The sequence below is a fragment of the Enterobacter ludwigii genome, from assembly GCF_001750725.1.
In the GTDB taxonomy this organism is placed as follows: Bacteria; Pseudomonadota; Gammaproteobacteria; order Enterobacterales; family Enterobacteriaceae; genus Enterobacter; species Enterobacter ludwigii.
The window spans coordinates 401,926-459,596 of sequence record NZ_CP017279.1 but is presented as its reverse complement, the minus strand read 5'-3'; the positions used below and the strand labels follow the sequence as shown (position 1 = coordinate 459,596).

At 58.0% G+C, this 57,671-nt stretch carries 53 protein-coding genes and 1 pseudogene (2 of these 54 only partly in view); 25 read left to right on the top strand and 29 right to left on the bottom strand.

The features are described from left to right. Positions 1-417, bottom strand: partial view of an alpha/beta fold hydrolase gene (locus tag BH714_RS02105; protein WP_040016920.1) — the 5' portion only. The gene continues 414 nt to the left of window position 1, outside the view; 417 of the gene's 831 nt are visible here — the first part of the coding sequence; the start codon lies at positions 415-417; its stop codon lies beyond the left edge, outside the window. A 254-nt stretch (positions 418-671) separates the two neighbouring features. Here BH714_RS02105 and rnk point away from each other — a divergent pair, with 254 nt between their 5' ends. Together rnk and yldA are read left to right on the top strand one after the other, a co-directional pair. Next, a complete protein-coding gene (rnk, locus tag BH714_RS02095; RefSeq protein WP_014169101.1) occupies positions 672-1,082 on the top strand; it encodes a nucleoside diphosphate kinase regulator in 411 nt (136 codons plus the stop codon). Positions 1,083-1,219: 137 nt separating this feature from the next. Continuing rightward, positions 1,220-1,309: a small membrane protein YldA gene (yldA, locus tag BH714_RS24425; protein ID WP_271661446.1), complete on the top strand. Its 90-nt coding sequence runs from the start codon at positions 1,220-1,222 to the stop codon at positions 1,307-1,309. A gap of 9 nt (positions 1,310-1,318) precedes the next feature. Here yldA and BH714_RS02090 read toward each other — a convergent pair whose 3' ends face one another. Next, positions 1,319-2,557, bottom strand: a complete 1,239-nt coding sequence (locus tag BH714_RS02090) for a zinc-dependent alcohol dehydrogenase (protein WP_040016919.1) — start codon at positions 2,555-2,557, stop codon at positions 1,319-1,321. Positions 2,558-2,737: 180 nt separating this feature from the next. On the opposite strand from BH714_RS02090, the gene uspG reads away from it, so the two are divergent. Beyond that, positions 2,738-3,166, top strand: coding sequence for a universal stress protein UspG (gene uspG, locus BH714_RS02085; protein ID WP_020885008.1), 429 nt, complete (start codon positions 2,738-2,740; stop codon positions 3,164-3,166). Between the two features lie 59 nt (positions 3,167-3,225). On the opposite strand, the gene ahpF is transcribed toward uspG, so the two are convergent. Together ahpF and ahpC are read right to left on the bottom strand one after the other, a co-directional pair. Beyond that, the gene (gene ahpF / locus BH714_RS02080) at positions 3,226-4,791 is read right to left on the bottom strand and encodes an alkyl hydroperoxide reductase subunit F (RefSeq protein ID WP_032681429.1); all 1,566 of its coding nucleotides are present in this window, start codon (positions 4,789-4,791) and stop codon (positions 3,226-3,228) included. 175 nt (positions 4,792-4,966) lie between these two features. Continuing rightward, a complete protein-coding gene (ahpC, locus tag BH714_RS02075; protein ID WP_008501015.1) occupies positions 4,967-5,530 on the bottom strand; it encodes an alkyl hydroperoxide reductase subunit C in 564 nt (187 codons plus the stop codon). A gap of 639 nt (positions 5,531-6,169) precedes the next feature. Here ahpC and citR point away from each other — a divergent pair. Next, complete coding sequence (gene citR / locus BH714_RS02070) at positions 6,170-7,069, top strand: DNA-binding transcriptional repressor CitR (protein ID WP_032677673.1); 900 nt, start codon at positions 6,170-6,172, stop codon at positions 7,067-7,069. Between the two features lie 154 nt (positions 7,070-7,223). On the opposite strand, the gene BH714_RS02065 is transcribed toward citR, so the two are convergent. Further along, positions 7,224-8,384 (bottom strand): pyridoxal phosphate-dependent aminotransferase, encoded by a 1,161-nt coding sequence (locus tag BH714_RS02065; RefSeq protein WP_040016918.1) that lies wholly within the window; start codon positions 8,382-8,384, stop codon positions 7,224-7,226. A gap of 123 nt (positions 8,385-8,507) precedes the next feature. On the opposite strand from BH714_RS02065, the gene BH714_RS02060 reads away from it, so the two are divergent. From BH714_RS02060 to BH714_RS02050, 3 genes are read left to right on the top strand one after another with little or no spacing between them, the layout of a single operon-like run. Continuing rightward, the gene (locus BH714_RS02060) at positions 8,508-9,122 is read left to right on the top strand and encodes a methylthioribulose 1-phosphate dehydratase (protein ID WP_040016917.1); all 615 of its coding nucleotides are present in this window, start codon (positions 8,508-8,510) and stop codon (positions 9,120-9,122) included. Continuing rightward, entirely contained in the window at positions 9,119-9,808 is a 690-nt protein-coding gene (mtnC, locus tag BH714_RS02055) for an acireductone synthase (RefSeq protein WP_040016916.1), read from the top strand. Before BH714_RS02060 ends, mtnC begins: the two co-directional genes overlap by 4 nt. Further along, complete coding sequence (locus tag BH714_RS02050) at positions 9,805-10,347, top strand: 1,2-dihydroxy-3-keto-5-methylthiopentene dioxygenase (protein WP_014169089.1); 543 nt, start codon at positions 9,805-9,807, stop codon at positions 10,345-10,347. Before mtnC ends, BH714_RS02050 begins: the two co-directional genes overlap by 4 nt. Before the next feature lie 40 nt (positions 10,348-10,387). Here the strand turns inward: BH714_RS02050 and BH714_RS02045 are convergent, their stop codons facing one another. Together BH714_RS02045 and mtnA are read right to left on the bottom strand one after the other, a co-directional pair. After that, complete coding sequence (locus BH714_RS02045; protein WP_014169088.1) at positions 10,388-10,858, bottom strand: SRPBCC family protein; 471 nt, start codon at positions 10,856-10,858, stop codon at positions 10,388-10,390. A gap of 43 nt (positions 10,859-10,901) precedes the next feature. After that, a complete protein-coding gene (gene mtnA, locus BH714_RS02040; protein ID WP_040016915.1) occupies positions 10,902-11,918 on the bottom strand; it encodes an S-methyl-5-thioribose-1-phosphate isomerase in 1,017 nt (338 codons plus the stop codon). A gap of 105 nt (positions 11,919-12,023) precedes the next feature. Here mtnA and mtnK point away from each other — a divergent pair, with 105 nt between their 5' ends. Continuing rightward, positions 12,024-13,223, top strand: a complete 1,200-nt coding sequence (mtnK, locus tag BH714_RS02035) for an S-methyl-5-thioribose kinase (RefSeq protein ID WP_040016914.1) — start codon at positions 12,024-12,026, stop codon at positions 13,221-13,223. A 54-nt stretch (positions 13,224-13,277) separates the two neighbouring features. Here mtnK and BH714_RS02030 read toward each other — a convergent pair whose 3' ends face one another. The 4 genes from BH714_RS02030 to BH714_RS02015 are packed head-to-tail and all read right to left on the bottom strand — an operon-like array spanning position 13,278 to position 18,105. Continuing rightward, positions 13,278-14,519, bottom strand: a complete 1,242-nt coding sequence (locus tag BH714_RS02030; protein WP_040016913.1) for an LVIVD repeat-containing protein — start codon at positions 14,517-14,519, stop codon at positions 13,278-13,280. Continuing rightward, positions 14,516-15,580: a sugar ABC transporter substrate-binding protein gene (locus tag BH714_RS02025; protein WP_020885017.1), complete on the bottom strand. Its 1,065-nt coding sequence runs from the start codon at positions 15,578-15,580 to the stop codon at positions 14,516-14,518. Before BH714_RS02025 ends, BH714_RS02030 begins: the two co-directional genes overlap by 4 nt. A gap of 30 nt (positions 15,581-15,610) precedes the next feature. Beyond that, positions 15,611-16,606: an ABC transporter permease gene (locus BH714_RS02020; RefSeq protein ID WP_025204689.1), complete on the bottom strand. Its 996-nt coding sequence runs from the start codon at positions 16,604-16,606 to the stop codon at positions 15,611-15,613. Then, positions 16,603-18,105, bottom strand: a complete 1,503-nt coding sequence (locus BH714_RS02015; protein WP_040016912.1) for a sugar ABC transporter ATP-binding protein — start codon at positions 18,103-18,105, stop codon at positions 16,603-16,605. Before BH714_RS02015 ends, BH714_RS02020 begins: the two co-directional genes overlap by 4 nt. 160 nt (positions 18,106-18,265) lie before the next feature. Between BH714_RS02015 and BH714_RS02010 the strand changes: the two genes are divergently transcribed. Further along, positions 18,266-19,354, top strand: a complete 1,089-nt coding sequence (locus BH714_RS02010; RefSeq protein WP_040016911.1) for an oxidoreductase — start codon at positions 18,266-18,268, stop codon at positions 19,352-19,354. Between the two features lie 57 nt (positions 19,355-19,411). Then, a complete protein-coding gene (locus BH714_RS02005; protein ID WP_032681438.1) occupies positions 19,412-20,155 on the top strand; it encodes an SDR family NAD(P)-dependent oxidoreductase in 744 nt (247 codons plus the stop codon). 53 nt (positions 20,156-20,208) lie between these two features. Here the strand turns inward: BH714_RS02005 and BH714_RS02000 are convergent, their stop codons facing one another. Both BH714_RS02000 and cstA read right to left on the bottom strand, forming a co-directional pair. Beyond that, positions 20,209-20,406, bottom strand: coding sequence for a YbdD/YjiX family protein (locus tag BH714_RS02000; protein WP_014169079.1), 198 nt, complete (start codon positions 20,404-20,406; stop codon positions 20,209-20,211). A 58-nt stretch (positions 20,407-20,464) separates the two neighbouring features. Continuing rightward, positions 20,465-22,570, bottom strand: a complete 2,106-nt coding sequence (gene cstA, locus BH714_RS01995) for a pyruvate/proton symporter CstA (RefSeq protein ID WP_040016910.1) — start codon at positions 22,568-22,570, stop codon at positions 20,465-20,467. A gap of 281 nt (positions 22,571-22,851) precedes the next feature. Between cstA and BH714_RS01990 the strand changes: the two genes are divergently transcribed. The 3 genes from BH714_RS01990 to BH714_RS01980 are packed head-to-tail and all read left to right on the top strand — an operon-like array spanning position 22,852 to position 25,161. After that, positions 22,852-23,574, top strand: coding sequence for a nucleoside recognition domain-containing protein (locus tag BH714_RS01990; protein WP_020885022.1), 723 nt, complete (start codon positions 22,852-22,854; stop codon positions 23,572-23,574). Next, positions 23,571-24,035 carry a YjiG family protein gene (locus BH714_RS01985; protein WP_014169076.1) on the top strand — a complete coding sequence of 155 codons (465 nt, stop codon included), beginning with the start codon at positions 23,571-23,573 and terminating at the stop codon, positions 24,033-24,035. The genes BH714_RS01990 and BH714_RS01985 overlap by 4 nt, the downstream gene beginning before the upstream one ends. A 13-nt stretch (positions 24,036-24,048) precedes the next feature. Next, positions 24,049-25,161 (top strand): M20 family metallopeptidase, encoded by a 1,113-nt coding sequence (locus BH714_RS01980; protein ID WP_040016905.1) that lies wholly within the window; start codon positions 24,049-24,051, stop codon positions 25,159-25,161. 47 nt (positions 25,162-25,208) lie between these two features. Here the strand turns inward: BH714_RS01980 and entH are convergent, their stop codons facing one another. Genes entH through entC form a run of 5 tightly spaced genes read right to left on the bottom strand, consistent with a single transcriptional unit; the run spans position 25,209 to position 30,038 of the window. Then, positions 25,209-25,622 carry a proofreading thioesterase EntH gene (gene entH, locus BH714_RS01975; RefSeq protein WP_040016904.1) on the bottom strand — a complete coding sequence of 138 codons (414 nt, stop codon included), beginning with the start codon at positions 25,620-25,622 and terminating at the stop codon, positions 25,209-25,211. After that, on the bottom strand, positions 25,623-26,378 hold the full coding sequence (gene entA / locus BH714_RS01970; protein ID WP_020885024.1) for a 2,3-dihydro-2,3-dihydroxybenzoate dehydrogenase EntA: 756 nt from the start codon (positions 26,376-26,378) through the stop codon (positions 25,623-25,625). Beyond that, complete coding sequence (locus BH714_RS01965) at positions 26,378-27,232, bottom strand: isochorismatase (protein ID WP_040016903.1); 855 nt, start codon at positions 27,230-27,232, stop codon at positions 26,378-26,380. Before BH714_RS01965 ends, entA begins: the two co-directional genes overlap by 1 nt. Positions 27,233-27,242: 10 nt before the next feature. Beyond that, a complete protein-coding gene (gene entE, locus BH714_RS01960; RefSeq protein WP_040016902.1) occupies positions 27,243-28,853 on the bottom strand; it encodes a (2,3-dihydroxybenzoyl)adenylate synthase EntE in 1,611 nt (536 codons plus the stop codon). Between the two features lie 9 nt (positions 28,854-28,862). Next, complete coding sequence (gene entC, locus BH714_RS01955) at positions 28,863-30,038, bottom strand: isochorismate synthase EntC (protein ID WP_025204697.1); 1,176 nt, start codon at positions 30,036-30,038, stop codon at positions 28,863-28,865. A gap of 187 nt (positions 30,039-30,225) precedes the next feature. On the opposite strand from entC, the gene fepB reads away from it, so the two are divergent. Next, positions 30,226-31,185, top strand: coding sequence for a Fe2+-enterobactin ABC transporter substrate-binding protein (gene fepB / locus BH714_RS01950; protein WP_025204698.1), 960 nt, complete (start codon positions 30,226-30,228; stop codon positions 31,183-31,185). A 44-nt stretch (positions 31,186-31,229) separates the two neighbouring features. Here the strand turns inward: fepB and entS are convergent, their stop codons facing one another. Further along, positions 31,230-32,477, bottom strand: a complete 1,248-nt coding sequence (entS, locus tag BH714_RS01945; protein WP_040016896.1) for an enterobactin transporter EntS — start codon at positions 32,475-32,477, stop codon at positions 31,230-31,232. A 108-nt stretch (positions 32,478-32,585) separates the two neighbouring features. Between entS and fepD the strand changes: the two genes are divergently transcribed. From fepD to fepC, 3 genes are read left to right on the top strand one after another with little or no spacing between them, the layout of a single operon-like run. After that, positions 32,586-33,590 carry a Fe(3+)-siderophore ABC transporter permease gene (gene fepD / locus BH714_RS01940; RefSeq protein ID WP_040016895.1) on the top strand — a complete coding sequence of 335 codons (1,005 nt, stop codon included), beginning with the start codon at positions 32,586-32,588 and terminating at the stop codon, positions 33,588-33,590. After that, positions 33,590-34,579 (top strand): iron-enterobactin ABC transporter permease, encoded by a 990-nt coding sequence (fepG, locus tag BH714_RS01935; RefSeq protein WP_088202990.1) that lies wholly within the window; start codon positions 33,590-33,592, stop codon positions 34,577-34,579. Before fepD ends, fepG begins: the two co-directional genes overlap by 1 nt. Further along, positions 34,576-35,376: an iron-enterobactin ABC transporter ATP-binding protein gene (gene fepC / locus BH714_RS01930; RefSeq protein WP_014169065.1), complete on the top strand. Its 801-nt coding sequence runs from the start codon at positions 34,576-34,578 to the stop codon at positions 35,374-35,376. The genes fepG and fepC overlap by 4 nt, the downstream gene beginning before the upstream one ends. 47 nt (positions 35,377-35,423) lie before the next feature. Here fepC and entF read toward each other — a convergent pair whose 3' ends face one another. From entF to fes, 3 genes are read right to left on the bottom strand one after another with little or no spacing between them, the layout of a single operon-like run. Continuing rightward, the gene (gene entF, locus BH714_RS01925; RefSeq protein WP_040016893.1) at positions 35,424-39,281 is read right to left on the bottom strand and encodes an enterobactin non-ribosomal peptide synthetase EntF; all 3,858 of its coding nucleotides are present in this window, start codon (positions 39,279-39,281) and stop codon (positions 35,424-35,426) included. Next, the gene (locus BH714_RS01920) at positions 39,278-39,490 is read right to left on the bottom strand and encodes an MbtH family protein (protein WP_014169063.1); all 213 of its coding nucleotides are present in this window, start codon (positions 39,488-39,490) and stop codon (positions 39,278-39,280) included. The genes entF and BH714_RS01920 overlap by 4 nt, the downstream gene beginning before the upstream one ends. A gap of 10 nt (positions 39,491-39,500) precedes the next feature. Continuing rightward, entirely contained in the window at positions 39,501-40,700 is a 1,200-nt protein-coding gene (gene fes, locus BH714_RS01915) for an enterochelin esterase (protein ID WP_040016892.1), read from the bottom strand. Between the two features lie 251 nt (positions 40,701-40,951). Between fes and BH714_RS01910 the strand changes: the two genes are divergently transcribed. After that, the gene (locus BH714_RS01910) at positions 40,952-43,201 is read left to right on the top strand and encodes a TonB-dependent siderophore receptor (protein ID WP_020885035.1); all 2,250 of its coding nucleotides are present in this window, start codon (positions 40,952-40,954) and stop codon (positions 43,199-43,201) included. Positions 43,202-43,321: 120 nt separating this feature from the next. Then, positions 43,322-44,008, top strand: coding sequence for an enterobactin synthase subunit EntD (gene entD / locus BH714_RS01905; protein WP_040016891.1), 687 nt, complete (start codon positions 43,322-43,324; stop codon positions 44,006-44,008). Between the two features lie 599 nt (positions 44,009-44,607). On the opposite strand, the gene betT is transcribed toward entD, so the two are convergent. Further along, complete coding sequence (betT, locus tag BH714_RS01895; protein ID WP_014169058.1) at positions 44,608-46,641, bottom strand: choline BCCT transporter BetT; 2,034 nt, start codon at positions 46,639-46,641, stop codon at positions 44,608-44,610. Positions 46,642-46,769: 128 nt separating this feature from the next. On the opposite strand from betT, the gene betI reads away from it, so the two are divergent. Genes betI through betA form a run of 3 tightly spaced genes read left to right on the top strand, consistent with a single transcriptional unit; the run spans position 46,770 to position 50,522 of the window. Further along, the gene (gene betI, locus BH714_RS01890; RefSeq protein ID WP_020885037.1) at positions 46,770-47,357 is read left to right on the top strand and encodes a transcriptional regulator BetI; all 588 of its coding nucleotides are present in this window, start codon (positions 46,770-46,772) and stop codon (positions 47,355-47,357) included. Positions 47,358-47,370: 13 nt separating this feature from the next. Further along, positions 47,371-48,843 (top strand): betaine-aldehyde dehydrogenase, encoded by a 1,473-nt coding sequence (gene betB / locus BH714_RS01885; protein ID WP_040016889.1) that lies wholly within the window; start codon positions 47,371-47,373, stop codon positions 48,841-48,843. A gap of 14 nt (positions 48,844-48,857) precedes the next feature. Beyond that, on the top strand, positions 48,858-50,522 hold the full coding sequence (betA, locus tag BH714_RS01880) for a choline dehydrogenase (protein WP_040016888.1): 1,665 nt from the start codon (positions 48,858-48,860) through the stop codon (positions 50,520-50,522). A gap of 46 nt (positions 50,523-50,568) precedes the next feature. On the opposite strand, the gene BH714_RS01875 is transcribed toward betA, so the two are convergent. The 5 genes from BH714_RS01875 to budA all read right to left on the bottom strand — a co-directional run bounded on the left by BH714_RS01875 (position 50,569) and on the right by budA (position 55,299). Further along, positions 50,569-51,267 carry a GNAT family N-acetyltransferase gene (locus BH714_RS01875; protein WP_014169054.1) on the bottom strand — a complete coding sequence of 233 codons (699 nt, stop codon included), beginning with the start codon at positions 51,265-51,267 and terminating at the stop codon, positions 50,569-50,571. A 163-nt stretch (positions 51,268-51,430) separates the two neighbouring features. Further along, positions 51,431-51,904 carry a cold-shock protein gene (locus BH714_RS01870; protein WP_014169053.1) on the bottom strand — a complete coding sequence of 158 codons (474 nt, stop codon included), beginning with the start codon at positions 51,902-51,904 and terminating at the stop codon, positions 51,431-51,433. 131 nt (positions 51,905-52,035) lie between these two features. After that, the gene (locus tag BH714_RS01865; protein WP_040016887.1) at positions 52,036-52,806 is read right to left on the bottom strand and encodes a (S)-acetoin forming diacetyl reductase; all 771 of its coding nucleotides are present in this window, start codon (positions 52,804-52,806) and stop codon (positions 52,036-52,038) included. A gap of 20 nt (positions 52,807-52,826) precedes the next feature. Next, positions 52,827-54,548, bottom strand: coding sequence for an acetolactate synthase AlsS (gene alsS / locus BH714_RS01860; protein ID WP_086463059.1), 1,722 nt, complete (start codon positions 54,546-54,548; stop codon positions 52,827-52,829). Next, entirely contained in the window at positions 54,520-55,299 is a 780-nt protein-coding gene (gene budA / locus BH714_RS01855) for an acetolactate decarboxylase (protein ID WP_025204708.1), read from the bottom strand. Before budA ends, alsS begins: the two co-directional genes overlap by 29 nt. A 105-nt stretch (positions 55,300-55,404) precedes the next feature. On the opposite strand from budA, the gene BH714_RS01850 reads away from it, so the two are divergent. From BH714_RS01850 to BH714_RS01845, 3 genes and pseudogenes are all read left to right on the top strand, one after another. Beyond that, positions 55,405-56,286, top strand: a complete 882-nt coding sequence (locus BH714_RS01850; protein ID WP_014169049.1) for a LysR family transcriptional regulator — start codon at positions 55,405-55,407, stop codon at positions 56,284-56,286. A gap of 203 nt (positions 56,287-56,489) precedes the next feature. Further along, positions 56,490-56,606, top strand: a pseudogene (locus tag BH714_RS23365) (ash family protein); the annotation flags it as partial. Between the two features lie 26 nt (positions 56,607-56,632). Next, on the top strand, positions 56,633-57,088 hold the full coding sequence (locus tag BH714_RS01845; protein WP_040016886.1) for a hypothetical protein: 456 nt from the start codon (positions 56,633-56,635) through the stop codon (positions 57,086-57,088). An 86-nt stretch (positions 57,089-57,174) separates the two neighbouring features. Here the strand turns inward: BH714_RS01845 and BH714_RS01840 are convergent, their stop codons facing one another. Then, positions 57,175-57,671, bottom strand: partial view of a phosphotransferase family protein gene (locus tag BH714_RS01840; RefSeq protein ID WP_040016885.1) — the 3' portion only. It continues 292 nt past the right edge of the window; 497 of the gene's 789 nt are visible here — the last part of the coding sequence; the start codon falls outside the window, past its right edge; the stop codon is at positions 57,175-57,177.

The following is a 57,671-nucleotide window of genomic DNA, read 5'->3' as shown; positions in this document are numbered from 1 at the left end:
CACACCGTTCGGGTTGAAATCGGTTTTGATCATAATCGGTGTCACGGCACCAATAAGTACCGCTTTCGCCACGCGATCCGTACCGTGGCGACCAATATAGCGCGCCACTTCGCCACCACCGGTTGAATGCCCCACGTGAACAGCGTCTTTCAGATTCAGACGCGCCGTCAGCTCAGCCAGGTCGTCGGCGTACTGATCCATATTGTGCCCATCCCACGGCTGCGCTGAGCGGCCATGTCCGCGGCGGTCATGTGCAATTACGCGAAATCCTTTTGACCCCAGGTATAACATTTGGTCTTCAAAGGCATCCGCCGTCAGCGGCCAGCCGTGGCTAAACACCACGGGTTGCCCGCTTCCCCAGTCTTTAAAATATAAATAACTGCCGTCTTTCAACGTAATTTTGTCGTAATCGCTCATGAGATCTCCTGAGAAGAAACACTGAATGCGGATAGTCGCCCGCAGGGGGCGCTTAAAAAGAATAATGCAAATTGGCAAGGGAGCACGTTTTTCACCGAAAATTCATATGACCCATGAATGTGACCTGTATCACTTCAAAGTTGTGCGCTCAGCCAGTATCATCAGAAGAGTTAAACCCTCGCTGCCAGACGGCGAGGGTTTTCTTTTGGATTGGTTTCTGCGTTACACGCAGCATTAACGACATGGAGTAAAAAATGTCCAGACCCACCATCATCATCAATGAGCTTGACGCAGAACGTATTGACAGACTGCTGGAAAAAGCAGAATTCGCTTCGCTTCCGGTGGCTGACGCCCTGAATGAAGAGCTTGACCGGGCGCAGATGTGCACGCCTGAATCCATGCCTCACGACGTGGTCACCATGAACAGCCGGGTTAAATTCCGTAACCTGGCCACCGGTGAAGAGCTGACCCGAACGCTGGTCTACCCGGCGCAGATGACCGACAGCAGTGCACAGCTTTCGGTCCTTGCCCCTGTGGGTGCCGCGCTTCTTGGTCTGCGTACGGGAGACACCATCAACTGGGCGTTGCCGGGCGGTGCCGCGGCGCATCTGGAAGTGCTGGAGCTGCTCTACCAGCCAGAAGCCGCGGGCGACTACCTGCGTTAACCCCATCTGAACAAACGCTCCCGCGTTGCACAGAGGATGCACCCGCATCCTCTTTCCGCAAATTCACCCGATTATCCTATATCGCCCGAAAACCCCTTAACCCACGCTTAATCTGTTTGGGTGCCGCGGGGACGGTCATGAGTGAGATAGTGGTTATCACACTTATTTTTCTCATTATTCTGGCGATCATCGTCATGGCGGTGCTTTATCTTGAGCGTCATCGGTAAGCGATAATCTCACACCACCCCACCCGGGAAAGCATTGACCAGGCCTTTCACCTGCTGTGCCGCCGCGTCAGGCGTTTCCACCCCCGGCACCAGAATGACCTTGCGGCACTCCTCCTCCCGTTTTTCGAAAATCTTGTAGGCGCGTTCCGCATCCGCCAGCGGCAGATAGTGGGTCACAATCTCCTCCGGCGTAAGCAGCCCTTTTTCGATAAGCGGCAGCAACTCGCCCAGCCAGGCGTGGACGTGTGTCTGCCCCATCCTGAAACTCAGCCCTTTATCGAAGGCATCGCCAAACAGGAAGCCGTGAATAAACCCGGCGTAAACGCCAGGGACGCTGACAACGCCGCCGCGCCGGACAGCCGCGATACACTGACGCAGCGCTTTGCCGCTGCTGCCTTCAATTTTAAGGTTGCTGAGGATTGTTTCCGTGGTGCTGCCTTTGGCTTCGAACCCGACGGCATCAATCACCGCATCGACGCCACGCTGGCCGGCAGTTTGCTCAATGATTTTTTCGGCGGCATCGTTCTCATCATCAAAGTTGACAGGGATTGCGCCGTAGCGCGCCTGAGCGAATCGCAGGCGATACGGGTGATGGTCAATGACGAAGATCTGTTCCGCCCCGAGCAGTCGCGCGCAGGCAATGGTCAGCAACCCCACCGGCCCGGCGCCAAACACGGCCACGCTCGATCCTTTTTCGATCTGCGCATTTTTTGCCGCCTGCCAGGCGGTGGGTAAAATATCTGACAGGAACAGCGCTTTGTCATCGGACAACAGCGGCGGCACCTTGAACGGCCCAACGTTCCCCTTCGGTACGCGAACATATTCCGCCTGGCCTCCCGGCACGCCGCCGTAGAGATGGCTATAGCCAAACAGCGCGGCCGGCGCGGGAATCTGCTTTTTGTTCAGCGCGGCGCCCTGCCCGGCGTTGGTCGTCTCGCAGGCTGCGTATTGCTGCAGACGGCAGAAGAAACAGTCACCGCAGGCAATCACAAACGGGATAACCACGCGATCGCCTTTCTGTAAATTCTTCACCTCCCTGCCACACTCAACGATTTCCCCCATAAATTCATGACCAAAAATATCGCCGTGTTGCACCTTCGGGATTTTGCCGCGATAGAGATGCAGATCGGACCCGCAAATCGCCGTAGCCGTGACCCGCAGAATAATATCGTCTGGCTGTTCAATGATGGGATCGGGGACATTCTCGACGCGAACATGATGTGGGCCGTGATACGTGAGTGCTTTCATGCAACCTCCGAAAGGATCCAGGACAATGTATAAAGGGTAGCTACCCCAGAAGACTTGCCCGTGATGACGGATCTTTTGAGATTTTTCCTGGCGAGATCAAAAAGTGGCGCCGCGCTTACAGAAACCATTCATATTTTGTGGTTGAATGAATTCAGCGTTTATAAACAAGGAGAAACGGGTATGTATCAGACAATCATTATGCCGGTTGATGTTTTCGAGATGGAGCTGAGCGACAAGGCCGTACGCCACGCGGAGTTCCTGGCGCAGCAGGACGGGATCATTCATCTTTTACACGTGTTACCGGGTTCCGCCAGCCTGAGTCTGCACCGCTTTGCCGCCGATGTACGTCGCTTCGAAGAGCATCTTCAGCACGAAGCTGAAAATCGTCTACAAACCATGGTCGGGCATTTCAGCATCGACCCTTCACGTATCAAAACTCACGTCAGGTTCGGCAGCGTGCGGGATGCCGTTAATGAACTGGCCAATGAACTGAAAGCAGACGTCGTGGTGATCGGTTCCCGTAATCCTTCCATTACCACCCACCTGCTGGGCTCTAACGCGTCGAGCGTGATCCGCCACACCCACATTCCGGTGATGGTCGTCAGGTAAAAAAAAGAGGCCACCTTTCGGTGGCCTCTTGCTGTTGCAGGTGTAGTCTTGCTTTCTTTTTATGCCGTTTTGGTGCGAATCAGATAATCGAACGAGCTCAGAGACGCTTTCGCCCCTTCACCGGTGGCAATGATGATCTGTTTGTACGGAACCGTGGTGCAGTCCCCTGCCGCGAACACCCCTTTCACGCTGGTTTCGCATTTCGCATCGATAATAATTTCGCCCATCCGGTTGCGCTCAATCGCGCCGTCCAGCCAGGTGGTGTTTGGCAACAGACCAATCTGTACGAAGATCCCCGCCAGCGCCACGCTATGCACGTCACCGCTCACGCGGTCGCGGTATTCCAGACCGGTCACTTTGCTGCCGTCACCTTTCACTTCCGTGGTCTGCGCATTCAGCACGATATCGACGTTTTTCAGGCTACGCACTTTGTCCTGCAGCACCTGGTCCGCTTTCATTTCTGGGGCGAACTCCAGCAGGGTGACGTGTTCAACGATACCCGCCAGGTCAATCGCCGCTTCCACACCGGAGTTACCGCCGCCGATCACCGCCACGCGTTTACCTTTAAACAGCGGGCCGTCGCAGTGCGGGCAGTAGGTGACGCCTTTGGTGCGATACTGATCTTCACCCGGGACGTTCATGTTGCGCCATTTGGCGCCGGTGGCAATGATAATGCTGCGCGCTTTCAGCACCGCGCCGGAGGCGGTTTCAATCTGGTGTAACCCCCCTTCAACCGCGGCCGGAACCAGCTTGCTGGCGCTCTGGCTGTCGATCACATCCACTTCATAATCGCTGACGTGCGCCTTCAGTGCGCCAGCCAGTTTCTGGCCTTCGGTCTTCGGCACAGAGATGTAGTTTTCGATATCCACGGTGTCGAGCACCTGGCCACCGAAGCGTTCGCCCATCAGGCCGGTACGAATGCCTTTACGGGCGGAGTAAACCGCCGCCGCCGCGCCCGCCGGGCCGGAGCCGACAATCAGAACATCATACGCGTCACGTTTGTTCAGCGCTTCTGCCGCACGTTTTTCGGCACCCGTGTCCACTTTGGCAACGATTTCGGTCAGCGTCATACGGCCCTGGCCAAACTCCTGACCGTTCATAAAGACCGCCGGAACGCCCATGACGTTACGGTCGGTGATTTCGTTCTGGAACGTACCGCCGTCAATCGCCGTATGCTTAATGCGCGGGTTCAGCACCGACATCAGGTTCAGCGCCTGCACCACGTCCGGGCAGTTATGGCAGGAGAGTGAGTAATAGGTTTCAAACTCAAAATCGCCGTCAATGTCGCGGATCTGCTCGAGCAGCGCCTGCGCCTCTTTTGACGGATGACCACCGGTCCACAGCAGTGCCAGCACCAGCGAGGTGAATTCGTGGCCCAGTGGAGAACCGGCAAAACGCGGCCCCTGGTCAGAACCCGGATTGGTGATCAGGAAGGAGGGCTTGCGCACCGCCAGACCGTTATCTTCTTTGAAGGTCACGTTCGGTGACAGTTCGGCGATCTCTGCCAGCAGTTCCTTGATCTCTGCCGATTTAGCGCTGTCGTCCAGCGTAGCAATCAGCTCAACAGGTTTGGTCAGTTTCTCAAGGTAGGCCTTGAGCTGGGTTTTCATATTGGTGTCGAGCATTGTTCTTCCCTCTCTAAAAACGTCATCATGCAAGCTGCCTTACTCGGGCGGCCTGAATGCAACTTGCATCATGGTGCTGGAATAAAATGGGCGCGGGCGCGCCCATTACGACTGTCATTTCCGGAGCCTGTCGCGTCACAGCAGGCGATGCTCTGCGCGAAAGACGGCGGGAAACTTAGATTTTGCCAACCAGGTCTAAAGACGGTGCCAGAGTCGCTTCGCCTTCTTTCCATTTCGCCGGGCAAACTTCACCTGGGTGAGAAGCAACGTACTGTGCCGCTTTCACTTTACGCAGCAGGTCAGAAGCATCACGGCCGATACCTTCAGCGGTAACTTCGATTGCCTGGATAATGCCCTGCGGGTCAACAACGAAGGTAGCACGGTCAGCCAGGCCTTCATCTTCACGCATGTTGTCGAAGTTACGGGTCAGGGCGCCAGTCGGGTCGCCGATCATCGCGTATTTGATTTTCGCGATGGTTTCAGAGCTGCTGTGCCATGCTTTGTGGGTGAAGTGGGTGTCGGTAGAAACAGAGTAAACGTCTACGCCCAGCTTCTGCAGTTCGTCGTAATGGTCTGCAACGTCACCCAGTTCGGTCGGGCAAACGAAGGTGAAGTCAGCCGGATAGAAGAAGAAGACGCTCCAGCGGCCTTCGGTATCTTTCTCGGTCACTTCGATGAATTCACCGTTTTTGAACGCCTGGTTTTTGAAAGGTTTAATTTTGGTATTAATCAAAGACATCTGTACTTCCTCCGTGTTTTCGTTGAGATGTAAGGTAACCAACTTTCGCCGGGTGGGCTAATGCGTTTGCTTTATCAAATCAATCAGCCATACCTAACAACCCGAACAAGACAACGTGATGAACTGAATTAACGAAAAGCCAAAAGTAAAAAGGCCGCCCTGGTGGGCGGCCCTGATACCTGAACTTTCCACAGGAACTTTCAGTGCCAGCAATTGCTGGCGTTGCGTTGCGCTCTACATACCTCATATCAAGGCCGTAACAGCACCTTGATTACAACACCCGCACAGCGCGAGGGCAATGCACATGAGCGCCAATCGTATCTATGGCTGTGATAGGTTTCATCGAACACGGTTTATCGCGCAGGAGTGAAGACGCGCCGGCGAGGATTAATAAAAATAAATGATAATTATTTGTCTATATATAATTGAGACTATTTTAATGCAAACAGCCTCGCAGTTTTAGAGATAAAAATATCTTAATATTCATTGAAGCTCTATTTTATAAATCTGCCATCGTGATATATTAAGTCAACATACAACTCTAATTAAGTAAGTTAATTGCATGGATGGTAAATGATTAACTTCCTTCTATAGTTATCAGTGATGTGTTAACGCAACGCAGTCCACTCAGGATGAAACATGGCTAATCTCTACGATCTGAAAAAATTTGATCTTAATCTGCTGGTAATTTTCGAGTGTATTTATCAGCACTTAAGCATCAGCAAGGCAGCAGAAACGCTCTATATTACGCCCTCGGCGGTCAGCCAGTCGCTGCAAAGGTTGCGTAATCAGCTCAACGATCCCCTGTTCATTCGTTCCGGGAAAGGGATTACGCCCACCACGGTAGGCGTGAACCTGCACCATCATCTTGAGCAAAACCTCAACCAGCTTGAGCAGACGATTAACATCATGCATGGCTCAACGCTAAAAAAGAATTTTGTGGTGTACAGCCCGCAAATCCTGACCACAGAAAACCTGCTGGGCCCGCTTAAATTATTGATGCGAGAGCACAATTACGAGATTGAACTGCATGACATGCTGCTCTCTGCTGACTCCGCAGAGGATCTGCTGGCATACCGTAAGGCAGACTTAATTTTCTCAATGGCCCCGGTTAGTAACCGTTCAATGATTTGTGTGCCATATGCATCCTATTCAGTCCTGCTGGTCTGCAGCCAGGATCATCCGCGGATGAAAGAGGTGGCCACCATGGAAGAGCTTCAGGAAGAGAAGTTTACGATATTCCTCAGTGATGAGCCGGGCGTTAAAACCTATCAATCGATGGCAGAAAAAGTGCATGCGGAAAAGACAATCGGTTTTCGCTGTGACTCTGTATTTACTATTATTTCTATGATAAGTGCCTCTCATTTAATTGGTTACGTACCCGAAATTTTATTTGATAAATACAGTGAAGTGCTAAGACTCAAAAAAATCACTGCACCGTTCACCCTTCCCTCGCTTGACATTTTTATGATTTATAATCGTTCGGCATTGAACAGTACGGCATTCGCGAAATTTATTAACGAAGTAACAGAAAAATAACAGCGACGGGCTGTGTCGCTCACAGCCCGTTCTCTTTGTTAATACATAATCCTGACTTATATTTTATAACGCGCTTTCGCGTTATTTTGACTGATATTCCTCTCACTTATTATGGGCAGACCGCCGTTATTCTAACGCGAGAGGGATGACACGCTCAGAGTGTATTCAGCCGCTCCGCCGCCGCGAGAAGCGTCGATTCCTGTTTCGCAAAACAGAGCCGGATCAGCTTATGCGGGAACGGGTCGGCGCAAAATACGGACAGCGGAATGGCAGCAACGCCCACCTCTTTTGTCAGCCACTGGCAAAAACTCACGTCATCCCGATCCGAAATCGCGCTGTAGTCCGCCAGCAGGAAGTAGGTCCCTTCGCAGGGTAAAATCTCCAGACGGCTCTGGCTTAGCGCATTCACAAACAGATCCCGACGCTGACGGTAGAATGCCGGCAGGTCGCGGTAGTGCTCCGGTTCGGCGCGCAGCATATCAGCCAGGGCCAGCTGGGCCGGCGTGTTTACGGCAAACGTCAGGTATTGATGCACTTTACGCAGCTCAGCGCTGATGGCTGCGGGAGCCACGCAGTACCCCACCTTCCAGCCGGTCATGTGATAGGTTTTACCAAATGACGATACCGCCACGGCACGCTCGCGAAGCTGCGGATGGGCCAGCACGCTGGCATGCCCTTCCTGCGCAAAACAGATGTGCTCATACACTTCATCGCTCAGCACGTAAATTTCACGCCCGGCAATCGCCTGCCACAGCTTTGCGAAGTCGGCTTTCTGCCATGCGGTCGCCGACGGGTTGTGCGGGGTATTGACAATAACCAGACGGGTTTTGTCGCTCAGCAAGGCAGCAAACGCCTGCCAGTCCGGACGGAAATGCGGTGGCTGTAGCGCGATGCGTTTCACCACGCCGCCGGAGAGTTCAACCGCCGGCGCGTAGCTGTCATAACTCGGGTCAAAGCAGATCACCTCATCACCCGTGCGCACCAGCGCGGTAATAGCGGCATACAACGCTTCGGTCGCCCCTGCCGTCACCGTGATGTCGCTGGTAGCGTCTGGCTTATAGCCATACAGCTCAGCCGTTTTGTCTGCAATGGCGTCCCGCAGAGCCTGCACGCCCGTCATCGGTGCATACTGGTTCGCCCCCTGCGCAACGTGGTACGCCAGACGTTCCTGCAAATAACGCGGGCCATCAAAATCCGGGAACCCTTGCGAGAGATTAATGGCGTTGTGCTGCTGGGCCAGTGCGCTCATTTGCGTAAAGATGGTGGTGCCAAGACTTGGAAGTTTACTCTGAGGAATCAATGCGTTATTGCTCATTGTGTTGTGCCTGCATGTAATACTTATGTTGCTGACACTATAACACGATGTTAGTCTTTGGCAATCAAGACGCTTAGACGTCTAAACAATATGAATATTCCTGACCGAGAGGGAAAAAGGAAGATGACCGACAACCTGCAACTCACACACCTGGTCGACGCCTGCCGCTGGATCGGCGCCAAAGGCTGGGCTCCCGCGACCGGCGGCAACATGTCCGTGCGTCAGGATGCGCATCTGTGCTGGCTCAGTGAATCCGGTAAAGATAAAGGCAGCCTGACCACCGACGATTTTCTGCAGGTGGAGATTGCGACCAACCGTGCACCCTCTGGCCGCACGCCGTCGGCTGAAACCGGGCTTCACACGCTCATCTATCGTCTGTTTCCCGAAGCCAACGCGGTTCTGCACGTCCATACCGTCAATGCCACGGTCTTGTCGCGGCTGGTCAAAGAGCCCGAACTGAAGATCACCGGCTTTGAGATGCAAAAATCCCTCTCCGGGCAGAGTACGCATCTGGATTCGGTCGCCATCCCGGTGTTTGATAACGACCAGGATATCGACGCGCTCGCCGTGCGCATTGCCGAATACGCTCAGACGCACCCGTTTAATTATGGTTTTCTTCTGCGCGGTCATGGCTTAACCTGCTGGGGACGCGATGTGGCCGAGGCCCGCCGTCATCTGGAAGGACTGGAATTCTTATTTGAATGCGAAATGCGTTTACGACACTGGGAGAGAGTATGATTCGCGCGATTGTGACGGATATTGAAGGGACCACCAGCGATATCCGTTTTGTCCATGATGTTTTGTTCCCCTACGCGCGTGAGCGTCTGGCGGCCTTTGTGTCCGCGCAGCAGTACGCCGAGCCGGTCAAATCGATTCTGGACAACCTGCGTGATGAAATTAACCACCCGCACGCCAGCGCAAGCGACCTTATCGACACACTCTTTACGTTTATGGATGAAGACCGCAAGTCAACCGCGTTAAAGGCGCTGCAGGGGATCATCTGGCACGACGGCTACGTTAACGGCGATTTTACCGGCCACCTCTACCCGGACGTACTGCCTGCGCTGGAAAAATGGAAAGCGCAGGGTATTGATCTCTATGTTTATTCCTCAGGCTCCGTCGCGGCGCAGAAACTGTTATTTGGCTACAGCGACGAAGGTGATATTACTCATCTGTTCAGCGGCTATTTTGATACCCACATCGGTGCCAAGCGCGACGTGCAGTCTTACCAGAACATTGCGGCACAAACGGGTATCCCCCCGTCGCAGATCCTGTTCCTGTCGGATATACATCAGGAGCTGGACGCCGCTGAGCTGGCAGGTTTTCGCACCCTGCAGCTGATTCGCGGCGATGATGACGGTGCAAGCCATCACCATCAGGTACACCAGTTCGACGAGATTAACCCGGAGCAGATCCCTTCATGAGCGCATTGACCATTTATTCCGATAAAGACCCCAGTCAACCTCGCTGGCACAGCACCGACGCTGCCGACATCGCCCAACAGCTCAACGCCAGAGGGGTGCGTTTTGAGCGCTGGGCCGCAGACCGCGACTTAGGCCGCGATCCTGCCCCCGATGCGGTTATCGCGGCTTATCAGCATGCGATCGACACGTTAGTGGCAGAGAAAGGTTATCAAAGCTGGGATGTCATCAGCCTGCGTGCCGACAACCCTCAAAAAGAGGCGCTGCGCGCTAAGTTCCTGAACGAGCATACCCACGGGGAAGATGAAGTGCGTTTCTTTGTTGAGGGGGCGGGGCTGTTTTGCCTGCACATTGGCGACGAGGTGTGTCAGGTATTGTGTGAGAAAAACGACCTGATTTCCGTGCCCGCTGGAACGCCGCACTGGTTTGATATGGGCTCAGAGCCGAACTTTACCGCCATTCGTATTTTTGATAACCCCGAGGGGTGGATTGCGCAGTTCACTGGCGATGCGATTGCGGATGCGTATCCGCGTCTGGCATGATTTTTCCCCTCTCCCTCCAGGGAGAGGGGGCGAAAAAACGTCAGTGTTTCAATCCCTTCGTATACGCCACCAGCTGGTCCAGCACAATGCCCCACCCTTCGTGGAAGCCCATCTGTTCATGCTGCTCGCGGATTTCCGCCGTTGGGTGGCGAGCAATGGCGGTATAACGCGTTTTGCCCTCCCCCACATCATCCAGCAGTAGAATGGCCGTCATAAACGGCTTTTCGGCGGGCTTCCAGCCTTCCGTATAACCGTCGGTAAAGACCAGCTTCCTGCCGGGATCGATTTCGAGAAACACCCCCCGGTTATCCATCCGTTGCCCGTCTACCTCAAACACCGTGTTAAATCGCCCGCCAACGCGCAGGTCAAGATCACACTCGGTCACTTTGTGCGGAACCGGAATGAAGAAGTTTTTGATGTGCTCGGGTGTCGTCCAGCAGAGCCACAGCAGATCGCGCGGGGCATCCACCACGCGTTCCAGTTTTAAGTCTGTATCAGGATCAAGCGTCACGTGACTGTCCTCCTAAAGGGAACCCCTTAAAGGATAGTCGTCCTCAGGCGAATTTCCCTTTTGCCACCTCTTCCGGCGTGACGATGCCCGTATCCAGCACCCAACCGCTTATCAATGCCGCTGGCGTGACGTCAAAGGCCGGGTTGTAGACCTGCGCGTTTTCAGGAGCCCACTGCACCGCGCCAAAGCTCCCGGCCACGCCCGTCACTTCGCTGGCCGCACGTTGTTCAATGGGGATTGCCTCACCGTTCGGGCACGCCGGGTCAAGCGTGGTGTGCGGGGCGGCGACATAGAACGGAATACCGTGAAACGTTGCCAGAACCGCCAGAGAATAGGTGCCAATTTTATTCGCCACGTCGCCGTTGGCCGCAATACGGTCTGCGCCCACCCACACCGCGTCAACCAGCCCTTTTGCCATCAGGCTGGCGGCCATGGAATCGGCGATCAGCTGATACGGCACGCCCAGCTCGCCGAGCTCCCATGCGGTCAGTCTTCCACCCTGCAACAGGGGGCGGGTTTCATCCACCCAGACAGTGTTGACGCGTCCTTCCTGATGCGCGCGGGCAATCACGCCGAGCGCGGTGCCAACCCCTGCCGTCGCCAGCCCGCCGGTATTGCAGTGGGTCAACAGACGGCTGCCGGGTTTCACCAGCGTACTGCCGGCATTCGCGATGGCCTCGCACAGCTGCTTGTCTTCATCAATCAGACGCAGCGCTTCCGCCACCAGCGCAGGCACAAAATCCTCCTGCCAGAGAGCCAGCTTCATGCGGTCGAGGTTGTTCATCAGGTTCACCGCCGTCGGGCGGGATGCCCGCAGGGTCTCCAGGGCCACAGCCAGTTCATCACGGCTTTTGCCGTTTTCCGCCAGAAGCGCCAGCAGCAGGCTTGCAGAGAGACCAATCAGCGGTGCCCCGCGTACGCGCAGGGCGTGAATATGGCCGACCAGCGCCTCTACCGTCGAGGCGTCAAGCCAGCGTTTCTCCTGAGGAAGCGCCTGCTGATCGAGAATAAATAACTGATTCTCCGCCACTCGCAGGCTGGTCGTCTGTAATGTCTGCATGTCGTTAATTCCCTGTTGCGTTGTTGTAGCACATTGTGTCAGGATGAAATCCAGATGTATAGACGTCTAAATGTCTTTATTAGCTAAACCAGTGAGGAACAGGCAATGTCGCAATACCGTACCTTTACCGCCCAGGATGCCGTGGAGTATGCAAAGCAGTTCGGCGGCCTTGATGATCCCTCATCGCTGGTGGAGGCGCAGGAAGTGGGCGACGGTAACCTCAATCTGGTGTTCAAAATTTACGATACCGAGGGTGTAAGCCGCATCGTTGTTAAGCAGGCGCTGCCGTATGTGCGCTGCGTCGGCGAATCCTGGCCACTGACCCTGGATCGCGCCCGCCTGGAGGCGCAAACGCTGGTGGAACACTACCAGCACAGCCCGCAGCACACGGTGAAAATCCACCACTTCGACCCCGAACTGGCGGTGATGGTGATGGAAGATCTCTCCAGCCATGCCATCTGGCGCGGGGAGCTGATCAAAAATACCTACTACCCGCAGGCGGCGCGTCAGCTGGGTGAATACCTCGCGCACACGCTGTTCCATACCAGCGATTTTTACCTGCACCCGCATGACAAGAAAGCGCAGGTCGCGAAATTCCTTAATCCGGAGATGTGCGAGATCACCGAAGATCTGTTCTTCAACGATCCGTACCAGGTCCACGAACGTAACAACTACCCTGCTGAACTGGAAAAAGACGTTGCCGCCCTGCGCGATGACGCTCAGTTAAAAATTGCCGTGGCCTCGCTGAAGCACCGCTTCTTCTCACACGCTGAAGCCCTGCTGCATGGCGATATTCACAGTGGCTCGATTTTCGTGGCAGACGGCAGTCTGAAAGCCATCGACGCAGAGTTCGGCTACTTTGGTCCCATCGGTTTTGACGTCGGCACCGCCATCGGCAACCTGCTGCTCAATTTCTGCGGCCTGCCGGGGCATCTCGGTATTCGCGATGCCGCCGCGGCCCGTGAACAGCGTCTGACCGACATTCAGTCGCTGTGGAACACCTTCGCGGAGCGCTTCCAGATCCTGGCCAGTGAGAAAACGCGCGATGCGGCACTTGCTGCACCGGGCTACGCCTCTGAATTCCTGAAAAAGGTATGGAAAGACGCGATCGGATTCTGCGGCACGGAGCTGATTCGCCGCAGTGTCGGTCTGTCGCACGTGGCGGATATCGAGACCATTCAGGATGAAGCAATGCGCCACGAATGCCTGCGCCACGCGATTACGCTTGGCAAGGCGCTGATTGTGATTGCCGACCGTATCGACACCGCCGAAGATCTGGTGGCGCGGGTGCGTCAGTACAGTTAAACGCCTCGGCCCTCTCCCGATGAAGAGGGCCGTCAGAAAGACACCAGCGCGCCGTTACCCCAGATACTCAATCACCGACAATCCACCGTTATAATCCGTGCTGTAGATAATGCCCTGCGCATCGACAAACACATCGCATGACTGGATCACCTGCGGTCGATTCGGCCGCGTATCCATCATCCTCTCTGGCGCCGCCGGCACCAGCGCACCGGTTTCAACCGGACGGTAAGGATTGGAAATATCAAACGCGCGCACGCCCGCATTCTGCCAGGTCGCAAAAATCAGCGTAGAGCTGACAAAGCTTCCCGGCCGGTTCTCGTGCAGGTTGTGTGGTCCAAAATGTGCCCCTTTCGCCACATAATCCCGCTCCTGCGGCTGCGGGAATGTGGAAATACTTACCGGGTTCGACGGCTCGCGAATATCAAACAGCCAGATGAACTTCTCACCGTCCTCCTGGTTATCCAGTACCGCTTCATCCAGCACCACCAGCAGGTCACGATCCGGCAATGGCAGCGCGGTGTGCGTGCCACCTCCAAACGGCGGGCTCCAGTTGCGATGGCTAATCAGCTTCGGCTGCGTGCGATCCTTCACGTCCAGCAGCGTCAGTCCCCCGTCGCGCCAGCTCCCGTAAGCGGTATCCCCGGCAATAATCGCGTGGTGCAGCGCGTAGCGTTTACCTTCCGGCCAATTGGGTTGCTCACCGTCGGCCTGGTTCATCCCCGGCAGCCACCAGCGCCCGGCCACCTCAGGCTTTTGCGGGTCGGCCAGATCGATCGTCAGGAAAATATAGTCGGTAAAGCCGTCGATCAGCGCCGAAACATACGCCCAGCGCCCGCCGACGTACCAGATACGATGAATGCCGATGCCGCTCAGGGATAAAAAGCCGATCTCACGCGGTTGGTCAGGGGTGGAGATATCAAACACCCGCAACCCGGCGCTCCAGCCTTTGTCCTGCACGTCGCGTACGGTTTCTCCTACCTGACGGGTGTAGTAGACCTTTTCGTCAGCGAAACGAGCATCTGCGAACAAGTCTCGCGCATTAATGACCAGCAGGAGATCGTCGTGCGCCTGGAGATGAACGTTCCAGGTGCCGGGCGGCGCGGGCATATAGCCTGCCGGTTTGGGATGTTTCGGGTCACGCACGTCCACAATGGAAAAGCCCTGCGAGACCATATGCCCGATGTACGCGAAACCGCGATGCACCATCAGCTGCACGCCGTCCGGGCGACCGCCCTGGTCGCTATGGCCAATCAGCCGCATATTGCGGCTGTATTCAGGCGTGGGAAGCACACTCATTGATGTTTCGCTTCAAGCGTCGCAAACCACGGGGCGATAAAATCTTCGGTCTGACCCCAGCCTGGAATGATTTTCCCCAGCGACGCCACGTTCACCGCGCCTGGCTGGGCGGTCAGGAGCGCCTGCGGGATCGCCGCCGCTTTGAAATCATACGTGGCGGGTGTGGTTTCACCGGCAATCTTGTTGGCAATCAGACGTACGTTGGTTGCACCAATCAGCTTCGGATCCACCGCCACGCTCACTTTCCATGGGCTGCCTGGCTCGCGCATCAGCTGAAGATCCTGGTTTGAGATATCGATGCTGTAGAGTTTGATTTCGGTGCGGCCGTTCTCTTTCAGGGCTTTGTAGGCCCCCTGGCTGAAGGCATCCCAGGTTCCCCAGATGGCGTCAATTTTGCCTTTCGGGTATTTCGCCAGAATAGCGCCCACTTTATTCGCGGTATCTCCCTGCACGTCAGACGAAACGGCACCGATAGACTCCAGCTCTTTAATGTCCGGATACTGCTTCTGCAGCGCTTTATAGGCTGCCTGACGACGTTCCATCGGCGGGAAACCGGCAACCCACAGCTTCACGATGTTGGCTTTACCGTTGAAATCTTTCGCCAGCTGGCCGAAGGAGAGATGGGTCAGGGAAGCATCATCCTGCTGGGTCACGGTCACCCCGGGAATGTCGCCCTGAACGGCGGTATCAAACACCGACACTTTAATGCCGGCATCGACGGCTTTTTTCACCAGCGCGGTCGCATAGGGGTCGCGCCCCTGAGAGAGGATAATCCCGTCATATTTCTGGCTGATCGCCTGATTGACGAAGTCCTGGAATTTGGCGTCGTCGCCATTGCTCAAAAAGGTGCTGACCTTAAAGCCGAGCTTTTTGCCTTCCTGAATGGCACCGGCGACAAACTGCGTGGTGTTGTCGTCAGAGCCGAGGTTACGGATCACCGCAATGCGGATGGGGCCGTCATGATTTGCAATGGCGGGCGGAAGCGGTGCGGGGGTTGCCGCAAGGCCTGGCAGCGACGTCAGTAACCCTAATGCCACCAGAGAGAGGGTGATTTTTTTCATTCTGTTTTCCCGTTGTGTTGTGATCAATCGTTAGCGTTTTTGTATGTAGGTAATCGCCAGCGCCACGGCGAGCACCAGCCCTTTTATAATGTCCATCGCGTAATAGGGTACGGAAAGCATCACCAGACCGTTCGACAGCACGCCAAGAATGACTGCCCCGACGAGCGTACCCAGCGCGTTCGGTTTTCCGGACCCGGCAAGCGAGAAGCCAATCCACGCCGCCGCAACCGCATCCATCAGATAGCCGCCGCCCGCATTCACCTGTGACGAGCCAATCCGCGAGGCCAGTAAAATGCCGCCTAATCCGGCGAGCAGAGAGGCAATCACGTAGGCCGCCACCTTGTAGCGCGTGGTGCGAATACCGGAGAGACGTGCCGCCTCCGGATTACCGCCGATGGCATACATGCGTCGTCCGTGGGTGGTCAGTGACAGCCCCAGCTGTGCGAGGATCGTCACCACCAGCATGATGATCACGATAGTCGGCACCTGTCCCAGCAGGCTGAACGCCGCCGGAATGGTCCCTTCAGCCATGTCGCCGCTCGGCAGCACCATGTTTTCGGTAATTGACCCGCCGTAGCTATAGGTCATCGCCACGCCCTGGATAACAAACAGGCTGGCAAGCGTGGCAAGCATGTCCGGGATCCGCAGGATGACAATCAGAAACGCGTTAAACAGGCCAACCAGGGTACAAAGCGCCAGGGTAATCAATATCGATTCGGTGGTGCCGAAGCCGTACCAGACGAACAGTGACACCACCAGCGCGTTAGCCAGCGATGCCGTTGAACCAACCGACAGATCAAACCCGCCGATGGTCAGCGAAATTGACACCCCGATAGCAATCACCGTCACGATGGCAATGGAGCGCAGGATATTGATAATGTTGTTCGGATCGAGGAAGTTGTCCGACGCCAGGCCAAAGATGGCCACCAGCGCCACCACGGTCAGCAACATGCCCCACTTGTAGAGAAAATCAAAAATTTGCTGACGGCCAGACGCCGCCGCCGTTACTGAAAGGGCCTTGCTCACGACGCCGTTCCTCCGGTTGAATAATAAAGTAGTGTCTCTTCGTGGGCCTCGGCCCCGGCGATTTCCGCCACGATACGTCCGTCCCACAGCACGCAAATGCGATCGCACAGCCCCACCAGTTCAGCGAATTCACCGGAGGCGTAAATCACCCCTTTGCCCTCGCGCGCCAGGCCGTCAATTAACTGGAACAGATCGGTTTTCGCTTTGACATCGACGCCTTTGGTCGGCTCATCGAAAATCAACACGCTGGCGTCGTTGCGCAGCCACTTGCCGATGGCAATCTTCTGCTGGTTGCCCCCCGACAGACGACGCAGCACCTGCCCCGGCCCACGCGCACGCACGCCGACGCGGGCAATCACCTCTTCCGCCCAGCGCCACGCCTGACGGTGGCCGAACAGGCTCCAGCGCGAGAAGCTGTTATCCGCGGTGACCGCCAGGTTCATGCTCACCGGTTCATCAATAAAAATGCCCTCTTTGCGCCGCTCCTCCGGTACCAGCGCCAGACCGCGCAATACCGAATCCGCCGGATCGCGCGGCTGCCAGGGCTGATGATTTAGCTCACCGCGCGCTACACGGCTTTTGCTGGCCCCAAACAGCGCCTTGCAGAGTTCCGTTTTGCCCGCTCCCGCCAGCCCGGCAATGCCCAGAATTTCGCCTTTTCGCAGGTGCAGGGAGATATCTTTCAACAGCGCGTCATCGTGCAGCCCTTCCACGCGCAGTAATGTCTCGTCACTGTGCGCAGGACGGGCCGGCGGATAGATATCGTTAAGCTCATGGCCAAGCATCTTCTCAACGATTTCGTCACCACTGAGGTTCGCCATCGGGCCGGATTCAATCAGCTTGCCGTCCCGCAGCACGGTTAAGGTGTCGCAAATAGCGTTCAGTTCGTGAATACGGTGAGAGATAAACACCACGCCAATCCCCTGCTTTTGCAGACGTCTCACTACGGCGAAAAGCCGTTCGCTTTCATGGCTATCCAGCGGCGCGGTCGGTTCATCCAGAATCAGAAAACGGCAGTGGTGTGAGAGCGCCCGCGCCAGCAAAATCTGCTGCTTTTCTGCCAGCGTGCAGGTGTCGACGATGCGTCGCACATCCAGAGCGATACCCAGCTGCGCCAGCGCCTGTTTCGCCTGCTGGCGGATTGCGCGCCAGCGATAGCGATGCCCCGGCTGTGCGAGCTGATCGAGCATGATGTTTTCGGCAATGCTCAGCCCTGGTATCAGCGCGACGTCCACTTCCTGCTGCACCAGGTGGATACCCAGCCGTTTGGCATCAAGCGGCTCGCGGATCGTCACCGGCTGGTTATTAATGCAGATCTCACCTTCGTAGCGATCGTAAGTACCGCACAGCACCGCCATCAGCGTCGATTTCCCCGCGCCGTTTGCGCCGGTCAGCGCATGCACGGAGCCGCCCATTAACGTCAAATCCACGCGCGACAACGCCTGAAAGCCGGAAAAGGCCAGGCTGATACCGCGCATCTCAAGGCGACTGGAAACCATCCGCGTTAAATCCTTCTTTCATATTGTGATTTATCGAATTTTTCACAGCTACGGTTGACTGACAACGACGGAAAAGGCATAAGATAAAGCGAAATATTATTAGCCATCCGGATGTCCAGACATAACATCGGGTTAGCGCTTGCTAAAAAAAGGACAACACATGAGCAACACCGATATCCGCGTCGTGCCGGGCCCGGCGAACTATTTCTCGCATCCGGGAAGCCTTGCGCACCTGAATGATTTCTTTACGCCGGAACAGCTCTCCCGCGCAGTGTGGATTTATGGCGAACGCGCCATTGAAGGCGCGCGCCCTTTCCTGCCGGAAAGCTTTCACGCGCCGGGGGCAAAACATCTGCGCTTTAAAGGGCACTGCAGCGAACGTGACGTCACCGATCTGGTGACGGCGTCTGGCAATAACGCCAGCGTGGTGATTGGTGTCGGCGGTGGCGCACTGCTTGATACCGCCAAAGCGGTGGCGCGCCGTCTCGGCGTGCCGGTGGTGGCTATTCCCACCATCGCCGCCACCTGCGCCGCCTGGACGCCGCTCTCCGTCTGGTATAACGATGCCGGTCAGGCGCTGCAGTTTGAGGTGTTCGACGATGCTAACTTCCTGGTGCTGGTGGAACCGCACATTATCCTCAATGCCCCAGCGGAGTACCTGCTGGCAGGCATCGGCGATACGCTGGCGAAGTGGTATGAAGCGGTGGTCCTGGCCCCACAACCCGAACACCTGCCTTTGACCGTACGCCTGGGGATCAACGGCGCGCTGGCGATCCGTGACGTGCTGCTTTCCCGTAGCGAAGAGGCGCTGGCCGACCAGCAGCGTGGCGAAGCGACGCAGGCGTTCAGGGATGTTGTGGATGCCATTATTGCCGGGGGCGGAATGGTGGGCGGTCTGGGCGAGCGCTTTACCCGCGTGGCGGCCGCGCATGCGGTGCACAACGGTTTAACCGTTTTGCCGCAAACGGAAAAATACCTGCACGGTACCAAAGTGGCCTACGGCATCCTGGTGCAAAGTGCGCTGCTCGGCCAGGATGACGTGCTGGCCGAGCTGGTGGCGGCCTATCAGCGCTTTACCCTGCCCACCACGCTTCGCGAACTGGAGGTGGATATCAACAACCGCGACGAGCTGGACAAGGTCATTGCCCATACGCTGCGCCCGGTGGAATCTATCCACTATTTGCCGGTCGCACTCACCCCTGCGGTTCTGCGCGCTGCGTTTGAGAAAGTGGAATCCTTCAGCCGTTAATCGTTCCGACCGACTATACCTAATGATGATTCTCATCACTCTCGCAACGAGGTCATCATGCAGATCGATTTAACAGGTAAGAAGGCGCTGGTTACCGGCGCCAGCCGTGGGTTGGGTCGTGCCATCGCACTTTCACTGGCACGCGCCGGTGCCGATGTGGTTATTACGTATGAAAAATCCGCCGACAAAGCCCAGGCGGTCGCCGAAGAGATAAAGGCGCTTGGGCGCCACAGCGAGGCGATTCAGGCTGACAGCGCCAGCGCACAGGCCATTCAGGATGCGGTTACCCATGCGGCACGCTCCCTGGGCGGGCTGGATATTCTGGTCAATAACGCTGGGATCGCACGCGGCGGTCCGCTGGAGTCCATGACGCTGGCGGATATTGACGCCCTGATTAACGTCAATATCCGGGGCGTGGTGATTGCCATTCAGGAAGCGCTGGTGCATATGTCTGACGGCGGGCGCATTATCAACATCGGCAGTTGTCTGGCAAACCGTGTGGCGATGCCCGGTATTGCCGTCTATTCGATGACCAAATCTGCACTCAACTCCCTTACCCGGGGTCTGGCTCGCGATCTCGGCCCGCGCGGCATTACCGTGAACCTTGTGCATCCTGGCCCGACAAACAGCGATATGAACCCGGAGGATGGAGAACAGGCTGAATCTCAGCGCCAGATGATTGCGGTGGGACATTACGGCCAGCCGGAAGACATCGCCGCCGCGGTCACCTTCCTGGCCAGTCCTGCCGCCGGACAAATATCCGGCACGGGACTGGATGTCGATGGCGGGTTAAACGCCTGATCGCATGTTGAATGTAAACAAAAGCAGATTAGCCTTTGTTTACCGAAAGAGGGTTAACAGCACTTCGCGCCGCCCTTGCCGCCGTAACGGGCGTCCTGGCGGTCGCGGAAGAAAGCTTCATAGGTCATTGGCGTCTGGTCAGGGTGGTTGACGCGCATATGCTCGACGTAGTTGTCGTAATCCGGAACGCCGATCATCATTTTGGCGGCCTGGCCCAGGTATTTTCCTGCTTTGGAGAGGGTGTCGAACATAGTGGATATCTCGTCTTTTATCCCCTCTCCCCGGCGGGGAGAGGGTGAGGTTGAGCGATTAATGCGCCCCTTTCGCCTGGGTCACAATCTCTTCCAGGTTCTCAGGCATTGGCTCATACGGTGTCTCTTTTGCCGTCGGCTTGTCTTCTTTCAGCGCCGCCAGTGCAGTCTTCAGAGAATACAACGCCAGCACCACAACCACCACCATAAAGAAGATGGTCAGCCCGGCGTCCAGACGGTTGTTAAACACCAGCTGCGACAGCTGTGATTCCGTATATTGCACCGGGATCTTACCGCTGTCGATCATCGCCTGGAACTTGTTGGCGATAGCCAGGAAGCCCACCTTGTTGTCCGGGCTGAAGGCTTTCTGCCAGCCTGCCGTCAGGGTACAAATCAGCAGCCATGCGGTTGGCAGTAACGCCACCCACGCATAACGCTGACGCTTCATCTTGAACAACACTACCGCACAGAGCATCAGCGCCATGCCCGCCAGCATCTGGTTGGCAATACCAAACAGCGGCCACAGGGTGTTAATCCCTCCCAGCGGATCGACGACGCCCTGATGGAGGAAATATCCCCACGCCAGTACGCACAGCGCCGTTGCCAGCAGGTTCGCCGGTAATGAATCGGTACGTTTCAGGTTCGGTGAGATCACCCCCAGCAGATCCTGCAGCATAAAGCGTGCCGCACGCGTTCCTGCATCCACCGCCGTCAGAATAAACAGCGCTTCAAACAGAATGGCGAAGTGATACCAGAACGACACGTCCATCAGCCCGCCCAGCGCGCCGTGCAGAATATACGCCATACCCACCGCCAGCGTTGGCGCGCCCCCCGCTCGGGAAATAATAGACTGCTCGCCCACTTCACTGGCGATATGGGTCAACGTGTCTGGGGTAATGGCAAAGCCCCAGCCGCTCACCACCTGCGCGGCAGAGGCCACCACGTCAACGGTGCCGGCCGGTGCCAGCAGCGCCATTGGGCTGTTCATCGCGAAGTAAACGCCCGGGTCGATAATACAGGCCGAGACCAGCGCCATTATCGCCACGAACGATTCCATCAGCATGCCGCCGTAGCCAATCAGGCAGGCCTGATTCTCATTGGCGAGCATTTTCGGCGTGGTACCGGAGGCAATCAGCGCGTGGAAGCCAGACACCGCGCCACAGGCGATGGTGATAAACAGGAACGGGAACAGGTTGCCGGTCCAGACCGGGCCGGTGCCATCAATAAATTTGGTCAGCGCAGGCATGGTCAGCGTCGGGCGCATAATCAAAATGCCGATTGCCAGCCCCACAATCGTGCCAATTTTCAGAAAGGTGGAGAGGTAATCGCGCGGGGCCAGCAGCAACCACACCGGCAGCACCGCCGCCACAAATCCGTACCCTACCAGCATCCACGTCAGCTGCACGCCGGTGAAATCGAAGAACGGCGCCCACGTCGGGCTCTCAGCCACCCAGCCGCCGGAGATAATGGCAAACACCAGAAAGACCAGGCCGATGACCGACACTTCACCAATGCGTCCCGGACGCAGGTAGCGAATGTAGATCCCCATAAACAGCGCCAGCGGAATGGTAAAGGCCACGGTATAGGTTCCCCACGGACTGTGGGTCAGCGCTTTCACCACGATCATCGCCAGCACCGCGAGGATGATCACCATGATCATAAAGGTCGCGATCAGGGCGATCACCCCGGCCGTGGCTCCCATCTCCTCTTTCACCAGCTCTCCGAGCGAACGTCCGTCGCGGCGGGTGGAGACGAACAGCACCATAAAGTCCTGCACCGCACCGGCCAGCACGACGCCCGCGAGGATCCAGATCATCCCCGGCAGGTAACCCATCTGCGCCGCCAGGACTGGCCCCACCAGCGGGCCCGCGCCGGCAATCGCCGCAAAATGGTGACCGAACAGCACTTTCTTGTCGGTAGGCACATAGTCCAGACCGTCGTTATGACGAACCGCAGGCGTCATGCGCGTGCCGTCGACCCCTAACACCGTCTTCGCGATATAGCGGCCATAAAAACGGTACGCGATCAGATAAATACAGACCGAGGCGACAACGATCCACAGCGCGTTGATCTGTTCCCCCCGGTTGAGGGCGATATAGCCCAGGGCAAATGCTCCCACAACGGAGAGCCCTGCCCACGTAAGGTATTTCCCTGAGTTGTTCATAGTTGTTGTCCGTTGTTGTGAAACAGTGAGATGTTACATTTTGTTTCTAGAACAACGCTCAAAATTTAACAACTTTGAAACGCAATAATGCGTGGTCAAACCAGACATTTACACCACATTGTTAAGCCGATCACCTTCCGCTGAAACACCCCTGCCGCCACGGGTCACACTTTTGCCTTTTTCGTCCCGACACCGCCTTACGAAATGATTTGTATCATTTTTTTTGCTCAAAACCTCGCCAGAATGACCCTGCGCAATCGCGTGCATACAAGGAAAAGGATATGAACAGTTCAGTACCTCAGGATCTCAAGGTCGGGCCCGGCGCGTACGTTGCGCTGGCATTCGCAGCCGTTTTCTTCTCTGGCCTGCTGGGCGGAAAAGAGTGGTACGGCGTGTTTGATTTCACCACTCTCAACGGTGCGTTTGGCAAGGTGGTCAGCAAGGCCAGCCTTGAAGACGGCACCCTGACCACCGCCACCAGCGCCTTTCGCGGTACCGGCGGCAGTGGCGCAATGGACGGGTTTCTCTTTGCGCTCGGTTTAATTCCAGCCGTGATGTTTGCCCTCGGGATGATCAACGTGCTGGAGCACTATGGTGCGCTGCGTGCGGCACGTAAGCTGTTAACGCCACTGCTGCGCCCGCTGCTGGGCATTCCCGGCACCACCGGGCTGGCGCTGATTGGCAGCCTGCAGAGCACCGATGTGGGTGCATCCCTCACCCGCAACCTGTCCGATGAAGGGCAGATTAGCGAAAAAGAGAAAGACGTTTTCGCCATGTTCCAGTTCTCCGCCGGGGCGATGATCACCAACTTTTTCTCCTCTGGTGCCATCCTCTTTACCCTGGTCGCCGTTGACGGGACGGCCGCGGTGCCGACCTCCATTGGTGCCTGCATCGCCGTGATGTTCATCATGAAGATTGTCGGTGCGAATCTGCTGCGCCTGATCCTGACCGTCATCGGCAAAGATGCCCCTGAGCAACAACCGACACAAGGAGAGACCGTATGAGTGCCCCACAATCTCATCCCGTGATTACCGATGTGTTTGTCGAAGGCGCACGCAAGGGCTGGAGTATTGCCACCGGCAGCACCCTGCCCAACGTGGTCATGGCTTTTATCATCATCAAGGCGCTGGAAATTACCGGGGCACTGAAAGGGCTGGGGATGATCTTCTCCCCGCTGATGGGCCTGTTTGGCCTGCCGGGTGAAGCGGCTGCCGTGCTGATTGGCGGCTGGATGTCGATGGGCGGTGGGATCGGCGTGGCGATCGGCCTGTTTGATAAAGGCATTATTACCGGCGAGCACCTGGCGATTCTGGCACCTGCTATCTATCTGATGGGCTCACAGGTGCAGTATCTCGGCCGCATTCTGGGTGTGATCGGCACCCGCGCCAAACGTATTCCGCTGATGATTGCCATTTCGGTCATCAACGCCTTCTTAGCCATGCTGCTGATGCGCATTATTCTCTGAACAGGACGTTATTATGAACCTTGACCATTATATTGAAGAGCTGAAAACCCTGGTGAACGTAGACTGCGGCACCCGCACTGTCGCAGGCGTCGAAACCGTGGCTGGCATTATTGAAACGCTCTGGCAGCGCGAAGGCTGGCACACCGAACGGGTCAATCTGGGCGACAAGGTTGGCCCGGGCGTATTCGTCAGTAATAAGCCACAGGCGGCACAGTTCGACGTTCTGCTGGTCGGCCATCTTGATACGGTATTTGCCCCCGGCACCGTCGCCGAGCGTCCGCTGAGCGAGGACGCCACCCGTCTTTATGGCCCTGGCGTATCGGATATGAAGAGCGGCCTGCTGAATATCTTGTGGGCGATGCGTGAGCTGGACGCAGCCGACCACGATCGTCTGGCCATTGCGATCGCCATGAATCCCGACGAGGAGACCGGCTCCGTCTATTCACACGAATGGATTGGCGAACTGGCAAAACGCGCCCGCTGCGTGCTGGTATGCGAAGCCGCGCGCGCCGACGGTTCGCTGGTGAAGGCTCGCAAAGGGATGGCGGGCTATCACCTGACGTTCAGCGGCGTGGCGGCACACGCGGGTAACGAACCGGAGAAAGGCCGCTCGGCGATAACCGCCCTGGCAAACAGCATTATTGCCATTAATGCCCTGACCGACCAGGAACGTGGCACCACGCTCAACGTCGGCGTGATCCACGGCGGCAGCGCGGCAAACGTGGTGGCCGATAAAGCCGTTGCCGAGCTGGACGTGCGTTTCTGGGAAAACGATGAGTACAGCCGGGTGAACCAGGCGCTGGAGGCATTGTGTGAAAAAGGCTTTTTAGAGGGCGTCACGACCTCGCTGACGCGCGTGAACCACAAACCGGCGATGGCAGCGAGTAAAGCCACGCAGGCGCTGATGCAGCAGGTTGAAGCGGCAGGTCAGGTGGAAGGAATAGCCATTACCTGGCAGGCGGTCGGTGGTGGCAGTGATGCCAACCACACCGCCGCGCTGGGCATTCCGACCCTGGACGGGCTGGGGCCAATCGGTGCCGGGTTCCACAGCCCGGCGGAGTGGCTGGATAAAGCGTCGATTGCGCCGAGAATACGCTTGTTGAAGCGGGTGATTTCGATGCTGTAAGCCTTCCCCCTCTCCCCAGCGGGGAGAGGGATGTTGACCGTGCAACGCTAGCCCAAAATTTGGGTACTCAACCGGCAGGTACAGCACCGCCGTCCCTGCTCGTCGAACACCACAATCTCCCAGCTCTGGCTGGTTCGCCCAAGATGCAAGGGCTGACACACTCCGCGCACCTTCCCATGCGATACCGCGCGATGGTGCGTTGCGTTCAGCTCCGTTCCCACCACGCTTTGTCCGTCGCGGGTCATCAGAAACCCGGCTATCGACCCCAGCGTTTCCGCCAGCGCCGCCGACGCCCCGCCGTGCAACAGACCGAACGGCTGATGGGTACGCGCATCCACGGGCATTTCGGCCTCAAGCGTATCGTCACCGATGCGGGTATAGACGATGCCCAGATGCGCCACCATGGAGTTCAGACTGGTGGCGTTCATTTCTTCACGCGATAAGTGACGTTTCCAGATCATCTACGCCCCCAGCGTGGAGCCGCCGTCCACCACGATATCCTGCAACGTGATATGGCTGGCAGCATCGGAGGCGAGGAACAGCACCGTGCTGGCAATCTCCTGCGGACGGGCGATTTTGCCCAGCGGAATACCGAGCTTGAACTGCTCGCCAAAGCCGCGAATACGCTGCTGCTCAGCATCGTCGCTTTTCCACAGGGTGCGCTGCATATCGGTGTCCGTTGACCCGGGTGACACCAGATTACAGCGCACGCCACTGCCCGCCAGCTCAAGCCCGACGGTCAGCGCCAGGCTTTTTAGCGCCGCTTTCGACGCACCGTAGGCGCTCATGCCGATACGCGGCGTGTGGGCCGCGTCAGACGCCACGGTGACAATCGCCCCGCTTTGCTGGCGACGGAACTGGCCCATCGTCTGCTGGAACAGGTTAAATGCCCCGCCGACATTAACCGCAAAGGTCTGCTGCCAGTCCTCCTGCGCAATCTGGTCGGTCGCGCCCATACGCAGTATTCCCGCCGCGTTCACCAGCACGTCCAGACGCTCAAGCCTTGCCAGCGCACGCCCGCATACCTCGCGGACCTGTGCGGCATCCGCGATATCCAGCGTTTCGGTGGCAAAGGGATACGCTTCCTGCGGGAAGGCCAGGTCGAATCCGGTGACCTGCGCGCCCGCTTCAACAAACGCCCGCGCCGTCGCGTAACCGATGCCCTTACCCGCGCCCGTTACCCAGACGGTTTTGCCGGTAAAATCGAACCCCGCCATCACTTCACCTCGCGGGAGAGCAGCGCCCACCAGGCGTCGAGGGTGGGATTTTTCGCCAGCATCACGAAGTCGATATCGCCGTGCACTTTGCGCCAGCGGGCGGCCAGCGCCATCATGCGCACCGAGTCCAGGCCGTAGTCGATCAGGTTTTCGTCATCCATCGGCTCATCTGATTCATCCAGCAGCGGCAGGATGATGTCACGCAGCGCCGCTTTCGTGGCCGGAATGGACGGCAGCAGGTCGTCCGTCATGACCACCCGGCCGGCGCGCCCTGCGACGTAGTTCAGGGACATCAAGTGCTCATCGAGGGTAAAATCGGCCAGCGCATCGGCGATAAAGAACGGTTTGATATCCCGCATAAAAGCGTCTGTAGCGGTCGTCATGCAGCCAATATGGGCGTAAACCCCGGTGATCAGCAGCTGGTTGCGCCCCGTCTCTTTCAGCATCAACTCCAGCGGCGAGCGGTGGAACGCGCTGTAGCGCCACTTCACCAGTACCGTATCGGCTTCATCCGGCGTCAGCTGAGACACAATGCGCTGCTGCTCTGGTGAGCGGGTCAGCCCCGGTCCCCACATATCGTTCAGCAGGGCGCGGTCTTCATCGCTCTGCGCTTTCGGCTGCGCGGTGTAGTAAACCGGAATATTGTGTTGCTTGCAGTAATCGCGAAGTCTGGCGATATTCGCGACCACCTGGGCCATCATCGGGCTGTTTTCGCCCCAGAAGTTCAGGAAATACTCCTGCATATCATGGATCAACAGCGCGGCACGTTCTGGCTCAAACGCCCAGTTCACTTTGTTGTCTGGCAGGTCTGCGGCCGTCGGCAGCGCATAAGCGGTTAATTGTGGAATGGCCATACTCTGTTCCTTAGCCCCGGGCGCGTTCAGCTAGCCACAGGCGCAACTGTTTCTTATCGACTTTGCCGACGGGCGTTAACGGAAGCGCATCAACGCTCTCCACGCGGTCCGGCAGTTTAAATTCTGCAACGCCCTGCTCACGCAGGAAGCGGCGCACCTCCACCGCACGCAGTGGCTCTTTCACCACCAGATACGCGCAGCTCTTTTCACCCAGCAGGCTGTCCTCCATGCTCACCAGGGCCGCGTGGATCACCGCGTCGTGGCGCAGCAGCAAGTTTTCAATCTCTTCTGCGGCAATCTTTTCGCCGCCGCGGTTGATCTGATCTTTCTCCCGTCCCTGAACCGTGATGTAGCCCTGTTCGTCAATGGCGATCAGATCGCCGGAGCAGTAAAAGCCGTCCGCATCAAAGGCGCTGGCGTTGTGCTCCGGACTGTTGAAATAGCCGCGGAAGGTATACGGCCCGCGGGTCATCAGACGCCCGACTTCACCGCGCGGGAGCGGATTACCGTGCTCGTCCGCCACCCACACTTCGTCATCCGGGCACATCGGGCGCCCCTGCGTATTGATAATGCGTTCCGGCGTATCATCGAGCGCGGTGTAGTTCACCAGCCCTTCCGCCATACCAAACACCTGCTGCAGCTGGCAGCCAATTTCTGCCGGAATACGCGCCGCGAGCGACGCGGACAGGCGTGCCCCACCGACCTGCAGCAGCGTCAGCGATGAGAGCGGAGCATTCCCTGCACCGTCGGCAATCGCCTGCAGCCACAGGCTGACCGCCGGGGGCACCAGCGAGGTAACCGTGATCTGATGTTTTTCTATCAGCGGGAAGCAGATCGTGGCGCTCGGATCGTTTGCCAGTACCACGCAGCCCCCCGCCGTAAAGACGCCTAACGAGCCGGGTGAGCTCATGGCGTAGTTATGGGCCGCTGGCAGCGCATTCAGATAACGCGTGTCCGCGGTAATCCCGCAGATCGCATTGCTGCGACGGATGCTGTAGTCATAGTCGTTATGCGTACGCGGGATCAGCTTCGGCGTGCCGGTGCTCCCGCCCGAGAGCTGGAAGAACGCCACTTCGTCGGCAGGGGTCGGGTTCGGAATGAAATTTTCTGCCGGATGCGCAATCGCCGCGTCCAGCGCATGTTCACCTTTGTCGCCGCGCAGCAGCACGACGCGCACCGAACGGTGCTCATCGACAAAAGTATTGAGGAAGTCATCCCCTGCAAACAGGGCGTGCTCGCGATCGGCTATCAGCAGTGCTGGTTTGATCTGCGCGGCGTAGGCGTTCAGCTCCGAGCGCTGATGGCTAAAGAGCGCATTGACCGGCGCCACGCCCACCTGCAGCAAGGCGAAAAAGGTCATGTAAAACTCGCACACGTTGCCAAGCTGCACCAGCGCCGTTTCACCGCGATGAAGCCCCAACGCCTGCAGCCGCGATGCCAGGTTATTCACGGCCTGGTTAAACTCGCGATACGTTATGCGACTGTCACCGTCGACGATCGCCACCGCATCGTTATTCGCCTGATCCGTCAGGATGTGGGTCAGCGGCAGATCCTGCCAGTAGCCTTTTTCACGGTAGCGCCGGGCAAAATCCTCGGGCCAACGGGTAAAGGGAAGGGTCATGAGTGTTCCTTAGTGCAAACCGAAAACATTGAGCATGGTGGAGAGTTTTACGCCGGTTTCACGCCACTCGCCCACGGGTGAAGAGGCCGGGACAATGCCCGCGCCGGCAAACAGGCGAACGGTATTCTGCTGCAGACGTGCGCAGCGGATGGTGACCACCCATTCGCCATTGCCTTCACTGTCACACCAGCCGACGATGCCGCCGAATAGCTCGCGATCGAACGGCTCCAGCCCGGCGATCAACGCCTTAGCAGCCTGATGCGGGAAACCGCTCAGGGCTGGCGTCGGGTGCAGCAGGCAGGCCAGCGTCAGCGCGTTTTCGTTTTCACGCGCCTCACCTTCCACCGGCGTGGCCAGATGCCAGAGCGTGGGGGTGGTGATCAACTGTGGGGAGGACGGCATGCTGAGGTGATGGCTGCGCGGTTTGAGAATGGCTTTCATCGCCTGGGTCACCAGGTCATGCTCGTGACGATCTTTTTCGGACGCCAGCAGCTTGTTGCCCGCCTCGCGATCCAGCACGTCATCCGGCTGACGACGCGCGGAGCCTGCCAGCGGCAGAGAGCTAAAATGCGCCCCTTCTTTACGCAGCAGCAGTTCCGGGCTTGCGCCGAGCAGCACGCCACCGTCTTCCAGCGGTACGTGGAAGTTGTAGCTTGCCGGGTTCTGGGCGATCAGCCGCTCCATGAGCGCACCGCTATCAATCGGTTTGTCGGTGACGATATCAATCAGGCGCGACAGCACCACTTTGTTCACCTGCGGCGTGGCGGTGAGGGCAGCCGCGCGGGCGACCATCTCTTCAAATACCGGCTGCGGCGGGATCTCGGTGCGTTTTTCCACCTTCAGCGCCTGTGAGCCAGCAACATAGCGGGCGGACTGCTGACGCGCCGGGCGAGAAAAGGTCTGCCAGCGTTGCGGTATAAACAGAGACGACGGCTTGCGGGTATCAAACGGAATGGCACCCACCATCACAGGATGGGCAATGCCGCTGGCTTTTGCGTTGCGAAAAGCGTGGGCTAATTTCTGCTGAAACTGTCCTGCCGGATCGTCACCCCCGACGGCGGATTCAGAGAAGCGGGAAAAACAGCCGGACGTGGTAAAACTGCGGTAAGGCGACATAAAGAAAAAGCTGTCTGATTGCAGCGTGCTGGCGGTGTGCTGAACTTCCTCAGCCAGGGACGTATCCATTTCATCCTCCTAAAATGATAAAGGCAGTAATAATGATTATCATTTATATTTACGCTCGCTAACCTAATCTCACATCGCGTCGCTGTCAACCGCAGAGCAAACATCTTCTTCGGGTAACGCTTGCATCCCGTCGTCGCAAACATGAAAATGAGAAGCATTAACTTCAACAGAAACAGGATGCCACGTTGTGAAATGTCTTGCCGTCTGCCGTAATCCCCTGCTTTTCATTGGACTTTTTGTTTTAGGACTTACCTCAGCGCTTGCCGCCGACTGGCCGCGTCAGGTGACAGACAGCCGCGGCGTGCATACGCTTGAGCACAAACCGACGCGCATCGTCTCCACCAGCGTGACCCTGACCGGCTCCCTGCTGGCGATTGACGCGCCGGTTATTGCCAGCGGCGCCACCACGCCCAACAACCGCGTGGCGGATGCGCAGGGATTCCTGCGCCAGTGGGGCGATATTGCAAAACAGCGTCAGCTTGCGCGTCTGTACATTGGCGAGCCGAGCGCCGAAGCGGTGGCCGCCCAGATGCCGGACCTGATTTTGATCAGCGCCACCGGCGGGGATTCGGCGCTGGCGTTGTATGATCAGCTTTCAGCTATCGCGCCGACGCTTGTTATTAACTACGACGACAAAAGCTGGCAGGCGCTGCTAAAACAGCTCGGCACAATCACGGGTCAGGAAAAACAGGCCGCCGAGCGCATCGCCGCGTTTGATAAGCAGCTTGCCCAGGTGAAACAGCAGATGACATTACCGCCGCAGCCGGTGAACGCCATCGTCTACACCGCCGCCGCACACTCGGCAAACCTGTGGACGACGGAATCCGCTCAGGGCCAGTTATTACAGCAGCTGGGCTTTACGCTGGCTGAACTGCCTGCCGGATTGCACACCTCAAAAAGCCAGGGTCAGCGTCACGATATTATTCAGTTAGGCGGGGAAAATCTGGCAACCGGGCTGAACGGCGAAGGGCTGTTCCTGTTTGCCGGTGATCAGAAAGATGTGGATGCGATTTACGCCAATCCGCTGCTGGCGCACCTTCCAGCCGTGCAGAACAAGCGCGTCTGGGCACTGGGAACAGAGACGTTCCGCCTGGATTATTACAGTGCAATGCGGGTACTGCAGCGTTTAGACGCACAGTTCAGGTAAGAGGCTAACCCGGCCCTCTCGGTGAGAGGGCCGGTGTGAACGCGTCAGGCCGCACTGTCGTTCAACACAACCTCCTGCCTGAACCGACGCAGCTCAACCAGGACCACCAGCAATATCACTCCCAGCATAGCCAGGACAAAGCCGCTGCTGCTCGCTGAAGCCACCGGGGTCATTATCGCCCCCAGCCCGCCGAGGATAGCCGCGCCAATGGCATCGCCCGTCACGTTCTGTGCGGTCCACAGACCGTTGATACGCCCCAGCATCCCTTCCGGCGTCTGGATCTGAATCAGGGTGTACTGCAACAATGAACTGATGGCGCTTAGCCAGCCAAAAATCACCAGGCACATTACGCCCAGCGCCCATACCGGCATCAGGCTGAAGAAACCAATCGCAATAAACGACGCCAGGGTAGCCAACAGCATGATCAGCCCGGGACGCGCACTCTGCGCCAGGTTACCGCTGGTGAGCGCGCCGCATGCCGCGCCGAGCGGAATAGCCGCGTACAGCACGCCGATTTCCGACGCGCTCATCTGCCACACGCCCGCCAGCGCCGGGTAAAGCACGCGTACGGCGCTGGCCATCGTCAGCAGACCGCCGAGCAGCGCAACGCCACCTATCAACGGATTACTGAACAGAAAACGGATCGCGGCCATCAGTGATGTCAGCGGATGTTCGCGCGGCTGTGGCGGAGGCGGCAGGCGCGGCAAACGCAGGAGCGTGAGCGTAGTGATAAAGGTGCCCGCCGCCGCCAGCCCATAGTTCCACGCCACGTTGCCGGTCGCCAGCAGCAGGCCACCGACCATCGGTGAAATTACCGACCCGAGGCGCACGGTCAGCATGGTGATTGCCCCCGCCTGCATCAGGTTTTCGCGCCCGACCAGCGCGGGCGTGGCTGCCAGCAGCGCCGTGACGCCGAGTGACGCAAAAAAACCGTCCCACAGACCGAGGGCGTAAATGGCAATCAGTGACGGCTCCGGCAGCATGGCGTTCAGACACAGCCCGATAAAGCCTACGCCGCAGGTGCCGCGTGCCAGCAGGATCAGTTTTTTACGCTCGTACCGGTCCGCCAGCACGCCGCCCACCATCAGGCCGATAAACATCGCCCCACCGGTTAAGGTGACCGAAAGCCCCACCAGCCAGCTGGAGTGGGTCATGGACTGGATCTGCACCGGCACGGCAACGCCAAGCAGGCCGAGGGAGAGGATGGAGATAAAACGGGCGATAAAGACAGCGCGGTATGCGGGGTGCGTCTTCAGCAGGCTGAGGTTGAGCAGCCAGGATTTTTGATTCATGACAAGGCCTTGAGTGTATTTCTACCAATTCCATTGGCGCACATGCTAACATAGCCAAATAAGATAGATAACGATAATCACTATCATTATCAAATCATGGATGTTGCTATGTCGTTTTCCTCTTCCGCAGTGCGCGCCATTGCCGTGCCCGTGTTATTGCTACTGTTAATCCTTGCGATTGCACTCAGTTTGCTGGTCGGCGCGAAGCCGCTGCCCGCGTCCGTTATTGTCGATGCGCTCACTGGCAGCTGTCAGAGCGCCGACTGCACCATCGTGCTCGATGCCCGCCTTCCCCGTACCCTTGCCGGACTGCTGGCCGGGGGTGCGCTGGGTCTTGCCGGTGCCTTAATGCAAACGCTCACCCGTAACCCGCTGGCCGACCCCGGTATTCTTGGGGTAAACAGCGGCGCCAGCTTTGCGATTGTGCTTGGCGCGGCGCTCTTCGGTTTTACCTCTCCGTCTGAACAACTGGTGATGGCCTTCTGCGGCGCGCTGGCGGCATCGCTGGTGGTGGCGTTTACCGGTAGCCAGGGTGGCGGACAGCTGAGTCCGGTACGCCTGACGCTGGCGGGCGTGGCGCTCGCCGCCGTGCTGGAAGGGTTATCCAACGGCATCGCCCTGCTTAACCCGGATGTTTACGACCAGCTGCGCTTCTGGCAGGCCGGTTCGCTGGATATCCGCACCCTGGCAACCTTAAAAGTGGTGGTGATCCCGGTCGTCATTGCCGCCGCCGTCGCGCTGTGTTTAAGCCGTGCGCTCAACAGCCTGAGCCTCGGGAGCGACACCGCAACCGCGCTCGGCAACCGCGTGGCACGTACGCAGCTAACGGGTCTTGTCGCGATCACCGTACTGTGCGGCAGCGCAACTGCGGTAGTCGGCCCCATTGCTTTTATCGGCCTGATGATGCCCCACATGGCACGCTGGCTGGTGGGTGCCGATCACCGCTGGTCGCTGCCGGTCACGCTGCTTGCTACCCCTGCCCTGCTGCTGTTCGCGGATGTTGTGGGTCGCCTGCTGGTGCCTGGTGAACTGCGCGTCTCGGTGGTAAGCGCGTTTATCGGTGCACCAGTGCTGATCTTCCTCGTGCGACGTAAACGCGGAGGTGGCGCATGATGGCCCCGTCCCGACGTTTAGTCACCAGCGTGTCGTTGCTGGCCGTCGTCATTCTGATGCTGGCGGTCTGGAGCCTGCGCAGCGGCGCGGTCACGCTCGATTTCGCGCAGGTTTTTAACGCGCTGCTTGGCAGTGCGCCGCGCAATGTCACCCTGGTGGTCACCGAGTGGCGACTGCCGCGCGTGGCGATGGCGATTCTGGTGGGCGCGGCGCTCGGCGTCAGCGGTGCCATTTTTCAGTCGTTGATGCGCAACCCGCTTGGCAGCCCGGACGTAATGGGGCTGAACACCGGCGCCTGGAGCGGCGTGCTGGTGGCGATGGTGCTGTTTGGTCAGCACCTGACGGCCATCACGTTCACCGCGATGACCGGCGGGATAGTCACCGCGCTCATTATCTGGGCGCTGGCCTGGCGCAACGGTATCGACACCTTCCGCCTGATCATTATCGGTATCGGCATTCGCGCCATGTTAATGGCTTTCAACACCTGGGTATTGCTGCAGGCTTCGCTCGACACCGCGCTCTCTGCCGGGCTGTGGTATGCCGGTTCACTCAATGGCCTGACGTGGGGCAAAACCTGGCCCGCTGCCCCGCTGATCCTGGTGATGTTTCTTGGCGCGGTGTTGCTGGTACGCCGGATGCGCCTGCTGGAGATGGGTGATGACAGCGCCTGCGCGCTGGGTGTGGGCGTTGAGCGCTCGCGCCTGATGCTGATGCTGGTGGCGGTGTTACTGACCGCTGCCGCCACCGCCATCGCCGGGCCGATCTCGTTTATCGCGCTGGTTGCACCGCACATTGCCCGGCGCATCAGCGGCACAGCGCGCTGGGGATTAACCCAGGCGGCGCTGTGTGGCGCAGCGTTACTGCTGGCCGCTGACCTCTGCGCCCAGCGGTTATTTATGCCTTATCAACTTCCGGTAGGCGTCGTGACCGTCAGCCTCGGCGGGATTTACCTCATCGTCTTGTTAGTTCAGGAGTCACGCAAGAAATGACAAACAGCACAACCCGCTTGCGCGGCGAACACTTAACCCTCGGCTATGGCAAAAAAATCATTGCCCGTGACCTGACGGTGGCTATCCCGGACGGCCATTTTACGGCGATTATCGGCCCGAATGGCTGCGGTAAATCGACCCTGCTGCGCACCCTCAGCCGCCTGATGACGCCGGTTGAGGGCTGCGTGTATCTCGACGGCGAGCAGATCCAGCGCTTTGCCAGCAAAGAGGTGGCGCGCCGTATCGGCCTGCTGGCGCAAAACGCCACCACGCCCGGGGATATCACGGTGCAGGAACTGGTCTCTCGCGGGCGCTATCCGCATCAGCCGCTGTTTACTCGCTGGCGTAAAGAGGATGATGAGGCGGTGAAGCGGGCGATGCAGGCGACGGGCATTACCGATCTGGCCCGGCAAAGCGTGGATACGCTCTCCGGCGGACAGCGCCAGCGGGCGTGGATTGCGATGGTGCTGGCGCAGGAAACCGCCATCATGCTGCTGGACGAGCCTACCACGTGGCTGGATATCAGCCATCAGATCGATCTGCTGGAGTTGTTGAGCGAGCTGAACCGCACGCAGGGCTATACGCTGGCGGCCGTACTGCACGATTTAAATCAGGCATGCCGCTATGCCACGCATTTGATTGCGCTGCGCGACGGCGAAATTGTGGCGCAGGGTGCGCCAAAAGAGATTGTGACGCCGGATCTGATCGCGCAGATCTACGGCATGCGCTGCATGATTATCGACGATCCCGTGGCCGGTACGCCGCTGGTGGTGCCGTTGGGCAAGCGTGCAGTCTGATGCCCGCACCCTCTCCTGGAAGAGAGGGTGAGAGTGAGGGGAAACCGCTACCCCAATATCGCCTTCAGCACCGGTCCTATTGTCTCAAACGCCTGCGGTGAAATGATATCCACGTGGGCGCAATCCTGGCTGTAAACCTCCAGTTCCCCCACCCACGGCGCCCAGGCCTGCTGCGGATCCAGCGTTTGCGTGCGCCCGGCAACAAACAACGTCGCTTTACCGTCGAACCGTGAACTGTGCGCCGTTGTCAGAAGGCGGACGGCATCGGCGTAATTCCCTTCGATGGCGTTAAAGAGCTCGCCAGAGCCTTGCCCCTGCTGCGCGGCGATAAACGCCTGACGCTCGCGTTCGATTTCTGCCAGTACGTCCGGATCGAGACCATTGGCCTCTTTCTCTGCCCAGTTCTGGGTTTCCGGCGGCCAGGTATCCAGCAAGCCGAGAAACGCCACCGCGTCACCCTGCTCGCGCAGACGGGCCGCAATGCCCTGCGCCAGCGTGCCGCCAAGCGAGTAGCCGAACAGATAATACGGCCCCTGCGGCTGTTGCGCGCGCAGCGTCTGCAGATGCTGTTCGATCACCTCGTCCAGCGTAGCGCACTGCTGCATCGGCCCTTCCGGACGCGGCGACTGAATGCCGGTGATTGACCAGCGCGGGCTGAGATAGCGCGCCAGCACGCTAAACTGCCAGGCAAAACCGGATGCCGGATGGAAGCAGAACAGCGTCGGACCGTTGCTTTCACGCAGCGGCAGAAGGGTCTCGTAGCCCAGTCGCTGTGCCTGTTCGTCATTCATCGATGAATCCAGCAGCGCGCTGAGCATGCTGACCGTCGAGGCCACCATAATCTGCCCCGGCGTGACCCTGCGGGCAAACGTACGGCTGAGCTGCGCGGCCAGGCGCATCGCCAGCAGGGAATGACCGCCGAGGGCGAAGAAATCGGCATCGATGTCGTTCACCTCACAGCCGAGCAGGGCAGAAAATGCCTGCGCGACGGCCACTTCAGCGTCTGTTTCTGGCGCCCGCCCGGCCGTCTTGCGGGTCAATTCCGGCAACGGAAGCGCCTTGCGGTCAAGCTTTCCGTTGGCAGAGAGCGGCAGCCCGCTGATTTGCAGCAGCACCACCGGCACCATATGGGGCGGCAATTGCGCTTTAAGCGAGTGCAGCAGCGCATCGCGGTCCAGCGGCAAGCCGGACCCGGAGACGACATACCCTACCAGCTGTCGGGCATCGCCCCCGGTTGCCGCCGCCTGATTAAACACGCACGCGTGCGCTACGGCCTGCGCCACGTCAGGCAGCGAAAGCATCGCACGATCGATTTCGCCGAGCTCGATACGCTGACCACGAATTTTGAGCTGATCGTCACTGCGGCCCAGATACTCCACCGCGCCGTTATCCAGCCAGCGCGCCACGTCCCCGGTGCGGTACATCCGCTCGCCAGGTGCAAAGGGATCGGCAATGAAGCGGCTGGCGGTCAGGTCCGGACGACCGAGATACCCCTGCGCAAGCTGGATCCCGGTAAGATAGAGATCACCGGCCACGCCGAACGGCACCGGCCGCATCATCGCATCCAGAATGCGCAGCCCCGTATTCCACACCGGGAAGCCAATCGGCACGCTGTTGCCCGCTACCGCCGCCAGTTCCGGACCCGACGCCGGATACCAGCTCACGTCCACCGCCGCTTCCGTTGGACCATAAAGGTTATGCAACGGGACATGAGTAAGGTGCTCCCACTCCCGACACAGTTCTGTCGGCAGCGCTTCCCCGCTGCAGAACACCTGCTTCAGGGTCTGACAGCAGTCGGCATTTCCCGGCGTCAGCGAGGCAACGAACGCCGCCAGCATCGACGGCACAAAGTGTGTCGTGGTCACGCCATAATGCGAGAAGAAGTTCTGCATCGCCTGCGGATCGCGGTGCGCGTCCGGCTCGGCCATCACCAGCTTCGCGCCGGCGATAAAGGGCCACCAGAACTCCCAGACCGAGACGTCAAAACTGCACGGCGTCTTCTGCGCCACCACGTCATGCGCGTCCAGCGGATAGTGATCCTGCATCCACATCAGGCGGTTAACGATGGCGGTATGCCCTACCATCACGCCTTTTGGCCGTCCCGTTGAGCCTGAGGTAAAGATGATGTACGCCGTGTGCGCCGGCTTTGCCAGCCGCAGCGGTTCACTGCCCGCTGGGGGTAATAGTGTGTTGTAACTAAATACAGGGACCGGCAGATCGCTAAAGCGCGAAAGCTGATCGTCAGAGGCGATCAGCAGGGACGGTTTCGCGTCCTCCAGCATCATGCGCAGACGATCGTCCGGGTAACCGGTATCCAGCGGCAACCACGCGGCGCCCGCCTCCACGATGCCGTGCAGCGCCAGGGTAAGAAACACCGAGCGCGGCAGGGCTACCGCCACGCTGTCGCCAGGCTTAACGCCGCGTTCCCGCAGTAATGTCGCAAGAGCCACCACCTGCTCGCGCATCTGGCGGTAATTCAGTTCGATGTGCGCATCAGCAAGCGCGGGGGCATCCGGCGTTTTGCCCGCCTGGTCTGCCACCAGCTGAGCCAGCGTGGTTGACGGTAGCGCCAGCCCGGTATCATTGATACGCGCCAGCTGCTGGTATTCCTGCTCTGAAACGGTTTCTGCTTCGCCGCAGGGCAAATCCGGGTTGGCAGCAAACTGCATCAGCATGGCGTTCAGGCGTGCAACGTGGCGCGTTAGCGTCGCTTCATCGTAGCGCTGCTTATTGGCAAGGATTTCAATACTCAGTCCGCCCTGCTCGTCCGGGAACAGCGCCAGTTCAAGGTCATTGACCGGGCCAGTGGCCAGCGTATGGGTGATGGCGTCCACGCCATCCATATCCAGCTGATAATCAAACACCTTGACGTTCAGTACCGGGCCAAACAGCGCGTCATCACCCGCGGCACGTCCGCTGTCGCGCACGATCTGCTCGGCGTCATAACGCTGATGGCGACGCATTTTTTTCAGCTGGTGTGCCAGACGATGCGCCAGCGCAGGCAGGCTTTCGTGCGGGGCGATGTTCACCGCCAGCGGCAGCACGTTCAGTACCGGACCGGTTGCCGTTAAGGCCGCCGACCCCATTCGGCGCATAAAGATAAACCCGGCGGCGTAGTCCAGCCGTCCGGTCAGACGCCCGATCCACAGCGCCACCAGCGCAAGCGCCAGATCGGTACGCTGAACCGGCCCCGCCGCCTGAGCAAGCCGGGTAAAGGCGCGGCGGTCAGCCGTCACCTTCAGACGCAGAATATCGGTGGTCGCCGCACGGCCCGGCAGCGGTGCCGACGACAGCGAGACCGGGGAAGGAAGCTGCTTACGCTGCTCCGCCCAGAACGCCCCGTCGCGCTGATACGCTTCGCTGTCGCGATAGCGCTGGTACTCCTCCACCACCTCGGCGAAAGGGGTAAACGGCGACGCGGGCGTGGGCTCGCCGTTTTGCCATGCGTGATAAATGGCGGCGATCTGGCGGGTAATCGCCGGGAAACTGAAGCCATCCACCACCAGATGATGATATCGCTGATACCAGTACCAGTGCCCTTCGCCTACCTGAATCAGCTGATGGAACGCCAGCGGCTGACCGCTGTCCACACGCAGGTTCTGGTTTAAATCCGCTGCCATCCAGGCCATCGCCGCGTCATGGGATTCGGCGCAAACCACGGACGGTTCAGGCAGTGACATAGCGTCATCCACCCACTGCCACACCTCGCCATTCTCTTGCACAAAACGCATGCGCAGGGTGTCGGCCTGCCGCATTCCTTCAACAATGGCTTTTGCCAGCAGCGGTGCGTCAATATTGCCCTTCAGCTCGGTGTAGTGCGCCACGCTCCAGGCGTTTGGCAGGGAGGAAAGCTGCTCCGCCATCCAGATACCCGGCTGGGCGGCGACAAGGGGAAGACGGTTCATGCTTTCTCTCCCGCAAAATAAGACGGTTGCAGGGTTTGCCAGTGGTCGGCGAGCCACTGCTGACAGGCTTCCTGAGACTGCGCTTCACAGACCACGCGCCAGCCCGCCGGCAGCTGGCACTGCTGCGGCCACAGACTGTACTGTCCCTGGTCGTTACGCAAAATCGCAAACTGACCCTGCGGATTATCGAAAGGGTTGCTGAATTCCATACAGACTCCGTTAGTGAATAAGCGGCTGCCAGAGGGTCATCAGCCCCTGCGTCAGCCCACCGCGCCAGCAAAGCGCGTCGTGTCCGCCGTCAACCTGACGCCAGATAACCGGTTGCTGCGGGTGCAGTTCGGCGTAGATCGCCTGATTCGCGCGGAAGATGAGCGGCTCATTGCGTCCGGCCTCAAGAACGATACGCAGCCCGCGCGCGGTGAGGTCGCCCGCTTTAAGTTGTTCGATGAGCAACCCGTCCTGCTGACCGCCACGGTGCGGCCACCAGTAGGAGCCGGACTGGCTTAATACGCAGCCAAAGCGCTCGGGCCAGTTAAGCCCGGCATAAAGTGAAGAGAGGCCGCCAAAGCTTTGACCCGCGACTACCGTTCGGTCGGCGCGGTCGCTGAACGGAGTGCGGCTGTTCACCCGCGGGAGAAGTTCCTCCTGCACCGCCTGCCAGAAATCCGGGTTGCAGGGTAACTCGTGATTGCGATGCGCCATGTCGATCACATCGATTAAGACGTAGACGGCAGGCGGCAATTTGCCCGCGTTTGTCAGCGCGGTTAGCGGAGACCACACGGGCATGCTTTCGGCCCAGAACTGGCCGTCGAGCAGTACGGCAAGCGGCCGCTCCGGGCTGTCTTCACCGGTGGTGAAAACCCACACCCGGCGGCGGTTATTCAGACGCACGCTTTCCCATTCAAAGCAGACGGGCGCGTTGCCGGGCGTTGCGGGCGTGTTCCAGCCGGGCTGAACCGGGGCCTCGGGCATTTCGAGCGCCGAGACGGGATGCCCGCGTCCGCCGCGCCAGCTTTGCGGATTTAACGGATCGGCCATCGCCGCGGGGAGCAACTTTCGCCAGCCTTCACGCAGCGCCAAACGATCGGGTTGCTCGCCGTGGAAGACCGCGTCGGCAAAATCATCGTCGTTTACTGAGGGGATAAAACAGTAGCTGCCGCGCCATTGCGGGGTGAACGCGCCCTGCCACTGCCAGACGTCAGTATCAGGAATGCGCTCAAGGGATTGCGGACGGGCATTTTGATGGTGATCGGTCACGCCGGTGATGTAGAGCCAGACGCGTTTTAGCGGCGAGGTTTTTTGCGTTCCTGCCGGATCACGCCACCAGAAAGTGACGCGATAGTGCCCCTTCTCGCGGGTCCATTCGGGTCCGTTTTTCGACTGCCACCAGGCTTCACTTCCCGTTTTTAACCCCGTCACCCGTATAACCTCATGTTTATCAGTCTTTTTTGTTTCAGGACAAATTTTATTGATAATATTATTGATAACTATTTGCATTTGCAATAGCGTAGTGGCCGCGCTGTGGGAAGCGCGCTCATAAAACAACCATGCCACGCGTTGTGTGCGCTCGAGGACGGGGCTGCTTACGCAAACTGCGGGTGACACCATGCCGCCTCCTCTCCCTTTCGGGAATGGAGCCCGGGGATGCGGCGCGAAAAGCAGGACGTACAATGAATAAGAAGATTCACTCCCTGGCCTTGCTGGTCAACTTAGGGATTTACGGCGTTGCGATGCCAGCGCTGGCAGACGACAACACCGCCAACGCGCAGCACGAAGACACCATGGTGATCACCGCCGCAGAGCAGAACCTGCAGGCACCAGGGGTATCGACCATCACCGCCGATGAAATCCGTAAAAACCCGCCCGCACGTGACGTGGCCGAAATCATTCGCACCATGCCTGGCGTTAACCTGACCGGGAACTCCACCAGCGGACAGCGCGGCAATAACCGTCAGATTGATATTCGTGGTATGGGTCCGGAAAACACCCTGATCCTGATTGACGGCAAGCCGGTCACCAGCCGCAACTCCATCCGTCTGGGCTGGCGCGGCGAGCGAGATACCCGCGGTGACACCGGCTGGGTACCACCAGAGATGATTGAACGCATTGAGGTCATTCGTGGCCCGGCCGCAGCTCGCTACGGTAACGGTGCGGCAGGCGGCGTGGTGAACATCATCACCAAAAAATTCGACAACCAGTGGCATGGCTCCTGGAACACCTATCTGAATGCTCCAGAACATAAGGATGAGGGTTCCACTAAGCGCACCAACTTCAGCCTGAGCGGCCCGCTGGGCGGCGACTTCAGCTTCCGCATGTTTGGTAACCTGGACAAAACCCAGGCCGATGCGTGGGACATCAACCAGGGTCACCAGTCCGATCGTACCGGTACCTATGCCGACACCCTGCCAGCAGGCCGTGAAGGGGTCGAGAACAAAGACATTAACGGCGTGGTCCGCTGGGACTTCGCGCCCATGCAGTCCCTGGAGTTTGAAGCGGGCTACAGCCGCCAGAACAACCTCTACGCGGGTGATACCCAGAACACCAACAACGACAACAGCTCCAGCGGTCTGGTGAAGAAAAACTACGGTAAAGAGACTAACCGTATCTATCGCCAGAACTTTGCGGTGACCTGGAACGGCGGCTGGGATAATGGGATTACCACCAGCAACTGGGCGCAGTACGAACACACCCGCAATTCGCGTCTCGGCGAAGGCCTGGCGGGCGGTACGGAAGGATTGTTCAACAGCAATAAATTCACCGACACCGACCTGGCTGATGTGATGCTGCACAGCGAAATCAACCTGCCGATTGATTTCCTCGTCAACCAGAACCTGACGCTGGGCACCGAGTGGAACCAGCAGCGCATGAAGGACTCGACCTCCTTCTCGCAAACCCAGCAGGGCGGGACCATTCCGGGGCTCAGCAACGATCGTAGCCCGTATACCTCGGCGGAGATCTTCTCCCTGTTCGCCGAAAACAACATGGAGCTGACGGACAGCACCATGCTGACCCCGGCGCTGCGCTTCGATCACCATACGATCGTCGGTAACAACTGGAGCCCGTCCCTGAACCTGTCGCAAGGCCTGGGTGACGACTTTACGCTGAAGATGGGTATCGCCCGCGCCTATAAAGCGCCGAGCCTGTACCAGACCAACCCGAACTATCTGTTGTACAGCAAAGGCCAGGGCTGCTACGCCAGCTCCGACGGCGTGGGTTGCTACATGATGGGTAATGACGACCTGAAAGCCGAAACCAGCATCAACAAAGAGATTGGTCTGGAGTGGAAACACGACGGCTGGCTGGCGGGCGTGACCTGGTTCCGTAACGACTACCGCAACAAGATTGAAGCGGGGTATGCGCCAGTCGGCCAGACCTCCACCAGTAAAGTGACCACCGATATTTACCAGTGGGAAAACGTGCCTAAAGCGGTGGTTGAAGGTCTGGAAGGCTCCCTGAACGTGCCGGTCAGCGACACGATCAACTGGACCAACAACATCACCTATATGCTGCAAAGCAAGAACAAGGAGACCGGCGACCGTTTGTCGATCATCCCGGAGTACACGCTGAACTCAACCCTGAGCTGGCAGGTACATCAGGATGTGTCGCTGCAGTCAACCTTCACCTGGTACGGCAAGCAGCAGCCGAAGAAGTACAACTACAAAGGCCAGCCGGTGACCGGGTCTGAGAAAGACGAAGTCAGCCCGTACAGCATCGTTGGCCTGAGTGCGACCTGGGACGTGACCAAAAACGTCAGCCTGACCGGCGGCGTGGATAACGTCTTTGATAAACGCCAGTGGCGCGCGGGTAATGCCCAGACCACCGGCAACGCCACAACCGGTGCCTATATGTACGGCGCGGGTGCATACACCTATAATGAGCCGGGCCGAACCTGGTTTATGAGCGTGAACACGCACTTCTAAGGCAGGCTGTGTCTCCCCTCTCCTGCCGGGAGAGGGGCTGAATGTCTCCCTCTCCCGGCAGGAGAGGATCGGGGTGAAGGCATCAGGCCGCACTATTCCTCAACGTCAGGACGAGAAAACATGCGCACCACCCACTCCACATTTCGTCTTGCCGGAACCACGGTCCATCAAATTACCTTCGATCCCACCACCTTTACCGACGCCGACCTCCTCTGGCTTCCTCACCACAACGCGCTTGCTCACGCAGCCCCCAAACGTAAAGCTGAACACCTGGCCGGACGCCTCGCCGCCGCCCACGCCCTGCGGGAATATGGCTTTACGGCCATACCGGCTATCGGCAGCAACGGCGAGCCGCTGTGGCCTGACGGCATGACGGGCAGCATCAGCCATACGGCCAGTCGTGCGCTGGCCGTTGTAACGCCGCACGGGCTAACGGGTATCGACGGGGAAATTATCCTCGCTGATGACGAAGCGGTGGAGATCAAAGACGGGATTATTGGCCCCGCAGAGGACACGCTGCTGCGCCACACCGGCCTGCCATTTGCGCAGGCGCTGACGCTGACGTTTAGCGCCAAAGAGAGCCTCTTTAAGGCGCTGTTTTCACAGGTTAACGCGATGATGGGCTTTGATTGTGCCCGCGTCACGGCGCTCGACGAGAATACCCTGACGCTGGCGCTGACCCGCCCGCTGGCGGGGTTTTCGCAAGATGATGCCTTCACGCTGTTTTGGCTGCGTGACGGCAACACGCAGATCACACTGCTTCCGCCTTTTCCCGCCGCTTCGCACAAGTCATCATCACGGCGTTGAACAATACGCCAGACTGCAGTCTTTTCAATCCTTGCCGCGGGTACAGCGCAGATAAGGCAGGGTGTTACGTCTTACTGAACAAAAGCCTCATGCAAATGACTGTTATCCCAGTGGCACCGATGGACGAGACGGACAGAACAAGAATCGAAGCAAAATCATGCACACCCTCTATGCCGTAAATACTAAACACGTTTGCCAGACGTTGAACGTTGTCCAGAGGAAAAAAGGCTGCCCATACCAGGCCGCAAACAAAAAACCAAAATACTATTTGTACGCAAAAAAGGAAAAAACCGGTGAAAGTCCTCATCGGGTCACCGTTATTGCTCCGCAGGAGAACCGTTAATATCAACACCGCCATCGCCTTTAAGCCACACGTAAGCTGGGATCGTCATTTTTATCTCCTTATAAAAACCAGCAGTATGATCGTAAATCGCTTTTTGAATTAATGCATTTGTGCCTGAGGAATGACTGATAAAAACAGATAAGGCAGATAAATATAAAAAAAGAATGGGCAAATAGCAGTGCTACTGAGTCGTAAAGGATAAGCAGTCGTAGAACGGGGCCAGAACTGGCCCCGCGGTTTTACTTCAGTTCAGTGCTCAAACATCCGGGAACATCACGCTATTCCCCGGCGCCTCGCGATGGAGGTGAATAAAGTTCAGGTGCCGCTCATACTGATCCAGTATGTCCGTAATCACCTGTTCCTTACTGTAATCCATCAGGTCATTCCCCTGGCTCCCTTCCAGCAGGAACGTCTCAAGGCGGTAATACGTTGATTTCCCACTGCGTGCGCGATAGGTAAACCCGGGCACCGAATACTGCTGTGGCCAAATCTGGTAGACAAAGTTTTGTTCGTCGCCCATATGCACCAGCAGGTCCAGGTGTCCCAGAGTCTCACCGTCGTCCGGCGGCAAGTTTTTCAGTTCAACATACGCACCACGCAGCTTCAGCTCCTGCGCCACCTCTTCCATCGCCGGGAAGCAGACCGTTTCCATCATCTGTTTGGTGTAGCGCGTGCCCGGATAGTTCATCAGGCGTGACAACCGCTTTTTCCAGCTCAGTCTGTCCTGCGCACCCATCGGGCGTGGCGCGGTGTCACGGCTGGCGCTGACGCGGCGGTAATCTTCCACCTTGAGAGATTTATACAGCCCGGCCATCACGAAGAAGATCACGAAACTGAACGGCAGCCCCATGATCACCGTGGTGTTCTGCAGGGCAGAAATACCGTTGGTCATCAGCATGCCCAGGGTCAGCAGGCCAATGGCGACAGACCAGAAGATGCGCAGCCAGTTAGGGGCATCGCTGTTAATGTCCTTGAGCTTCGAGGTAAAGTTCCCCAGCACCAGCGCGCCGGAATCCGCCGAGGTGACGTAAAACAGCAGGCCGGTAATGGTTGCAACAGAGGCGCTAAAGGTAAACGCCGGATACTGCGCCAGCAGGCTGTAGAACCCCCGCTCCGGATGCACCATCGCTTCCTGCGCAAACGTCGCATTGCCGTGAATGATCTCGTGCAGCGCGCTGTTGCCGAACACCGACAGCCACAGCAGCGTAAAGGTGAACGGGATAATCAGCGTGCCCATCACAAACTGACGAATGGTGCGTCCACGCGAAATACGCGCCAGGAACAGGCCAACAAACGGCGACCACGCGACCCACCACGCCCAGAAGAACAGCGTCCAGTTGTTCATCCACTCGACCGGGCGGTCAAAGGCGAAGCTGTTCAACGTCATACCCATAAAGCGGTTCACGTAATCACCCACGTTCAGCACTAACGCATTGAGCAGGAATGACGTATCGCCCATAAACAGCACGAACAGAATCAACCCCAGCGCCAGCGCGACGTTCAGCTCAGAAAGCACGCGAATGCCCTTGTCCACGCCGGAGGTAACCGAAATGGTGGCGATAATCACCGACAGCGCGATCAGCGCCGCTTTGGCCGCCATGGAATCCGGGATATCAAACAGCACGCTCAGACCGTAGTTGAGCTGCACCACGCCGATACCGAGCGTGGTGGCGATCCCAAAGATGGTGCCAATCACCGCCGCAATATCCACGGTGTGTCCAATCGGTCCGTTAATTTTTTTACCGAAAATCGGATAGAGCGCGGAGCGGATCGTGAGGGGTAAATTATAACGATAGCTAAAGTATCCGAGCGCCATACCCATCAGGGCATACATCGACCAGCCGGTTAAGCCGTAGTGGAACAATGTCCAGACCATCGCCTGTCGCGCGGCCTCCATCGTCTGCCCCGCCCCTTCCGGTGGCTGCATATATTGCGTGACCGGTTCCGCCACGGAGAAGAACATCAGGTCAATACCAATGCCCGCGGCAAACAGCATCGCGGCCCAGCTCAGCAGGCTGAACTCGGGTTTTGACTGTTCCGGCCCGAGCTTTACCGAGCCAAAGCGCGAGCAGGCGATGCAGACGACGAAGACGATATAGAGCGTCGCCGCCAGCAAGTAGTACCAGCCGAAGGTCTTCGACACCCAGTTCAGGGTGCGCCCAATCCACTCGGCAGAAAAATCGCTAAAGAAGATCGTCATCAGGGAAAACAACAAAATCAGTCCTGCGGATGTATAAAAAACAACCGGATTGATTTTGTCCTTTTCTCTGTCTTGCGAAAGATCTGTCATCCAGTATCCCCACTGTTTTTGTAACTATTGAAATCCAAAACCGCAACAATTAAGACACATTTTATATTGAACGTCCAATCAAAAACCGCTTTAATGGTTAACCAACGCTGATGAATGGAGTGGCAAAAATGCCCAAAGTGGGGATGCAGCCAATCCGGCGCAGGCAACTGATCGACGCCACGCTGGAAGCAATAAATGAAGTGGGAATGCATGACGCGACCATCGCGCAGATCGCCCGTCGGGCGGGCGTTTCCACGGGGATCATCAGTCACTATTTCAAGGACAAAAATGGCCTGCTGGAAGCGACCATGCGCGACATCACTGGCCAGCTGCGCGACGCGGTATTGAACCGTTTGCATGCCTTACCGCACGGCAGTGCAGAGCAGCGTCTGCAGGCGATTGTCGGCGGCAATTTTGATGAAACCCAGATCAGCGGCGCGGCAATGAAAGCCTGGCTGGCCTTCTGGGCGAGCAGCATGCATCAGCCAATGCTCTACCGTCTGCAGCAGGTGAGCAGCCGCCGTCTGCTGTCGAACCTGGTGTATGAGTTCCGCCGCGAGCTGCCGCGCGAACAGGCGCAGGAGGCGGGTTACGGGCTCGCGGCGCTGATTGACGGGCTGTGGCTGCGCGCCGCGTTGAGTGGCAAACCGCTGGATAAAACCCTGGCCCAGTCGCTCACCAGCCACTTTATTAGCCAGCATTTACCGACCGATTAACCGAGGAGAATTTATGTCCCGAATGGCAGAACAGCAGCTTTATATCAATGGTGGTTATACATCGGCCACCAGCGGTCGCACCTTCGAGACCATCAACCCGGCCAACGGTGAAGTCCTGGCGACCGTTCAGGCCGCCGGACGCGAGGATGTCGAGCGCGCCGTAGAAAGCGCGCAGCGCGGGCAAAAAATCTGGGGGGCAATGACCGCCATGGAGCGCTCGCGCATTCTGCGCCGTGCGGTAGACATTCTTCGTGAGCGTAACGACGAGCTGGCGAAGCTGGAAACCCTCGACACCGGCAAAGCGTACTCAGAAACCAGCACCGTTGATATCGTCACCGGCGCGGACGTGCTGGAGTACTACGCAGGGCTGATCCCGGCGCTGGAAGGCAGCCAGATCCCCTTGCGCGATACCTCATTTGTCTATACCCGTCGTGAACCGCTGGGCGTGGTCGCGGGCATTGGCGCGTGGAACTACCCGATCCAGATCGCCCTGTGGAAATCCGCGCCAGCGCTGGCCGCAGGTAACGCGATGATCTTCAAACCGAGCGAAGTGACACCCCTCACCGCCCTGAAGCTTGCCGAGATCTACACCGAAGCGGGTCTGCCGGACGGCGTGTTTAACGTTCTGCCGGGCGTGGGCGCAGAAACCGGTCAGTTCCTGACCGAGCACCCGGGCATCGCCAAAGTCTCCTTCACCGGCGGCGTTGCCAGCGGCAAAAAAGTGATGGCCAATTCGGCGGCCTCGTCCCTGAAAGAGGTGACGATGGAGCTGGGCGGAAAATCCCCGCTGGTTATTTTCGACGATGCCGACCTGGATCTCGCGGCGGACATCGCCATGATGGCCAACTTCTTCAGTTCCGGCCAGGTATGCACCAACGGCACCCGCGTGTTCGTGCCGGCGAAATTCAAAGCCGCGTTTGAGCAGAAAATTGTTGAGCGCGTGGCACGTATTCGCGCGGGCGATCTGTTCGATGAACGCACCAACTTTGGTCCACTGGTGAGCTTCCCGCACCGCGAAAACGTGCTGCGCTATATCGCCAAAGGCAAAGAAGAAGGCGCGCGTGTACTGTGTGGTGGCGACGTGCTGAAAGGCGAAGGCTTTGACAACGGCGCGTGGGTGGCTCCCACCGTGTTCACCGACTGCACCGATGAGATGACCATCGTGCGCGAAGAGATCTTCGGGCCGGTGATGTCCATCCTCACGTACGAAACCGACGAAGAGGTGATTCGTCGCGCCAACGACACCGATTACGGTCTGGCGGCGGGCATCGTGACTGCCGACCTGAACCGCGCGCACAGCGCGATCCACCAGCTTGAAGCGGGTATCTGCTGGATCAACACCTGGGGTGAATCCGCGGCAGAGATGCCGGTTGGTGGCTACAAACACTCCGGCATTGGCCGCGAGAACGGCGTAATGACGCTCCAGAGTTATACCCAGGTGAAGTCCATCCAGGTTGAGATGGGTAAATTCCAGTCCATATTTTAACCGGGAGGTTTTTTTTGCAATTTGACTACATCATTATTGGTGCCGGATCTGCCGGCAACGTACTGGCAACACGACTGACGGAAGATCCCAATACCACCGTTCTGCTGCTTGAAGCGGGCGGCCCGGATTACCGTTTTGACTTCCGCACCCAGATGCCTGCCGCGCTGGCGTTTCCCTTGCAGGGCAAGCGTTACAACTGGGCGTATGAAACCGAGCCCGAGCCGCACATGAACAACCGCCGTATGGAGTGCGGTCGCGGCAAAGGGCTGGGCGGCTCATCCCTGATCAACGGTATGTGCTACATCCGCGGTAACGCGATGGATCTGGACAACTGGGCAACTGAGCCGGGTCTGGAACACTGGAGCTATCTCAACTGCCTGCCCTACTACCGTAAGGCAGAGACCCGTGACGTGGGGCCAAACGACTACCACGGCGGCGACGGCCCGGTGAGCGTGACCACCTCTAAACCCGGCGTAAACCCGCTGTTTGAAGCGATGGTAGAAGCCGGTGTGCAGGCGGGCTACCCGCGTACTGACGACCTTAACGGCTATCAGCAGGAAGGCTTCGGCCCGATGGACAGAACCGTGACGCCGCAGGGCCGTCGCGCCAGTACCGCACGCGGCTATCTGGATCAGGCGAAATCACGCCCGAACCTGACCATTCGCACCCATGCCATGATCGATCACATTATTTTTGACGGCAAACGCGCGACAGGTGTCGAGTGGCTGGAAGGCGAGAGCACGATTCCGTCAAAAGCGACGGCCAGCAAAGAGGTGCTGCTGTGCGCCGGGGCGATTGCCTCTCCGCAGATCCTGCAGCGCTCCGGCGTGGGTAACGCGGAACTGCTGAAGCAGTTTGACATCCCGCTGGTACATGACCTCCCGGGTGTGGGTGAAAACCTGCAGGATCACTTAGAGATGTACCTGCAGTACGAGTGCAAAGAGCCGGTCTCTCTCTACCCTGCCCTGCAGTGGTGGAACCAGCCGAAGATTGGCGCGGAGTGGCTGTTTGGCGGCACCGGCGTGGGAGCGAGCAACCACTTTGAAGCGGGCGGGTTTATCCGCAGCCGCGAGGAGTTTGAATGGCCGAATATTCAATACCACTTCCTGCCGGTCGCCATTAACTACAACGGGTCGAACGCGGTCAAAGAGCACGGCTTCCAGTGCCACGTTGGCTCCATGCGCTCACCAAGCCGCGGGCATGTACGGATTAAATCACGCGATCCGCATCAGCATCCGGCGATCCTGTTCAACTATATGTCCCACGAACAGGACTGGCAGGAGTTTCGCGATGCGATCCGCATCACCCGTGAGATCATGCACCAGCCGGCGCTGGATAAATACCGTGGACGGGAAATCAGCCCGGGCATTGAGTGCCAGACCGACGAACAGCTGGACGAGTTTGTGCGTAACCACGCTGAAACCGCCTTCCACCCGTGCGGCACCTGTAAGATGGGGTATGACGAAATGGCCGTGGTCGACGGCGAGGGTCGCGTTCATGGGCTGGAAGGATTACGCGTGGTGGATGCGTCCATTATGCCGCAGATCATCACCGGCAACCTGAACGCCACCACCATCATGATTGGCGAGAAGATTGCCGATGCCATTCGCGGGCGCGAGCCGCTGGCGAAGAGCACCGCGGCATATTATGTCGCCAACGGTGCACCGGTTCGCCTGTAACGCAGTTTGCTAAGCAGCCCCTCTCCCAACGGGTGAGGGGCATATTTTACAGACGAAACGCCTCCAGCTTTTTACGCTGCCGTCCTTCCCCGTCAAAATTCGCTTCAGCCAGCCAGGCGCGGAGTTCGGCATCCCGCTGTGGCCATTCGCCATCAATGATTGACAGCATGTCGCTGTCGCGGTTGCGCCCTTTGCGCACCAGCTTCTGACGCAGCCGGCCTTCCCAGACAAACCCCAGCCTTTCCGCCGCATTACGCGAGGCAGTGTTCATTGAATCGCACTTCCACTCCAGCCGACGATAGCCATGCTCGAATGCATTCCTGAGCAGCAGCCATACGGTTTCCGTGCCAAGGCGGGAGCCTTTCATCTTGCGTGACCAGGTGACGTGGCCGATCTCCACCGACCCTTGCATGCGCTCTATTGCCATATAGCTCACCAGCCCCACCGCTTGCCCGGTACGTAAATCGATGACGGCGTACGGCACCAGTTCATCATCCAGTACTTTGCCAAGGACCCATTCTGCGGTGTCTTCAACACTCACGGGCTGGGTGCTGACAAGCCACGTCCAGTCGCTGTCGTCCCCCAGCGCATAGGCCTCATACAAATCCGCGGCGTGGCGTTCGGCATCCAGCGGCTCCAGACGACAATACTGACCGACGAGCGGAGTGCGGGTTAACGCACGGGCGCATTTCCAGTCGGGGACGATATCGTTAACAGTTTGACCATGTTGATTAAGCTCGGGCACGGCGTTGACTCCCGGAAGGATAAGGGTTTTGTTATAGCAGGTTAAAAAGCGGACGAAAAGAGACGCGGCGTATTGCCTGCTGGGGAAAACGGGAGGGAGTGGCGTTTGCACGCCAGGATGACAGCGGTACGCCGGGTAAGACGTCGCCCTACCCGGCAAAGCATTATTTCAGCAGCTTCACCGTAGCGTCGATGTCGATCTCATCTTCCGTGAAGATCATCGTCGTATTCTGGAAGGTGGTGATAGCCAGCTTCTTCACCGTGCGCATTTCACCCGGTTTTTTGTCAGACTTGGGTTTGATGTTGTTCATCAGCAGCCCCACGGACAGTACCGCGTTCTCTTTATCGATACCGGTATCTGCTGGCTCTTCTTCGCTGAACACCACAAACGATTTGATCGAAGTGAGCTTCACGCGCTCGCCTGCGATATAGAGGTGTTTGCTTTCCGGGATCACCTTCACCGCATAGGCGGAAAGGCCTTTGTTGTTGGTTGTGGGCTCGAAGGTCACCGCTGCGTCTTTCTTAATCAGATCAGGGTTGGCGACCTTAATCACATGAAAATAGCGGTTGTCACCGTTTTCATCTTTGATAAATCCAAAGCCTTTATCTTTAAACCACGTTGTGATTGTACCGTTCATCGCTGTTACCGCCTGTCAGATCTCTAAGACTAAAGTTTTGCAGCGCGCAGTGTAATCCACAATGGCTGAGGAGACAAAAAAAAGCCCCTGCACGGGGGCAGGGGAAAACTCATGTCAGAGCTTATTAGTATTTAGTTGAACACCATACCACCGTCAATCAACAGGGACTGACCGGTCATGTAGTCGGAATCTGGCCCGGCGAGATAAGAGACACAGGCGGCCACATCTTCGGGTTCGGACAATCTGCCAAGCGTAATGCGTTTGGCAAACGTTTCAGTGCCGTAGCCGAGCGGTTTACCCGCCGCTTCGGAGACCTGGCGGTCAATTTCCGCCCACATCGGCGTTTTGACGATGCCCGGGCAGTAAGCGTTAACGGTGATCCCTAATGGCGCAAGATCACGTGCCGCCGTCTGGGTTAACCCGCGTACCGCAAACTTACTGGAACTGTAGACCGCCAGTTCAGGGTTCCCGGTATGGCCTGCCTGTGAACAGGCGTTGATGATCTTGCCGCCGTGCCCTTCTTTACGGAAGGCGTCAATGGCGGCCTGGATACCCCAGATAACCCCTTTGACGTTGATGTTGTAAACTTTGTCGACAATTTCCGGGGTGATCGACTCAATTGGCGTGGAAGGCGCGACCCCGGCATTGTTGACGATCACGTTGAAACCGCCCAGCGCGGTGCGGGCTTTTTCCACCGCTGCAAACACCTGCTCGCGGCTGGAGACATCCACCTTCACGGCGACGGCCTTCCCCCCATTGCGGACGATCTCATCGGCAACGGCTTTTGCTGTCTCTTCGTTGTAATCCGCGATGGCGACGGCAAAACCGTCTTTCACCAGGCGAAGCGCAATCGCTTTACCAATCCCCTGGCCTGAGCCTGTTACGAGAGCAACTTTTTGCATTTCTCTGTCCTTATATTGATTCACAAAATCTGGCTGAGATGGAGCTGGCCCATCAGCAGCGGGTTATCGCTATAGTCGACGGGAATGGCGACCACGGCCGGGCCATCGACATCCATTGCAGCACGCAGCGTAGGCTCCAGCGCATCCGCGCTCTCGACGGCAAAGCCTTTCGCCCCAAAGGCATCGGCATAGACTTTGAAATCGACCGGGCCGAACTCTACGCCGGAAAGGCGCTGGTATTTTTTCTCTTCCTGGATCGCCACCATGTTGTAGGCGTTGTCCACCCAGATGATGTGCAGCACATTGGCGTTAAGACGCACGGCGGTTTCCAGCTCCATGCTCGACTGCAGGAAGCCGCCGTCACCGGACACCGAGACCACCTTGCGGCCAGGATTGACCAGCCACGCACCAATCGCCCACGGCAGTGCAACGCCCATGGTCTGCTGACCGTTAGAGATCATGACCTGACGTGCGCGGAAGCTATAGAGATAGCGGGCGATCCAGATGTGGAAGCTCCCCATATCAACGGTGAGCGTAACGTCGTTATTGACGATGTCCTGCATGGCCCGCACGATGCGCAGCGGATGCAGGGCAAACTGATTGAGCGAGGCGCCACGGCGATCGAGCAGATCCCGTTGATGCTGACGATCGACCAGGATTTCTGACGCACGCGCGCTGAGCTCCAGCTTGTGGGCGATCCGGCTGGCGAGCAGGTTCAGCGTTTCGGCGATGTCCCCCACCAGCTCGAGGTCAGGCACATAATTGCGTTCTTCATAGGCGGGCAGCACATCGATATGCACCAGCGTGGCGTCGCCGCTGTTCCACATGGACGGTTCGTATTCCACCGGGCTGTAACCGATGCAGATAATCAGATCCGCCAGATGCAGCAATCTGTCGCCTGCCTGGTTGTTAAAGAGGCCGACACGTCCGGCAAAGCGGGTGAAATGTTCCTGATTCACCGCCCCGGCCGCCTGATAGGTACTGGTGACCGGGATGCGGCTTTTCTCCAGCAGCTTACGCAGCGCGGCGCTGTTGGCAGGCTGGCTGGCCATCAGGCCCAGTAAAATGACCGGATTCTTGGCTTTTTCGATAAGCTTCGCCACATCGTTAATGGCGGATTCCGGTGCTGGCCCCATTTTGGCAGTACTGCTGCCCGGCAAAATCGCGCCCGTGGCGGGCTGGTCGACAATATCCTGCGGCAGGCTGACGAACGCGCCTCCAGGCCTGCCGTGCTCGGCAGCGCGAAACGCGTTCGAGACCACTTCCGCAATCGCATCCGGTGAACTTACCTCCACGGCGTATTTCGTCACCGGGCTGAACATGGCGACTGTGTCCATGCTCTGATGCACCAGCTTCGCTTTATCTGCCCGCTTCACGGCACCGCCCAGCGCGACCACCGGGTCGCCCTCACTGTTGGCGGTGGCAATCCCGGTGATCAGGTTTGAGCAGCCCGGCCCGGAGGTGACCAGCGCGACCCCGGCCTTGCCGGTCAGGCGCCCTACCGCTGCGGCCATAAACGCCGCGTTCGCTTCGTGGCGCACGGGAATGATTTCGATGGAGGAATCGAGCAAGGAATCAAACACTTTGTCGATTTTTGCACCCGGAATACCGAAAACCTGCTTCACGCCCTGCGCTTCCAGCTGGCCTACGACCATATCGGCGCCATGCGCCCACTGACGTGCCTGTTTATCACTGTTCACGGTGGTTCTCCTGTTAGTTTTCGACGGAACGGATTGCAGCATCAAGGTTGCTGGGGTGAAGGTTGGCCTGTAAAAATGCGCTGTCGGCAGGCAGGTCGATCATCAGTTTGTGAATTTCACCGAAGGTCAGCACGCCGCTCTCCAGCTGGTAGTCGAGCAGATGCCCGCCGCCCTGACGGTCGTCGGTGATAAAATGTTCGTGATATCCCGCGACGTTAATGCCCTGCATATGCTGCGGCGTGCGGAACCCGACCAGTACCCCTTCTCGCTGGTTAAAGCGGAACACCGGCTGGTCGTCCAGCACGTCGGTCATGGCGCGGTATGGCGGCTTTTGACGCGGAACGGTACGGGTGTGGGCGTGGCGGAAATTACCGTCGATGCGTAACGCACAGAACAGGTTATCGGAGGGGATTTGCTGGTCGATCACGTCGTGGATCTGCTGACGGCTGACCGGCGCATCGAAGGTTTTGCGATACTGCGGCTGGAACCAGGTCATCACCGCAAACGGTGTTTTTTGCTCCGGCTTCGCGGCACGGGCACTCCCGTCGGCGCGCAGCTGATACACCTGGCTGCTGAAGGCAATCATTTCGCCATCCAGCTCGTTGAACGTACCCAGACCAAAATCGCCGTGCGCAAGCAGATCGGCGATAGTGGTATCCCCCTCGTACACGCCGCTTAACAGGGCGCTCATTAGCGATGTCTGATAGATCACGCTGTCAGGATGCTGGGCAGAAAACCCACGCAGGGTCTCGCACAAACTGGCCTCACAGTCGCATGCAGATGAATGCACCATCATGCTCGTCCTCTTCAACTTTATTTAGAAAGGTTAAATAAATGTTGACCCGATTCAGCATAGAGTTCCAATATAGAATCCATGCTGGTTTGAGACGTTTTTGATATGGAACTTCGTTATCTGCGGTATTTTGTCGCCGTTGCACGTGAGCGACACTTCACCAAAGCGGCCAAAGCGCTGGGTATTTCACAGCCTCCTCTGAGTCAGCAGATTAAACGGCTCGAGGAAGAAGTGGGCACGCCGTTATTCAGACGCCTGACGCGAGGCGTGGAGCTGACTGAAGCGGGAGAAGCCTTCTATGAGGACGCCTGTAAGATCCTGGCGCTGAGCGACGCCGCGCTGGAGAAAGCCCGGGGCATTGCCCGCGGGCTGAACGGCAGTCTGTCGATTGGGATCACCAGTTCAGACGCCTTTCACCCCAAAATCTTCACCCTTATTCGCCAGTATCAGCTGCAGAACATGGCGGTGAGAGTGCACCAGGTGGAAGCCAATATGTCTTCGCTGACGGCGATGCTGGCGGAGGGTGAGCTGGATATCGCGTTTGTGCGTCTGCCGTGTGAGAGCAGCAAAGCGTTTGAGCTAAAAATTCTCGACCGTGAGCCGATGGTTGTGGCGCTGCATCGCGACCATCCACTGGCGAAGTGTGGATCACTGGCGCTGGAGCAACTTCGGGATACGCCGGTCGTTTTGTTCCCGCAGGAGGTCGCGCCAGGGCTGTACGATCGCGTTTACGGCTGCTGCGAGCGGGCCGGAATTGACGTGCAGCACACGCTGCAGTCTTCGCAACTTTCCTCTTCCCTGAGCATGGTGTCCGCTGGCGGCGGGTTCGCCCTGGTGCCGAAGTCGATGGCCGCCATTTCGCCTCCCAATGTGACCTACCATGCGCTGACATCACCGGAGCTTTATACCGATATTGCGCTGTGCTGGCGGCGTTTTGAACGTTCGCGGACGGTGAAACGGTTTCTGGCGATGCTGAGTGAAGGGTAATGGCGCGGCGTTGCTTGCGCGCGCTAAGGCCTTTCTGGAAGCCGCCTCGCAAACCTGCAAGTAACCTTGTGTAATTCAGGGTTACTGCTTTTCTTACTCTCCTCCTGGCCGTAAAGTGCCTGCGTTGCGGCACATCCGCAACCGGGCGTAGGAACCCGTTGGCATAAAGCGATTTTTTTTGTCGCGACAGCGCATATACCGTTAAAATCACGGTGGCGCTGGCGGAGCAGCCGAAAGGCTGGCCGTTTTTCTTTATGCACGGTATTCCTACCTCCGTCAGCGCTACCCCCCAAGAGCGTAGGAACTCACCGGGCGGTTAATAATTTTTGCATAAAGAGGATGCCATATGGCTACTATCCCTTCCCTGTCTTACGCGCTCTCTGAAGAAAGCGCTATACACCATCTGCTTCATCTACAACTGCCTGAATCTGCAGATCTCTTCGAACTGGCCGATGCCTGCACCGCGTATGTAAGCGTGCTGGTAGAAACTGACGATGCGGTCACCCATGCAACACTGTGCACGCGTTTGCTGGCAGTCCTTAAACGCCTTCGCGCGCGTTGTGATTCTGCCCTCCCGCCTTATCTGGTCGAACAGCTGATTGCAGGAGAGAAGATTGTCTCCTGCGTTCCGGACTGCTGGCAGGATACGTCGCTCCAGGTGGACTATGCGCTGGCGTTAACGCAGGCGGTAATGGGCGGAACATTGCCTGCAAACGTGGCAAAAGAGCTGACCGGTCTGCTACATGATATGGTCTGGCTGCTAGCGGAGTTCGTCAAGGAGCCGTATATCACGGCGCACTAAGGCCAGAGCTTAAGGGCCGAAATTCAGCTGGTCTGTGAGCCAGAATTTCGGCCTTAATAATATAAAAAACCCATGCAGACGAAGGGTTAAAGTACTGAGATAGCCTCGTCCAGCCAGCCGGGAAGCGTTTCTCTGTACCAGTTCAGGTACAGCTCAAAATCTGTTTTGTTCCGGTCATAGAGCAGGGACATCACCTCTGACACAATCCATGCTTTAGCAAGGGTTATTTCCGTCGCTAGCTGTCGGGCAGGCATATGCAGATAATGCACGCTGTAACGCTCCGCAAGCTGTAAAATGCTTTGCCTGGAGCCCATCCCCTTTACCAGCGGGGCGAGGTCGATAGCCGGACTGCCCGTGCCAAACCTTTCCCAGTCAAAGAGAACCCACTCTCCGTTTTCTCTCCTCCCCCAGTTACCGGCATTGGTATCCCCTGAGAGTAAACATTTCTGCCGAAACAAAACGCTGCCCGCTTGCTGAAAACAGCGCATCTGGTGGGCCGCGCGGTCCGGTAATCTCAAAAGCGCCAGTGATTTTTCAAGCGCTTTCTCGGGCCAGGAATGAGGGTGATACACCCAGGTTGGAT

Bases quoted from the DNA above. Each gene is read 5' to 3' on its own strand.
- entA (WP_020885024.1), bottom strand. From the start codon at position 26,378: ATGGCGGGGTTCGATTTTACCGGCAAAACCGTCTGGGTAACGGGCGCG.
- BH714_RS02060 (WP_040016917.1), top strand. From the start codon at position 8,508: ATGACCGACAACCTGCAACTCACACACCTGGTCGACGCCTGCCGCTGG.
- yldA (WP_271661446.1), top strand. From the start codon at position 1,220: ATGAGTGAGATAGTGGTTATCACACTTATTTTTCTCATTATTCTGGCG.
- BH714_RS02025 (WP_020885017.1), bottom strand. From the start codon at position 15,580: ATGAAAAAAATCACCCTCTCTCTGGTGGCATTAGGGTTACTGACGTCG.
- betI (WP_020885037.1), top strand. From the start codon at position 46,770: ATGCCCAAAGTGGGGATGCAGCCAATCCGGCGCAGGCAACTGATCGAC.
- rnk (WP_014169101.1), top strand. From the start codon at position 672: ATGTCCAGACCCACCATCATCATCAATGAGCTTGACGCAGAACGTATT.
- BH714_RS02065 (WP_040016918.1), bottom strand. From the start codon at position 8,384: ATGAGCAATAACGCATTGATTCCTCAGAGTAAACTTCCAAGTCTTGGC.
- fepC (WP_014169065.1), top strand. From the start codon at position 34,576: ATGACAAACAGCACAACCCGCTTGCGCGGCGAACACTTAACCCTCGGC.
- BH714_RS02050 (WP_014169089.1), top strand. From the start codon at position 9,805: ATGAGCGCATTGACCATTTATTCCGATAAAGACCCCAGTCAACCTCGC.
- entD (WP_040016891.1), top strand. From the start codon at position 43,322: ATGCGCACCACCCACTCCACATTTCGTCTTGCCGGAACCACGGTCCAT.
- BH714_RS01920 (WP_014169063.1), bottom strand. From the start codon at position 39,490: ATGGAATTCAGCAACCCTTTCGATAATCCGCAGGGTCAGTTTGCGATT.
- cstA (WP_040016910.1), bottom strand. From the start codon at position 22,570: ATGAACAACTCAGGGAAATACCTTACGTGGGCAGGGCTCTCCGTTGTG.
- ahpC (WP_008501015.1), bottom strand. From the start codon at position 5,530: ATGTCTTTGATTAATACCAAAATTAAACCTTTCAAAAACCAGGCGTTC.
- uspG (WP_020885008.1), top strand. From the start codon at position 2,738: ATGTATCAGACAATCATTATGCCGGTTGATGTTTTCGAGATGGAGCTG.
- BH714_RS01985 (WP_014169076.1), top strand. From the start codon at position 23,571: ATGAGTGCCCCACAATCTCATCCCGTGATTACCGATGTGTTTGTCGAA.
- entE (WP_040016902.1), bottom strand. From the start codon at position 28,853: ATGACCCTTCCCTTTACCCGTTGGCCCGAGGATTTTGCCCGGCGCTAC.
- entC (WP_025204697.1), bottom strand. From the start codon at position 30,038: ATGGATACGTCCCTGGCTGAGGAAGTTCAGCACACCGCCAGCACGCTG.
- BH714_RS02030 (WP_040016913.1), bottom strand. From the start codon at position 14,519: ATGAGTGTGCTTCCCACGCCTGAATACAGCCGCAATATGCGGCTGATT.
- BH714_RS01910 (WP_020885035.1), top strand. From the start codon at position 40,952: ATGAATAAGAAGATTCACTCCCTGGCCTTGCTGGTCAACTTAGGGATT.
- BH714_RS01965 (WP_040016903.1), bottom strand. From the start codon at position 27,232: ATGGCCATTCCACAATTAACCGCTTATGCGCTGCCGACGGCCGCAGAC.
- BH714_RS01870 (WP_014169053.1), bottom strand. From the start codon at position 51,904: ATGAACGGTACAATCACAACGTGGTTTAAAGATAAAGGCTTTGGATTT.
- mtnC (WP_040016916.1), top strand. From the start codon at position 9,119: ATGATTCGCGCGATTGTGACGGATATTGAAGGGACCACCAGCGATATC.
- mtnA (WP_040016915.1), bottom strand. From the start codon at position 11,918: ATGCAGACATTACAGACGACCAGCCTGCGAGTGGCGGAGAATCAGTTA.
- budA (WP_025204708.1), bottom strand. From the start codon at position 55,299: ATGGTGCATTCATCTGCATGCGACTGTGAGGCCAGTTTGTGCGAGACC.
- ahpF (WP_032681429.1), bottom strand. From the start codon at position 4,791: ATGCTCGACACCAATATGAAAACCCAGCTCAAGGCCTACCTTGAGAAA.
- BH714_RS02015 (WP_040016912.1), bottom strand. From the start codon at position 18,105: ATGGTTTCCAGTCGCCTTGAGATGCGCGGTATCAGCCTGGCCTTTTCC.
- BH714_RS02010 (WP_040016911.1), top strand. From the start codon at position 18,266: ATGAGCAACACCGATATCCGCGTCGTGCCGGGCCCGGCGAACTATTTC.
- alsS (WP_086463059.1), bottom strand. From the start codon at position 54,548: ATGCTGCAATCCGTTCCGTCGAAAACTAACAGGAGAACCACCGTGAAC.
- BH714_RS01845 (WP_040016886.1), top strand. From the start codon at position 56,633: ATGGCTACTATCCCTTCCCTGTCTTACGCGCTCTCTGAAGAAAGCGCT.
- BH714_RS01980 (WP_040016905.1), top strand. From the start codon at position 24,049: ATGAACCTTGACCATTATATTGAAGAGCTGAAAACCCTGGTGAACGTA.
- entS (WP_040016896.1), bottom strand. From the start codon at position 32,477: ATGAATCAAAAATCCTGGCTGCTCAACCTCAGCCTGCTGAAGACGCAC.
- BH714_RS01865 (WP_040016887.1), bottom strand. From the start codon at position 52,806: ATGCAAAAAGTTGCTCTCGTAACAGGCTCAGGCCAGGGGATTGGTAAA.
- BH714_RS02000 (WP_014169079.1), bottom strand. From the start codon at position 20,406: ATGTTCGACACCCTCTCCAAAGCAGGAAAATACCTGGGCCAGGCCGCC.
- BH714_RS01990 (WP_020885022.1), top strand. From the start codon at position 22,852: ATGAACAGTTCAGTACCTCAGGATCTCAAGGTCGGGCCCGGCGCGTAC.
- citR (WP_032677673.1), top strand. From the start codon at position 6,170: ATGGCTAATCTCTACGATCTGAAAAAATTTGATCTTAATCTGCTGGTA.
- entH (WP_040016904.1), bottom strand. From the start codon at position 25,622: ATGATCTGGAAACGTCACTTATCGCGTGAAGAAATGAACGCCACCAGT.
- betB (WP_040016889.1), top strand. From the start codon at position 47,371: ATGTCCCGAATGGCAGAACAGCAGCTTTATATCAATGGTGGTTATACA.
- betT (WP_014169058.1), bottom strand. From the start codon at position 46,641: ATGACAGATCTTTCGCAAGACAGAGAAAAGGACAAAATCAATCCGGTT.
- BH714_RS02005 (WP_032681438.1), top strand. From the start codon at position 19,412: ATGCAGATCGATTTAACAGGTAAGAAGGCGCTGGTTACCGGCGCCAGC.
- BH714_RS02090 (WP_040016919.1), bottom strand. From the start codon at position 2,557: ATGAAAGCACTCACGTATCACGGCCCACATCATGTTCGCGTCGAGAAT.
- mtnK (WP_040016914.1), top strand. From the start codon at position 12,024: ATGTCGCAATACCGTACCTTTACCGCCCAGGATGCCGTGGAGTATGCA.
- fepG (WP_088202990.1), top strand. From the start codon at position 33,590: ATGGCCCCGTCCCGACGTTTAGTCACCAGCGTGTCGTTGCTGGCCGTC.
- fepD (WP_040016895.1), top strand. From the start codon at position 32,586: ATGTCGTTTTCCTCTTCCGCAGTGCGCGCCATTGCCGTGCCCGTGTTA.
- entF (WP_040016893.1), bottom strand. From the start codon at position 39,281: ATGAACCGTCTTCCCCTTGTCGCCGCCCAGCCGGGTATCTGGATGGCG.
- BH714_RS01850 (WP_014169049.1), top strand. From the start codon at position 55,405: ATGGAACTTCGTTATCTGCGGTATTTTGTCGCCGTTGCACGTGAGCGA.